Here is a 57671-nt window from a genome sequence, read left to right on the forward strand (position 1 = left end):
ACTCAGCGTCGCCGCCGCACCGTCCGGTGTGTCTCAGTAGCGCCTCAGCGCCGCCGGTGAAGGGGGTTCTAGTGCTAACAACAAACACCCGCAACCCAAAAATTCACAAAAAGTCACCAAAAACGCCAGAAACTGCAAAAGCCCCACAATATCAAAGCGTTAACCGAAGCCTTTTCTGCAAACACACCCTCAATTCGCCCAAATCCCAAAACCAAAAACCAAACGCAAATCCCAAAAACATCCCAAAAACAACATAACCCAAAACAACCAACATACTTATCCACAGAAACGCAGCAAATCACATGAATCGGAATGCGCCCCGCGTCACCCCTCCCCCTCAAACAACGTCCGATTTTTTTGAAACCAGGGGATCAAGATGTTTTTCAGAGCAAGCAATTTGGGATTTTGTTGCAGATCGCGGTGATTGAGCAGCCAGACAGGCGGGTATGCGGATGTTGGCAGGTGCACCAACTGTTCAAGCCGGGGATGGGCCGCCCCCAGAAACAGCGGCATGCGCAATACCCCCATGCCCGCTTCGGCAGCTGCGATCAAAACTCCCATATCATCCAAACGCGCCCGAATGTTGATATTGGGATGCTGCTCACGCGCTTCTGCTGGGGCTGCTTTTTGCGGTGCAAAGAGCAGCCAATCGATTTGCGCCCCGGGGTTTTCACGAGCCGCGCGAGCAATTTCACGGGTGGCAAAATACGCACTGCGCTGCGCGCATAAGCGCCGCCCTACCAGCGCGTTTTGCGGCTCATGGCTGATCCTGAGGGCAAGATCAGCCTCGCGTCGGCTGAGGTCAAGAATATCATAGCTTGCCTTGATGGTGAGATCGATCTCCGGATGCAGCTCGGTGAAACGCGCCAGAAGCGGTGCAAGATGGGCCTGGATCATCAATTGTGGCGCGGTGAACGTGAAGGGCCCGGACAATTCAACCTGTTGCCCCGACAAGCGTCGCAGCAGCCGGTGCTCCTCTTCTTCCATACGCTCTGCTGTTCGGGCGATCTCATGCGCTTCGGGCAATGGCACATAGCCTTCGGGCAGGCGTTCAAACAGCGGGCGACCCAGGGCAGTTTCGGCGCGCTGAATGCGACGCGCTACTGTTGTGTAATTTACATGGAGCTCAAGCCCCGCTTTGGACAGGTTGCCCGTTTTCACCAAAGCGAGAATGGTGCGCAGGTCATCCCAGTTTAAGTGTTGCATGCATGTATTCCCAAAATAGAGACACATGCAAAATTGCATATCAAACATGCGAATTCACGTATTTTCGCACACCACACTATTCCCCATATCTTTGACATCTGAAAACTGGAGATGCCCTATGGTCTATGCTTATGTGAATATCATTGTCACCAATCCTGAAAGCTTTGCTGCCTATCGCGAAAAATCCGTGGACGCCCTAAGCCGTCATGGTGGCAAAGTGGCCGCAGCGTCGCCGCAACAGACTGTGCTGGAAGGTGAGCTGGAAACAGGTCTTGGCGTGATCTTGGAGTTTGAAACCGCCGAAGGTGCCAAAGCCTGGATCAACGACCCAGAACTAGAAGCGGTACATGCGCTTCGGACTGGCGCAGGCAGCAGCACGATTGCCCTACTGGGTTAAAGAGAACACCCCATCTAGTATACGTCGCGCAATTTGCGCGGCGTTAACCGTTCTTAAGGCGATCAAGACCTTCTGTTAAATCACCGACAATACCCGCACTATCCATGTGACGCCGAAGCCGTTGATTAAACCCGCCCGGAGTATTCAGGGCATCAACCAATGCAGAACTGGATGTCGAAGACAGGCTATTGCAGACCAGCGCACGCAAGAAAGCCTCCCCCTGGGTTTGGTCACCACCATTTTGCCCCAACCATTGCGCAGTCTCAGCCAGCATCAGGGCAACAGGAGACAATACGGCTTGCGCCGAAAGATATGCATCAAGTTCACACTGATCTTTTAGCGCAAAGATTTGCTCACGCGGCTCAAAAAGATCCACCAACAGCCCCGTTTCACCAAGAGCAAGAATGGGTGAGCCACCCGTTGAAATACCGGGAAACGGCAACATGATCGCGGTGGCTTCGGCTGGAGCCACGAGATCGGCAAGCGCAGCCAGATCCATTCCAGCGATGAATGAAACAACACGCTGCCCCTTGGTGAAGCCTAGCTCACGTAAAACAATGGGGGCGGTGTCTGCGAGCAATCCAAGAAAGACAACATCGCTTTGCGCAACCACCTGACCATTATCCGCAACGGTCACATCATCACATTCCGCTGCCAAGGATGCAGAGGCTGACCGTGAACGCTCCGAAACGATGATACTGTGCCCCTGACCGGTCAGCCCCCGCACCACAGCAGATGAAATGGTGCCGCACCCAAGGAAGCCGAGTTTCATATCATACACTCTCGTTGCTGAACTGCGTTCACACACTCCCCCAAAAGTGCCTGCCAGAAGCAAGCTGGCAACTGCAGAGGATCTGAAACGGGCGCCCGTGATAGGGCGCCCGTTTCAATTTGTTATATTTCGACCAAGCTATTCAGCCGCGAGTTGGGACACAATCTTTTCCACCCGCACTGCGGCGAATTTGAACTCTGGGATCTTACCATAAGGATCCAGGGCAGAGTTGGTCAGGATATTGGCGGCCGCTTCCACATAGGCAAAGGGGACAAACACCATATCCTCAGATACGGCTCGATCCGCACGCGCCATAATATCAACCGAGCCACGTCGGGTGGTGAGGCGGATCATCTCGCCCGGTTCCACCCCAAGTGCACGCAGGGTTTTGGGATGAAGCGAACAGTTTGCCTCAGGCTCCACTGCATCAAGCACGCGTGACCGCCGGGTCATAGACCCCGTATGCCAATGCTCAAGCTGACGCCCGGTTGTCATCACCATAGGATATTCTGCATCTGGTGCTTCGTCCGGCGCGATCACACTGGTAGGCGCAAACCGCGCCAGCCCGCCTTCGCGTGGGAAACCATCGCCAAACACAATCGATTGGCCCATATCTTGCGCGTCGATTGCAGGATAGGTGATGGTCTGGGTTTCCAGCCGCTCCCAAGTGATATTGTCGAGCGAGCGCATGGTCTGTGCCATTTCCCCATAGACATCGGCAACGTCATCATAGTTCCAGGGCAGACCAATTCGGCGCGCAAGTTCAATGGTGATGGTCCAGTCTTCCCGCGCATCCCCCGGCGGTGGCACGGCCGGACGCACGCGCTGCACCTGACGATTGGTATTGGTCACAGTGCCGCTTTTTTCAAACAGCGCGGACGCGGGCAGGATGATATCAGCGTAGTTCGCTGTTTCTGTCAGGAAGATATCCTGCACCACCATCAGATCAAGATTGGCAAAGGCATCGCGGGCGTGATCGGCATCCGGGTCTGACATCGCCGGGTTTTCACCCATGATATACATGCCGCGAATATTGCCCGCATAAGCCTGATCCACGATCTCGGTTACGGTCAGACCTTTCTCAGCCGAGAAATCCTCACTTTCCCACACATCGGTAAAGCTCTTGCGCACCTCATTTGAGGTGACGCTTTGATAATCCGGCAGGAACATCGGGATAAGACCTGCGTCAGATGCACCTTGCACATTGTTCTGCCCACGCAGCGGATGCAGACCGGTGCCGGGGCGACCAACATTGCCTGTCATCAGCGCCAGTGAAATCAGACAGCGCGAATTGTCTGTACCGTGAATGTGCTGGCTGACCCCCATCCCCCAGAAAATCATGCCCGCATCCGCCTTGGCAAAAAGACGCGCGGTGCGGCGCAGCTGTTCGGGAGAGATACCGCAGATCTCACTCATGGCCTCTGGAGAAAACTGGCTCAGATGCTCTTTTTCAGCTTCCCAGTTTTCGGTCCAGCGATGGATGTACTGGCTGTCATACAGCTCTTCTTCCACAATCACATGCATGATTGCATTGAGCATGGAAACATCGGCACCCGGACGGAACTGCAGCATCTCAGACGCAAAGCGGCGCAGGCCAACGCCACGCGGATCCATCACAATCAGCTTGCCGCCGCGTTTGGTGAACTGTTTGAAATAAGTCGCCGCAACAGGGTGGTTTTCGATCGGGTTCGCACCGATGATAATCGCAACGTCTGCGTCTTTGATATCATTGAAGCTGGCCGTCACCCCGCCCGAGCCGATGTTTTCAATCAGCGCCGTCACGGATGATGCGTGGCACAGCCGGGTGCAGTGGTCCACATTGTTGTGGCCAAACCCCTGCCGGATGAATTTCTGAAACAGATAGGCTTCTTCGTTGGTGCATTTGGCAGAGCCAAAGCCAGCGACGCTTTTGGGGTTCTCAGCGCGCAGCTGTTTAAACCCTTCAGCGGCAAGATCCAGTGCTTCATCCCAGCTCGCTTCGCGGAAATGCGTGCTTAGATTTCCGGGATCGACATTCAATCCCTTCGGTGGCGCATCTTCGCGGCGGATCAACGGTTTGGTCAGGCGGTGCGGGTGATGGATGTAGTCAAACCCAAAGCGACCCTTTACGCACAAACGTCCCTCATTGGCAGGCCCGTTGATGCCTTCGACATATTTGACCTTGCCGTCTTTAACCTTGAGGCTGACCTTGCAGCCAACGCCGCAGAAGGGGCAGACGCTTTCGGTTTCGCTGTCATAATCCTTGCTGTCGCCGCGCTGTTGATCATCCATCAGATCTGCGGGCATCAGCGCACCAGTTGGGCAGGCCTGGACACATTCACCACAGGCCACACAGGAAGACGCGCCCATTGGATCACCGATGTCAAAGGTGGGATAAGAGTCGTGGCCCCGCCCTGCCATGCCGATCACATCATTCACCTGCACGTCGCGGCAGGCCCGCACACAAAGGTTGCAGGAAATACAGGCATCCAAATTAACATTCATCGCCGCGTGGCTGGCATCAAGCTGCGGCACCCGATCCCGTTCGAGCTTGGGAAAACGTGACTCCGAAACCCCGTTGAGTTCCGCCATGTCCCACAAATGCGAAGACTTATCGCGGGCCTCCTCTGGCGCGGGCTGATCCGCAACCAAAAGCTCCATCACCATTTTACGGGCGGTTTCAGCGCGGTTTGAATTGGTGGTGACAACCATGCCGTCGCTGGGTTCACGAATACAAGACGCCGCGAGCGTGCGCTCGCCCTCAATCTCCACCATACAGGCACGGCAATTGCCATCAGGGCGATATCCCGGCGCTGGCTTATGGCACAGATGCGGGATTTTGAGCCCACGGCCATTGGCCACTTCCCAAATGGTCAGGCCCGCTTCGGCGGTGACTTCTTTCCCATCGAGGGTAAATGTAATGTTCTTCGACATTGCTCAGATCTCCTCCGGGAAATGTTTCATTGTCAGACGAATAGGGTTTGGTGCAGCCTGACCCAGACCGCAGATCGACGCGTCAACCATGGCCTGACTGAGTTCTTCGAGCAGGGGCTGATCCCATTGATCAGATTGCATGAGCTTTACAGCTTTTTCACAACCAACCCGGCATGGGGTGCATTGGCCACAGCTTTCGTCTTCAAAGAAGCGCAGCATGTTCAACGCAGCGTCGCGCGCATTGTCCTGATGAGAGAGCACCACTACAGCAGCGGACCCAATGAAGGTGCCATGCGGCTGAAGCGTGTCAAAATCCAGCGGCACATCATTCAGGCTTGCCGGAAGCAAACCAGAAGAAGGGCCGCCGGGCTGATAGGCCTTGAATACATGCCCTTGCGCCATCCCGCCTGCCGCCGCGATAATGTCCAAAATGGTGGAGCCAGCAGGCAGCAAATAAACGCCAGGGCGGGCAACTCGGCCTGAGACGGAATAATTGCGCAGCCCCTTACGGCCGTTCTTTTCAACGGAATTCAAAACCTCTGGGCCAAACCGCGTGATGCGCGCCACCCAATAAAGCGATTCAACATTGTGCACCAATGTCGGACGCCCAAAAATGCCCACCTGCGCCACAAAGGGCGGGCGATGGCGCGGAAGGCCGCGTTTACCCTCGATGCTTTCGATCATCGCGCTTTCTTCGCCACAGATATAGGCCCCTGCCCCGCGGCGCAGATCGATGTATCCAGGCGCGACGATCTCTGCCGCTTCGAGTTTGGCGATTTCGCGTTTGAGAATTTCGCGAACTGCCGGGTTTTCATCACGAATATAGATGAAGCAGGTCACAGCCTCGACCGCCCAGGCGGCAATCAGCATACCCTCAAGGAACATATGCGGATTGCGCTCCAGGTGATGGCGATCCTTAAAGGTGCCAGGTTCCCCCTCATCCCCGTTTACCGCGAGGAACCGCGGTCCGGGATTGGCCCGCACGAACCCCCATTTGGTGGCGGATGGAAACCCTGCGCCGCCTAGACCGCGTAGCCCCGCCTCTTTGATCTGGGCTTGCACAGCTTCCCAATCGCCATTTTCGCGCAGCGCGTGCAACGTGCGATAGCCGCCATCGGCCTTATATTCGGCAAAGCCCTGATAGTCGGGTATCTCGGCATGGGTGTCACCGGCACGGATTGCAGCAAGCACCTTTTCTGGCGTCGCGTGATCAATGTGATTGTGACCAAGTTCAAGCGTGGGCGCGGTATCACAACGCCCCATGCAAGGCGCGCGCAGAACGCGAACCTCATTGGGATCAAGCCCCTCTTCCAGCGCAGACTTTAGCTGTTGCGCCCCCGCCAGCTCACAGGACAGCGAGTCACATACCCGGATTGTCAGGGCTGGGGGGGGAGTTTCCCCTTCGCGCACCACATCGAAATGGGCGTAAAAACTCGCAACTTCGTAGATTTCAGCCTGACCAATGCGCATCTCTTCTGCAAGCGCGCGCAGATGCGCCGCGCTGATATGGCCGAACTCGTCCTGAATAAGATGCAGGAATTCAATCAAAAGGTCGCGATTGCGCGGGCGAGATCCAAGAAGGCCCAACAGCTCTTCATGTGCGTGATCATCCAACTGTCTGCCCTTAGGGGTCTTACGCCCTTTGCCTCGGTTAGATTTCCAAACACCCTTATCCCGGTTGCCTTTGTTTTGATCCAGAGGTGCCACGCGAACCCTCCTCCAATGCGTTAATTTAGCCTCTAATTGACATCAGGGAACTGCATCGTCAAATTGATATACGGTATGTTTTGATAAGCAAACCTTATCACGCCAATGTGTCAATCGTGGCACGCAAAACCCGCACTGAAGTCAGCTCAGGGTTACGCTGCAAAGTCGCCAAGCAAATCGGCTTGACCGTTTCAGGATCCACCAAAGACAAAGCCCGGGTTCCCTCCGGAACGCCAAGCGATTCAATCAAAGCCCTGGGCACAATTGTTGCAAGGGTCCCGCCACGCGCCATGATCAGAGCCGCCATAAAGCCAGAAGCCTCGGACATAACACGAGGCCGCAGCCCCTGCTCTTCCAGGATGTGATCAACGATACGACGATTTTGCATCTTTGGCGACAGCAAGCTCAGCGGCAGATGTTCTATTTCGGCCCAGGCAATGGTGTCGTCAAAATCTTTCACCATATGGAGCGGCGCTAGCAGCATATAGCTTTCATCATATAGCGGCAGCACCTCAACCATATCGCGCCCAATGCTGTCGGCATAGGTAATGCCCGCATCCAATGACCCATCATATAGCTGCTGCTGAATCGTGTGCGAATTGGTCACTTCGAGCTGGGTCAGAAGCCGTGGATGGCTGAGATACAGGCTGTTGACCACTTTTGCCGCAAAAGCCGTCGCGGTTGGCACAACGCCAAGCTTTAAGATTCCGGTCACCTCGCCACGTGCCGAGGAGATATCTTGCTCAAGTGCGCGCGCCTCATCCAACATGCGGCGGGCCCGGCGCACAATCATCTCTCCCTCGGCGGTCAGGCCCTGAAAGCGGTTCCCCCGTCGCACCAGCGATAGGCCAAGGCGTTCTTCCAAATTGCGAATACGCATGGAAAACGCCGGTTGCGACATGTTGCACTCTTGGGCTGCGCGCGCAAAATGGCGATGGCGGGCCAGAGCAGACAGTATCTTTAGGTCACGCAGTTCGATCATTGCAAAAGAGCTTAAGTCGTTAGATTGAGCTCTTATACTGTCGGAAATCTAGAAAAATGGCACGTGGAAAAATCGACTTATCGAATGGGCTTAGCGACGCGCAGCAATATTGCGCACCGTTTCTTCAAAAATGCTGGTGACCCGATTCAACAGACCTCGGGTGACATCCATTTCATTTTCAATCTCTTCAAACTGCTTCAATGTGTCGATCAGGCGCTCACGCCGATTTGCCAAATGGGCATCGGTCAGCTTTACGCCTTCAGGCGTGGTGGAATAGGTTACCCCTGTACGCCCTGACCCAGATTTGCTTATCAGACCCGCAGACGCCAGCTTGCGCAGTGAGTACTGAATATTAGGGATATCATCCCGGTTGGTAAGACGGGCCAGCTCCTTGATCGATTTAGGACGATCATTCATGCGAATGATATGAAGCAGCGCCCCTTCTGCACCAGATAATGGTGTGTCACTGATGGAGAGCATGCTTTGCTGCTGCCAACGCTCAAGACCGTTGTACGCCCGAATAAGGGCAAGCTCGAATTCATTTAAAGCGTCTTCCACGGCATCGGTTGGAAGATTGGACACAAGCGTGTCCAGATCGGTATTAGATTTGATAGCAGAAGAGGTCAAAAAGGTCGTCTCCAGAATCTGATGTGTGTCCAGACGATCGACCGGCGATCAACCAAGACAAATTTACGCACAAATTTGCGTTGTATAGCAACAAGATGTCAACTTACTAGTTGAATTTCAAACACACCTCGCCAAATTGTTTTGTTGACCAAATTCGACACTAGTTACGCTGAGTACTTCATATCATTGCGCTTTTTAAAAATGAGAGCAACCTTAAGTTGCTTGACAATATGTTTACTACTCCACCACTTGCATTGCTGAATTTATGTGCAAACACGAATGCATGAACATATTTTGCAGCTCTAAACGCTGTGCATGTCAGATCCGTTACATCGTATTTTACGAATCCATCGCGAATTCCACCAATAAAATTAAGAGATCTGAAAACTTTGGCGGGCAAGGCTGGTCTAATCGTTAAATCAGCAACATCCTGTCCATGTTACTTACTGTCGCACATTGCAGCCAACGCCCACCTTACCGCTCTTGCCGGAGCGCGGCACGCGGGCTGCAACAAAATTCGCAACATTCGTGCCATGGCGACCTCAGAGCCTGCGGTAGGCCCTGGGTTGCTGTTTCAATACACATGTGCCGCATCCAAGACCTCTTTCGATATGCAAACGTGGGTTCACTTCACGCCCCTGCATTTGCCAACATCACAAGACCCGGATCGCGCAACTTGGTCCGATACGCAAGGAAAGCACCTGTCTCATGCTGAAACGAGTCCTACGCCGCTTTGCCGGCGCATCACTCTTCTTGAAATGCCTGTTTCTGATCGTCACCAGTACACTAGCCGTGGCGACGCTAATGCTCGTCTCCAGCGAATTGCTGATTCACAAATCCGTACTCAACGGGGTGAATAATCTGGGACGCAGCGTCACCGTTACAGTGGCTGCGCGAAGCGGTGGAGCCATTCGATTTGGCGATCGCACCCGGCTTGGACAAGACCTTACAGATACACTCGCCTTGACCGAAGGGCGCGCAATCTACGGCGCGGCAATGGACAAAGATGGCAAAATCATTGCCGAAACCGGATCAGCGAGCGAAACACAAATCGCAGCCCTAGAAGCGGCCGGGCTTGCAGCTGTCGAAACCTTAAGTGAAAGCAACGTGCTGGACGGCCTGGCCACGGTTGCCCCCGCATTGGCAGGGAAAGATCGTGATGTGGCGATTGGCTCGGTCGCCTTTATCTGGACGCCTGATGTTGATCTTGCCCTTGTGCAAAATGATCAGATTCTTGCGCTAGTCTCTGCAATCGTTGCGTTCTTGTTGATGGCTGGGATCTCTTCCTTGGTACTACGTCGCTCTGTGGGTATTCCACTGTCCCGCGTGACCGAAGAGCTGAACAATGTCGCAGATGGAACCTATGACAACGATGCGATCTATACAAATCGCGGCGATGATGTTGGACGGCTCGCAAACAATCTGGAAGCACTGAAAAAACGCCTGATCGAAGGGCGCAAAGCTGAAGACGCACGACACGAGGCGCAACGCGCTCAGGCTGATGTGGTTCAAGATCTTTCAAACGGGCTTCAGACCCTGTCCGAAGGTGACCTCACCCACAAGCTGGATCGGCCCTTCCCGGGCGAATACGAAGCGTTGCGCAACAATTTCAATACCGCCGTGGCAAAGATGACGGATATCATCGGCACCGTGGTGGAAAATGCCAGCCGCATCCGCTCAGGCGCGTCCGAAATCAGCCAGTCTTCCGACGATCTGGCCCATCGCACTGAAAGCCAGGCGGCAACATTAGAAGAAACCGCGGCGGCAATGGAAGAACTCACCGTAAGCGTGCGTTCAGCAGCCGACAGCGCTCGCACTGTGGAAACCATCGTGAAAGATGCCAAATCCACCGCAGAGAATGGCGACACCGTGGTGACCGATGCGGTCGCTGCAATGGGCAAAATCTCGGAATCTTCGTCCCAGATTTCGCAGATCATTACTGTGATTGATGACATCTCGTTCCAGACCAACCTTCTGGCACTCAACGCGGGGGTCGAAGCCGCACGAGCGGGCGAAGCTGGTCGTGGGTTTGCGGTTGTGGCTTCCGAAGTGCGCGCCCTGGCGCAGCGTTCTTCTGACGCCGCACAGGAGATCAAAGCGCTGATCACCAAAAGCAGCCAGCATGTGCACGAAGGCGTGGATTTGGTGGGCCGAACTGGGGAAGAGCTGAAAAAGATAACTGAAAGCGTCAGCGAAATCTCAGAACACATCAGCGGCATCGCGTCTGGCGCGGCTGAACAAGCCACCACGCTGAGCGAAATCAACACCGGTGTGTCGCAGCTGGATCAGGTCACCCAACAAAACGCAGCGATGGTGGAACAAGCAACCGCAGCAGGGCAGTTGCTCAACCATGATGCCACCAATCTTGCGCAACATGTTGCGGTGTTCAAAACCGGCACCGCTGCGACCACAATCGCCCCTCCTGCCCCGGCGGCTACACCGGCTGCGGCACCGGCAGAAGACGAATGGGTCGACAATATATTTGAAGAGCCAGAAGCGCCTCGAAAAGTTTCAAACGGATGGGAAGATTTCTAAGATCTGACTTTCCAAGATCTGCAAACTGGACGCGCCAGACGAGTTTCTCTGGCGCGTTTTCCCCATCAGGGACAGACGACGAGGTTTTGTTCGCCACCAAGAGTGCGAATCGCGCTGCTCGAAACGGCAAAATCCTAGCATTTGCATTTCAAAACCTGCCGCGTTTTAGCGATTGCGACCACGATATTTTGGATCCACCAGTAAAGACGAACAAAAATTACCCACCCAGACTTTCGTTTTGAGGGAAAATCCGCGCCAATAAGGTGATTTGAGAAAATTTTAGTCACAGATCGCCGGATTGGGAGAAAATTCCAACATCGAACATGGCGTTTTCATGACAATCAGCTTATCCAATGGGTATCTTTAACTGGCAGAGCATATAGAAACGTGTTCGACCTTCCCGCCTTGCGCGCTGAACTTTCCGAAAAATACGACCTGACACCTTCGCCCAAATTGGCCGAAGAAATGAGTGATATATACGCACGTATGTCACGGGTTGTGACCCCTGCAGACTGGATCATCTACGCTCCATACGTGAAGGCCATCAATGATTTGAAGGCCAAGCGTAATGCCGTGATCTTGGGCCATAACTATATGACACCCGAGATCTATCACGGCATTTCGGACTTTGGTGGAGACAGCTTACAGCTGGCGATCAAAGCGACCGAGGTCGAAGCAGATGTTATCGTCCAGTGCGGCGTACACTTTATGGCGGAGACCTCTAAGATCCTGAGCCCGTCAAAAACAGTGCTGATGCCAGACATGGACGCGGGCTGCAGCCTGGCGGAATCCATCACGGCTGAGGGTGTGGAAGAAATGCGCCGTCGTTATCCCGGCGCGCCCGTTGTGACCTACGTGAACACCACAGCCGAGGTCAAAGCTGCTTCGGACATTTGCTGCACGTCATCAAACGCTGCGCAAATTGTTGCAGCGCTGGATGCAGACACCATTATTATGACCCCAGACCAATATCTGGCGCAAAACATCGCCCGCGATGTACCGCAAAAGAATATCGTCTGGTGGGAAGGCTCGTGTATCGTGCATGAGCAATACTCAGCCCAGGATTTGCGCGATTTTCGCGAATGGAACCCAGGCACGCGGTTGATTGCACACCCGGAATGTCCTCCGGATGTGTGTGATGAAGCTGACTATTCAGGGTCCACCAGTGGCATCATTAAATATGTGACCGACGAGAAACCGGAAAAGGCCCTTTTGATCACCGAATGTTCGATGGCCTCGAACATCGCGGATCAACTGCCCGAGGTGGACTTTGTCGGCCCATGCAATATGTGCCCCTATATGAAGAAAATCACGCTGGAAAAGGTTCTTTATTCGCTTGATACCATGACCGGTCAGATCGAAGTGGATCCGACCGTGGCCGAAAAGGCGCGTCTGGCCGTAGAGCGAATGATCGACCTCTCCCGCAAGTTGGGTATTTAAAGCACACAAATGCAGATACTCCAGACCGATCGCGTTGTGATCGTGGGTGCCGGATTGGCAGCGCTTTATGCGGCGTTGAAACTGGCCCCCCGCCCGGTGCTGATGATTTCGCCCGATGAGCTTGGCTTTGGTGCTAGCTCTGCCTGGGCGCAAGGCGGTGTTGCGGCTGCAATGGATCGCTCGGACAGTCCAGAAGCCCATGCGGCGGATACCGTGAGCGCAGGTGCTGGTACTGTGGTGCCGGAAGTGGCGGAGTTCGTGACCAAGGCTGCGCGCGATCACATCCTGGACCTGACAGAAATTGGCACATCTTTTGATCGCACCAAAGACGGCGGTTATGTGCTTTCGCGCGAAGCGGCCCATAGCGCGGCCCGCGTCGTGCGTGTTCTTGGCGATCAGGCTGGCGCGGAAATCATGCGCGCATTGATCCACGAGGTGGAGCAGACGCCCAGCATTCAGGTGCTTGAAGGCGTTGTTGCGCTTGGCCTTGAGGTCAGTGAGGGGCAAGTCAGCGGTGTCAAGCTTGCACACAGTGATGGATCTGAGCCGGTTTTGCTGCGTGGCGCAGGCTGCCTTCTGGCTGGTGGCGGTTCTGGCGGGCTATATGCGCGCACGACCAACCCAACCCGCATTCGCGGTCAAGTCATTGGTATGGCGGCGCGCGCTGGCGCGGTGATTGCTGATGCGGAATTTGTACAGTTTCACCCAACGGCCATCGATGTCGATGAAGATCCTCTACCTTTGGCAACCGAAGCGTTGCGCGGCGAAGGCGCAATCTTGATCAACAAAGACGGTGAACGCTTCATGCAAGCAGCGCACCCAGATGCGGAACTTGCACCGCGCGATATTGTTGCCCGCGAGATCTACAAACAAAGCCAAGCAGGCAAAGAGCCTATGCTGGATACCCGCTCGGCACTTGGTGATGCGATTAACGATCAGTTCCCTTCGGTTGTTGCGTCCTGCATGCGCCATGGGATCGACCCAACACAGAGCCCCATTCCGGTGGCCGCCGCTGCACATTATCATATGGGCGGCATTGCCTGCGATCTGAACGGTCGCACATCGCTGCCTGGGCTCTGGGTCTGTGGCGAGGCGGCTTCTACCGGGCTGCATGGGGCCAATCGTCTGGCTTCAAACGGGCTGTTAGAAGCGCTTGTCTTTGCCCGCTCCTGCGCATTGGATATCGACAGCTGTCTGGTTGGCGAAGCCTCTGGCGCGCGGGTTTTCCCAGAGTTCGCCCAAAGCTCTGATGCCACGCCACAAGAGGCAATCGATGCTCTGCGCAAGACCATGACAGATTGCGTTGGTGTGGTTCGTGATGAAGACGGGCTTGAAGATGCGCTGTTTATGATTGCCTTCCTCGAAGACAATCATGGCCACGACGAAGGCTTTGCCAATATGTGCGCCACCGCCACATTGATTGCAGCCGCAGCGCTAGCACGCTGCGAAAGCCGCGGCGCGCATTTCCGTTCTGATTTCCCAGATGCAAACGCAGGTGACGGTCAACGCTCCGTCATGACCTATGAGACCGCACGTAGCATTCGTGACGCAATCGTAAAGGATGTCCTATGACCGCGACCCTTCCCGACCTGATCCTTGAACCAATGGTGCGCAATGCGTTGATGGAGGATCTGGGCAGCTATGGTGATATCACCACCCGCACAGTTATTCCTGCAGATACGCAGTACAGTGCCCGGATCAACGCACGCGAAGATGCGGTTGTATCGGGGATGCAGATCGCGGCGCTGGCCTTTCGACTGGTAGATGCGGATCTCAAAATCAATACCGTGATCGCCGATGGCCAGCCCTGTAAAAAGGGCGACACCTTGATGGAGATCACCGGCGACGCGGCTTCGATCCTGACCGGAGAGCGGGTTGCGCTGAATTTCGCAGGCCGCCTGACCGGGATCGCCACTTTGACCGCTGGTTTGGTTGCTGAGACAAAAGGTACACATACCCGCATCACCTGCACCCGCAAAACGACGCCGGGTCTGCGCATTGTCGAAAAACAGGCGGTCCTGCATGGTGGCGGCTTTAATCATCGCTATTCGCTGTCGGATGCGATCTTGATTAAAGACAACCACATTGCAGCAGCTGGTGGCATCGCGGCCGTTTTGAAAGCGACCCGTGCACAAGCTTCGCATATGATGAAGGTCGAAATAGAAGTCGACACGCTGCAACAGCTTGAAGAAGTGCTGCAAGAAGGCGGCGCGGATGTGGTGCTGCTCGACAATATGGACGTGGCCACCCTGCGCACAGCAGTGGATATGGTAAAAGGTCGCGTGGGGACGGAAGCCTCCGGCAATGTACGGCTCGAAACCGTGGCCGAGATTGCCGCAACTGGTGTGGATTACATCTCATCAGGGGCTTTGACCCATTCCTATCGCACCATCGACCTCGGCCTGGATTTCTGATTTCCACAATGGTTGTCCCCGATTTGGCAACATAGCATAGCGGACAAACTCTCAAGATGCTGGGCGACAGTTGCCTCGCCCAAGCGCCCTGGATAGTCGAAAGCAGTAATGCTTTCGCGTTCTGGCATGGCACCTAAGCGTAAAAGCCACAGACTTTGGTTTGGGGAGCCCGCTCAACAGGCGCTCGTCGTCCTAGATTGATTCGACATCGGGCCTGCAAAAGCGCGAAAAACCACCCTAACCATAAGGTTATGAAATTCAGCTAAAAGTTGATATTAACTTATGCGAAATCCCACTGGGTAGCAAAATTGCGACGAAAGTTGGGCAAACTATTGACGAAACTTCGCTCGATTCACGAATATTTCAGTATCTGATTATGTTTTTCAGACGAACAGCAACTGGGCGAGTAAAAAGAAAAAAAGGGGCGACAAGCCCATGCATGCGGCCAGGCATTGTGCAGAAAACGCATTAGTGATCCGGCCATTTCGAGTAGCGCATGACCATCCAACGCCCTCGGTACGAGGAGCAAAAGTTGTGAACTATTTGACTGACGTTGTTTCCGATCAAGAAACCTCAGACGCCTTTGACCTGCTACGCCGAGGGCGCAATCGACGAAAATCGATCCTGATCACAGGAGGTGCCGGATTTCTGGGATCACGTCTGTGCAGCCGATATATTCGGGAGGGCTATCGGGTCTATTGCGTCGACAACCTTTCGACCGGCCGGATGTCAAATATTGAACACCTGCTCGATCATGCGTTTTTCTCATTTATAAAACATGATGTTACTGAACCACTTCGTCTAGCAGGCCAGGTATCTTGGGTTTACAATATGGCCTGCCCCGCCTCTCCACCCAAATATCAAAGCGATCCTATCCACACGATGAAAACCAATGTGCAGGGCGCGCTGAACATGCTGGACCTTGCGCTGGAACATGGGGCACGGATCCTGCAAGCCTCAACATCCGAGGTCTATGGCGACCCGGATATCACTCCACAACAGGAATGCTACCTGGGAAATGTGAACACGGTAGGGCCACGCTCATGCTATGATGAGGGCAAACGTGCTGCCGAAACCATCTTCCATGACTACCAGCAGTTTCGCGGCGCCGATGTTCGGATCGCGCGGATCTTCAACGCCTATGGCCCCGGTATGGATCCTGACGATGGGCGGGTGGTGTCGAATTTTATCACCCAGGCGCTGAGAGGGACCCCGATCACCGTATATGGCGACGGCAGCCAAACCCGGTCATTTTGTTTTCTCGAAGATATGATCGATGGCTTGATGGCGCTCATGCACAGTGAAAACCGCAAGGGCGCGCCCATGTGCGAGCCGGTGAATATCGGCAATCCGGATGAGTTTACCGTCGCCGAACTTGCGGGGCTTGTACTCGCCCAGACCGGCTCGGCGTCAGACATCGCATTCAAGGCGTTGCCCCGCGATGATCCTCGCCGTCGTCGCCCCGACATCAGCCTGGCACGCGATCGCCTGGGATGGTGCCCAAAGGTGAATTTGGCGCAGGGGCTCAAAAGCACGATCCCCTATTTCGCAAAGGAACTGGCCCGGGAAACCCAAGCTGAACTCAACATAGATCTGGTGCAGTGATGAATGCGCCCGCGATAATTGTAACCGGTGGCGCAGGCTTCATTGGCAGCCACGCCTGCAAGGCGCTGGCAGCCGCCGGGTACCAGCCCGTAGCCGTGGACAATCTGCGCACCGGTCATCGCGATGCGGTCAAATGGGGCCCCTTTGAATTTGCCGACATTCGCGACAGTTCTGCCCTGGCGCGGATCATGCAACGCCATCAGGCAAAAATGGTCATGCATTTCGCCGCCGCCGCATATGTCGGTGAATCGGTTGAGCGCCCGGGCTTTTATTATGACAATAACGTCGGTGGCACGATCGCCCTGTTACGGGCGATGCAGCTGGCACAGGTGCATCAAATCGTCTTCTCTTCTAGTTGCGCCACCTATGGCGTGCCCGAGGAGCTGCCCATTCGCGAATGTGCACCACAACAGCCGATTAACCCTTACGGCCACAGCAAGCTGATGTGCGAGCAAATGATCCGGGACAGCGCAGCCAGCGGCAAGCTGCACTTTGCCATTCTGCGCTATTTCAACGCCTGTGGTGCGGATCCTGATGGCGAGCTGGCAGAACGCCATGACCCGGAAACCCATCTAATCCCGCTGGCAATGCAGGCCGCGGCTGGGACGCGCCCTGCATTGCAAGTCTTTGGAACCGACTACAACACGCCAGATGGCACCTGCATTCGTGACTATATCCACGTGCGAGACCTTGCCCGCGCCCATGTGATGGCGCTGGACTGGCTGGCAAGCGGACGCGAAGACATTATGGTCAACCTTGGTCAAGGTACAGGACATTCGATCCTGGAAATTCTCGAAGCCATTGAAAACGTGACTGGCACACGCCCACCTTGGGAAGCGGCCGCCCGCCGTGCAGGCGACCCTCCGATCCTGGTGGCGGATACCACTTTGGCGCGCAACACCTTGGGGTTTCGCCCCGAGCTGAGCGATCTGAATTCGATCCTGTGTCATGCGGCCCCCCATTTTGGCCTGGAGGTGCGCAATGAAATCTGCGCCTAAAACCTGGCATGATCGCAGCCGCTGGCATCAACGTCATCGCTATCTGCGTTCGCTCTGGTCGCCTCAACAACAACGGCGCAATCTGGTGCTGATCCTGATGTGGGGTCTAAGCGCCGTATTTTTCTGGGAATGGTGGCTGCGCCCCGAACATATGACCACCGGACCGCAATATCTGGTGGCCACATTGGCGCTTGCTTGGCTGTTCCTCCTGCAGGTGTTCTTTGTCCTGGTATTTCGACAGGCCAAAGTTCCTGCCTGCGCGCCACCCGCGCCGGGGGATGTGCGGGTGGCGATGATTGTGACCAAAACCCCTTCCGAGCCGCTCTCGGTTTTGGTTCCCACCCTCAAGGCGATGCTCGCACAAGACTACCCGCATGATACTTGGCTTGCAGATGAAGCCCCCGATGATATCACCCGCGCTTGGTGCGCGGCACATGGGGTGAACATCTCATCGCGGCAAGGGATAGAAGAGTACCACCAGAAAACCTGGCCACGCCGCACGCGCTGCAAAGAAGGCAACCTAGCCTACTTCTATGATCACTATGGTTATGAAAACTATGATTTCGTGGCGCAGCTCGATGCCGATCATGTGCCCACCACAACTTATCTGCGTGAAATGCTACGTGGATTTGCGGATCCCGGCGTCGGCTATGTCTCGGCACCCAGCATCTGTGCGGCCAATGCCAAGGAAAGCTGGGCTGCACGCACCCGCCTTTATACCGAAGCGTCCTTTCACGGCGTGTTTCAGGCAGGATATACTGCAACCTTCGCGCCAATGTGCATTGGCTCTCATTATGCGGTGCGCACGAAAGCTTTGAAAGACATCGGCGGTCTGGGGCCGGAGCTTGCTGAGGATCATTCAACAACCATGCTGATGAACGCCGGTGGCTGGCGTGGCGTGCATGCGTTTAACGCCATTGCCTACGGCGATGGTCCCGCCAATATCAGCGATCTGTGCATCCAAGAGTTTCAATGGTCTCGCAGTCTGGTGACCCTCTTGCTGCAATATACGCCGAAGTATTTAAAACAGCTTCCGTTCAGGCTTAAATTCCTTTTTTGCCTTTGCCAGCTATTTTACCCATTATTTGCCGGTTTCATGACGCTGTTTTATTTCTTACCTATTGCAGCCATTGCGTTTGACATGCGCTATGCCGAAGTCACATTTCCAGCCTTCCTGTATCACAGCATGCCACAAATGATCATATTGACCATTATTGCATACGTGATCAAATCAGATCAAAACTTACGCCCTTTAAGTGGAAAAATAATATCCTGGGAGAAGTCGCTATTTCTTGCACTGCAATGGCCCTGGGCATTTTGGGGCTGCGTTATGGCGCTCAGAGATTATTATGGGAAATCATTTGTTGACTTTCGAATTACGCCAAAAGGCAACGCCGCCAAATCACAACTACCAATGCGCATTATCGCAGTTTATGCGTGTCTCGCACTGGGCAGTATCGTTCCCGTTATATTCATACGTGACGTTAGCAATGCACAGGGCTTCTATCTTTTTGCAACAATTAATGCTACACTGTTTACAGCAATTGTCGGCGTGATTGTATTTCACCACTATGCTGACACAACGGTCCGCCGAAATCGCTTTCGCTTGTTTGACCTTGCAAAGGTTGCCGCACCACCTGTTTTGGTTGCAACCATCACTTTGGCAATTTCTGAACGGGGCACCGAAAGCCTGTATGCGTTGTCGCGCGGCATCGAACCCTATCAATTGATCCGCGAAGAATATGGGGTCGCAGGGGCCGGAATGGGTGGTCCAGGGAACGTTATCTTAATTTTTGATCCGGGCTGGGAGAGCACTGGTTCAGAGCATCTTGGGAGGGATTAATATGATACAGAAATCTCAGACCGCCACACTGGCTAGCTGGACAAACAACAAGCAGGCCACCTATGTAATTGCCTGTGGTATTGGCCTTTTCTCTGCTTTAGCCCTCCCTGTGTTTGCCGCTCCGCCTGGCGTGCTCCCCTTTGGTGTCTATGATCCCGGCGGGCAGTTTTCAGAGGATCCCGATGTGCAGATCGAGCATCTGTTTTTGCCGTGGGAAGATGTTTTTCTGCCATCGCTTGAGCTTGCAGATGAATACGCCGCCGAACGCGCCCGAGCCATTTTGGTAACAATAGAACCCTGGACCTGGACGCGCAGCGAGCGCAACAGCGCTGAGCGCTTGACCCAAGGCATTACCAGCGGCGTCTATGATGGCAATATCCGCGCAATTTGCGACACGCTCGCCGGGTTCCAGAGCCCAGTGACCGTACGCTGGGCCCAGGAGATGGAAGACAGCTCTGGCCAGTTCATCTGGGCGAAATGGGAGCCCGAAACCTATATCTCTGCCTATCGTCATGTGGTAGAAACATGCCGTCAAAGCTCTGATAACTTTGACTTTATGTGGTCTCCGCTCGGATACGAGGACTTTCAGGACTATTTTCCGGGTGACGATTATGTCGATGTAATTGGGCTCTCGGTCTTCGGTCTGCAGGCCTGGGAACAAGAGGTTCTGGGCAGCGAGCAAAGCTTTCGAGACATCCTGACGCCGCGCTATGAACGGGCGCTTGAATTTGATCTGCCCATTGTGGTGGCGGAGCTCGGCTATGTCGGCGACACTGCCTATATTGAGCGTTGGGAAAATGACGTGCGCCAAGACTTGGACGGGTTCCCAGAGTTGGAAGCAGTGATCTACTTCAACCAACAAGAGGTCTACCCCTGGCCCGACGGGTTCGGCCTGCCGGATTGGCGGATCCCCAACAACCAACTGGATGAAATCCAGGCCGGTTTAAGCGACTAAACCACCAGAAAAGCAGCTATCGGCTGTTTCCTGCCTAGATTTTTTTCACAATAGCCTGCGTTCCTTTCGGCGCAGGCTATTGTGTGTTTTCAAACCATTAGTTTCCGAACACCACGCGATATGATTACTCATATCCAAACTATATCCGCGCTTAAGATGATCTTAGCTTTGATCGAATAGAAAGTCTCTTATCTACTCAATGCAGTTTTGTTAGGCTGCGCCACGAAAACACGAGAGAGTACTGGAACACAGCCCCGAAAAACGGGGTGTAACGAGGCAGTTGATCATGGCAAATTCCAAGGGCGCGCGCCCTATCCTTAACGCATGTAAAAGGCAGTTTTTTTTACGCCTATTTAAGCCTGTTATTGGCGGCGTTTTCTGCGCAACATTGTTCCTGATTGCTGGTGGTCCACAACCCGCACTGGCGGGTGGCACAACATTGCAACCAATCGCACATGTGGCCGTGCCCAAGGCTCAATCACAAAAGGGCCTCAACCTCCTGCAAAGACCAGTGGCACAACCGCGTCCACAAACACGCAAAGTGTCCACTTTGGGAAATGGCAGTTATATTTGTTCCCCAGCAGGATTTGGAAAAAGATCTCACTGTTTCGCAAACTAGATAAAACCATCTCTACAGACCTGAAACAATCACCCGCAGGATACGCCACTGAATAAGCGCCCTGCGGGATCAATACTTCACACTCAAAAAACAAAACCCAGCACGTTTACTTTAATTGATAAACCCTTGATTTACCGACCGCCTTATGCGACGATTTCATTAATGGGTAATTCCGAAATACATTTTCTTTCGGACATTAATTCACGTGCGGCCGCAAGTGTGAGCAGATCTTGCGCATTAAATAATCCGCAACGCATACCCTATCAACAAATACGGGCAATGTTTGGAGGAGTATTAATGCGTTTACGCCAATATCTACATCCACTAGCAATTGCATCTACGGCGTTGGCCTTTTGCACCGGTGCCGCTTTTGCCCAGTCCACTCTTTTTGGATCACCTGTACCCAAAGATTCTGCGGCACCTGAACCAATGTCGCTCTATAAGATGTTTGCAGGAAAAAGCGCCGATTGGGGCGCAGGATCATATGCCTATTTTGCCCCGGATGGCACATTTCGTGCGGTCAACGAAGCTGAACAGAGCCTTGGGATGGGGCGCTGGTATGTGACCACCAACAGCAAGATGTGCTATGATGCGGCCTGGATGTGGCGCCAAGATTTCAACGCACAAAGCAGCGAAGTGCTGACATGTGCCCGCTTCCGCGTTGATAGCAACGGCGAACTCTGGTCGACGACCGGATCAATGGCTGGTCCGTGGTTTCCTTTTTCGGCCGCCAACATGCGCCGGGGAGATATGGTCAGTGGCCGTTTCAGCACCCTGTATTCATCTTTTGGAATTGCTCCTCGCAGCACCAAGAACAATTAAAAAAGCGCCCATTCACATGGGCGCTTTATAGTCGTTTGGCGTTGCACCATCCCCTTCACAGAGGATGGCGCAGAAGCGTTTAGGCAAAGATGAAGTTGTCTTCGGTGAAGGTCGACAGGCGCAGATCTTCGCCTTCGACCACCAAGGTCTCATCTGCAAAGCTGACTGTCACGCTAGAGCTGCCTGCAAAAGCGACATCCAGATCGTCGAATGAGGTAACACCCCATACAGATACGTCGATCAGATCTTCGTCCGCTGCAAAATCAGCAATGGTGTCTTCCTCTGCATCTCGGACGAACCGGAATGTGTCGGAACCTTCTCCACCAATCAACAGATCAGAACCGGCTCCATCGTTGAGCAAATCGTCACCATCACCGCCGTCGATAGAGTCATCACCACGACCACCAAACACTTTGTCGCGACCTGTACCGCCAAAGAGGCTATCATCGCCAGTGCGGCCACGCAGGGTGTCGTTGCCAGACCCGCCGAACACACTGTCATCGCCAGATCCACCGATTGCGAGGTCGTTGCCACGGCCAGCATTCAAAGTGTCATCACCGGCTCCACCGCGCAGTCTATCATTGCCACGGCCACCACGCACCAGATCGTTACCCTGGCCGCCTTGTACCACGTCTTCACCAATGCCGCCGCGCAAAGTGTCGTCACCAAAATTGCCACGCAGCGTGTCATCGCCACGGCCGGCATTCAGAGTATCGCGACCTCCGCCACCAATCAATTCATCATCGCCGTCATCACCACGCAAGCGATCAGAACCAGCGAAGCCTTCGATCAGATCATCCGAGATGGTCCCTTCGAGCACATCGTCCTCATTGGTACCTTCAACGGTCTGTTCAAGACCCAGCGCCAAGTCATAAGCGATGGTGGTGCCATCAACCTCATAGGAAACCAGCAACTGTGGCAGGCCAGTGCCGCTGTCTTCTGCGGATACAAATGCCATGCCTTCTGGGCTGATACCAACAGATCCCGGTGCGATATACTCTACAAACAGCGCGTTTTCTGGATCAGTTGCATCGTAGATCACAACACCGCTGTCACGCTCAAGACCAATGAACACATAGGTGCGACCGTCGTGTTTGCCGACAGTGATGGCTTCTGGCTCAGTCCCTTTATTGTCGGAACGACCATCAACAAACCCATTTGGGTTCAGCGCAGCAGTGATGCGTGCAAAGTCTGAACCACTGTCGAAGACCAGGTTGCCCTCTTCATCAAAGATCGAGAAGGAGCGACCACCAAAGGCGTGCAACACGTCAATGTCACCGTCGCCATCTGTATCGCCATCAATCGCAGAGATTTCCAAACGATCCAGACCAGTGGTGTCTACGCTATCGTCAATGGTCACGATTTCTTCTACGCCGTCACCATCGATATCATACGAGACCTCACCCGCTGCGAAATCTTCCACCCGGAAGTCTTCGTCGCGAGAGTCACCCTCGTTTGCAGTGACAATGTAGTTGGTGCCATCTGCGGTGAAGGCTGAGATCGTGTCAGGCTGGCGCAGGCTGACCACGTTCTCAAAGGTCGCTGGGCTATAGATCTCATCGTCATCGTTCACATCTGTGGCGATTTCAGACAGATCCTGGGTACCAGCAGAGAACAGACGCGTGATAGATCCTGTTTCAACATCGATCACAGCGATTGCATTGTTTTCCTGCAGTGACACATATGCAGTTGCACCATCTTCAGAGAAGGTTGCAACCTCTGGCTCCAGATCATTCGCAGCAGAGAATCCGGGGAAGATGCGGATACCTGCTTCGCGCAGTTCGTCTTCGCGACCGTTAAATTCGCTGAAGTTGATCGAGGTGGTCTGTGCATTTTCTGCACCTTCGCTCACATCGATCAGCGTGACAGAGCCAAACGGATCACGTTCATCACCAGGTTCACCTTCGTTGGCCACGATGATGGTCGATCCGTCAGCGGAGAATTTCACCGCATCTGGCAGGACACCAACCATAACCGTATTCAGCAGAACGCCATCAGTGTCAAAAAGCGCGACAACCCCACGACCATTGCCATCGTCAGCCAGTGCAGTGCGGTTCACCGCAACCGCGACCAGACCGTTTTTGACGGAAACCGATTGAATACCGTCAAAACGTTCAATGCCTGAAAGATCGAAAGAGTTAACCAATGCGCCCTGTTCGATATTGAACACATCGATCGCATCTTCTTCACCATTGGTGACATAGGCAAAGCCATTTTCCACATCAACGATTTCAGAACGACCCTCGTCGTCATCTTCGTTTGGAACACCTTCGCCAGAGAACAACAGTGTTGAGCGCACAAGCTGCGCATCAGTTTCAACCGAGAAGTTCACACCACCTTGTTCCAACTGAACAATGCGTGTGTCCAGACCAGCGCCCAGATCACTTTCGTCGAATGCGTTGTCAACGTCACCAAAGTTTTCGGCCAGATATTCCGCCAGCGCGTCCTGCTCGGTGCCGTCTTCGGCAAAGGTCGCTTCACCGGTGAAACGGCCATCTTCCTCGCCGTCGCCATCCAGATCATCCAGATCAACACGGTTTGCTTCTTCGCCCTGCGGGAACGGGTAGTCATCGCCGCCACCGGCCAGGAAGCCCAGCGTAACAATGCGGAAGTTTTCAGCTGCATCACCTGCCAGTTCGCCGTTGACAACCAGCTGCGCGATGATCGAGCCGTCTTCTTCGTTGACGATCGCTGCGTTTACGATGCGCGAACCCGCTTCCTGCGTTTCGTCGATCGACATGCGAATGCCGGACAGCTGCGGGAACTGACCGTCAACGCTTGGCAGACCGCTGACGCCGTGTTCCAGAACCTCAACCAGTTCAGCGCGGGTCAGGGTAAGCAGGGCCAGGTTGTTGTTGAACGCCAAAGTGGTCTGGATGTCGTTCTGGCTGATGCCACCTTCGGGCTTAACCACATTGCCTTCGCTGTCGACCACTTCTTCGTTTGCGGTGCGAACTGCCTCGGAACCGCCCGCAGGTACGATGGTCTCACCGATGCTGGCGCGGATACCGCCGCCGTTTTTGATCGAAACAACAACGTCGCCGTCATAGTTCTGCGCAACGGCCAGGTTTGCATCCGCAGTCAGGTTGCCAAGGTTGGTTTCCTGGGTGCGGACACCGTCGGTATCCAGCGCATCGCCAGTGCCCGAACGGTTGCCATTCAGGAAGACGTTGGAAACGCCAAACACATTGCTTTCGGTGGCAATGATTTCTTCTTCGATAGCGTCAACGATCTCTTGGATTTCCGCATCCACCAGATCTTCGGCGCCCAGATCCGCAACGCCTTGTTCGTCGGTGGCATAGGCACCGGACACATCCGCGTCATAGCTGTCGGCGATGATGTTGCCTTCGTCGTCAAATTCGATGACCAGGCGGCCAACATATTTGTAGCTGCCGTCGGTGTTCACAACCACGGTGTCAGTGCCGCCGACGTTGGTCACAAACTGCGGGTATTCACCCTGCGAAGTGTCGCCATCGCGCAGACGGTCATTTTCGTCGGTCAGGCGCGTGTTGGAGCCACCCGCAACGATGATGTCGACGTTTTCCAGACGCTCGGCCAGGGCCAGTTCAATGTCGATACGCTGCATGTGAGCCAGCAGAACAACTTTGTTCAGCGTCGGGTTGGCCGCCAAGAGCGTGTCAACTTCGGACTGGATTTCAGCCGCCAGCGCGTCCAGTTCCGCATCCGTGGGCGTGCTGCCAAATGCACCCGGCGCGATGGTGACATCACCGGGCGAAGAGATCGACGCCAAGGTTGGCGTGGTCGCGCCAACAACACCGATCAGCTCGCCGTTTTCTTCCAGTACAACCGAAGTTGTGATGGTGTTGGCCGCCGGAGCCGCGCCGCCATCGACAAACAGATCTGCCAGATTGGCGTCGGTTGTCACATCCAGGTTGGTGGACAGATAGGCGAAATCCGCGCCGGTGAAATCCGCGCCCAGGATAGTGCCTTCCGCGGAGCCATCGATCAGGCCACCCAGCACGCCGGTGCCAAAATCAAACTCGTGGTTGCCCAGCGCGATGGCTTCGATGCCCAGTTCGTTCTGGATCTGGATGTCCGCGATCCCAACCGAGCCAAAGGCTTCGGCGGAGGCATCAAAAAACAGGCCCGGAATAAACGCATCACCCGATGACAGTGTGATGGTGTTGTCGACGACATTGTCGCCGCCCAAGTCTTGTTCACGCAGTGCGTTCAAAACGGCCGACAGCCGAGGCGCGTCGCCGATGGCCGCGCTGCCTGCTTCCTGATCCGCAATGTGAAGAAGTTCTAAAGTATAAGCCACGATAGCCCCCGTGAGTCTAAAAATCGCCCACGAACTACGGGGGTAAACACACAGATTTTTTTCAAAAATGTAACGCAAATTTAACATGTAAATTCGATGAAAAACCGAAACGTGAGCGAAATTCAAATTAACTCACATGTTTTCGCCAAACGCCTGCGCAATATTTGAAAGAAAAGCAGATGGGAAATTTAGCGTGAAATCAATATATTAACAATACCCCATGTGCTACCCCACTGGTACGCATGTAAATTGAAGCTAAAATCAATTGAAAACTATCTTTTACAGCCATTCGCTGAGTGAGAGAAAATTCTCAAAAATGAACTCATCCTCTCAGTAATGTGAGCAATACAAGACCATAAAAATCCGGGAAAGACTGCATGTTTGATCGCATTTCTTTCACGCTGGTACAGATGGCCCGACCTGACGCAATAAAAATCACGGCTTGTGGGATGATACGCCAAGGTTTTCCCTATCCAAATCGCCGCATCGCGCTTTCACGGAACTTATGGCATCACTGCAGACAAGACCTGACAAGGATAGCCCCATGAGCGCAGACCCGATTGCCCGATTTGACATCAACGCCCAAGAAATCGATCGCGTTGTCGCGCGATTTTATGCACAAATTCGCCTGCATCCGGTTCTGGGCCCGGTCTTTGCCAGCCATGTGACGGATTGGCCGGAACATGAAGAAAAGATTGCTGCGTTTTGGCGCAATGCCATCCTGCGTCAGAAGAGCTATTCAGGCAATCCGATGCAGGTACATGTCACGCGCCCCGACATCAAAGCGGAGCATTTTCCCATCTGGCTGGAGCTTTTTCACAAGGTTCTGCATCAGGAGCTGCCGAATCTACAGGCGCGGCAATGGGCTGCTTTGGCAGATCGGATTGGCGAGGGCTTTCGCACCGGTATTGTTGCCATGCGCCAACCCAAGGATGCACCGCCAAAGCTGTTTTAGTTGCCGCGGCTGACGATCCCTTTCAGCGCGTTCTGTATGACCTGACGCGTTTTGGGGCGGCGTCCATCTGAAAATGGCATAGGCCGACATAGATCCATGGCCGCAAGCCCCACCCGCGCGGTGAGCGCCCCATTCACGAGCCCCTCGCCAAAACGGCGCGAAAGCTTTGATAGGATGGATCCCCCCAACAGAGGCTCCAATAGATCATCCCCCACGGCCATGGCTCCAGTTGCCACCAGATGGGCAAAAACACGACGGATCAGTCGCCAAGCCGCAACACCACCCGAACGACCACCATAAATAGCGCCAATACGGCGGATCATGCGAACTGATGCCGTCAACGCCACGATCACATCCGCAAGCGCAAGCGGCACAAGCGCCGTAACGGTCGCCACCTGGCGTGCTGCGGCTTCGACCTCGGCCAGTGCCTGCGCGTCAAGCGGGCTCAGAAGCTCGGCCTCGGCGAGATCAAGAACAACCGGCGCATCAACGGTATCGTTCAGACGCTCTTTCAGGTTCTGGCGCGCCCAGTCCAGCTCATCTCGGCCGCGATAAAACCCCATAAGCTGATTTGCAAACTGATGCGCCGCTGCCAAGTCTTGATCGGCGATTTGTGCGCTCTGGCGCAGCTGATCAACGCGTTTCAGACGGGCAATCCCCGCCAATTCGCGCAACACAAAAACAAGCGCCAATACAATAAGCAGCGCAAAACCAGCGGCAAACAACCAGCCGAGCAGCGGAATGTTTGTGATCAAGCCGGTCACAAACTCCCAAGCCCAAAACGAAATGAGCGCCATGGCGAGCGATACAAGAACGCTCCAAAACAGTCGGCCCAATCTTGAACCACCACGCGCCAGATGCGTTGCAACAGGCACAAGCACCGAAGTTTGCTCAGAAGCTATTTCCCCATCATGCAGGGCCGCGCCAAGAGGATCTTCAACCGGGGGCGCATCTGCAACCTTTGGGGCCTCGGAGGGCGCGTCATCCAGTTCAAACAGAACAGGTTTATTGCTCATACGATCTGCTCCGGTTGATGATTTTGATTGGCGGCGTCCGGATGCTGCCAGTGATAAGAAATATCGGGCAGCCCTTCTGAATGCTGTCGCCCATCGCTACGCCCCACCTCACGAAAGCCCTCACGCTGATAGAACCTTTGCGCTGGCGTATTGGCCTGAAACGTATGCAACCTCAGCTCAGGCGACAGCGTTTTCGCATGTGATAACAACGCCTTACCAACGCCCTGCCCGCGCATGTCAGGCGCCACATAAAGCGAGCAAATCTCGACCCCATCCAAAGCAACAAAACCAAGCACTTTATGCTCTCGCACGGCGACGCTGACCCAACCACGATCAATCATAACATCGCAAAACCGCAGGATCTCGGCGGCGGTGTGTTCTTTTGGCATCCAAGGCGTTTCTGTTTCAAACCGGTGTAGGATGTCCCCGATCTGACCGGCATCCAAAGGGTGGGCTTTGCGCAAAATCATAGGCGATCTCCCAACAGAAACTCTGCTGCGCGATCCAAACGGATATGGGGCGGCCCGTCTCCCGGCTTCAGCGACAGCTGCGCCGGTGCAAAAGCCATCGATTGAAACTCCCCATCAAGCCAAGCCTCGGCCCCCTGACGTGCTGGCGACAACAGCTGCGCCGGATCTTCTGGCAGAGATCCAGGATAGAAAGCAGCAGTTTTACCACTCTGCAACAGACGCCCGCGCACGCAGGGTAGCTCTTGGCCTGCATGGCTGCGCATTTCTTCTGTTGTGGTGCGCAGCGCAGCCAAGGAAAGCGCCGCCGTTTCAGCGCCCACAAATTGCGCACGATCTCGCGCGTCGCGTGTGAGCGCATCAATAATCGCTGTCAGCTGCGGATGCTGTTGGTGATGCAAATGATCGGCCTTGGTTGCCGCAAACAGGATCTTTTCCACCCGACGGCCCCGCAAAAGGCGTGACAGCATATCATTGCGCCCGGGACGAAAGGCCGAAAGGATATCTCCTAATCCCTGGCGCATGTCTTCAACCGCGCGCGGGCCTGCATGAATGGAGGACAATGCATCAACTAAAACCACCTGCCGGTCGATACGAGAGAAATGATCGCGAAAGAACGGTTTGACCACTTTTGCCTTATAGGCCTCAAAGCGGCGCGCAAATTCAGCCGCCATAGATCCACGCCGACCGTCATTTTCTGGCAGCGGTGCAAACGTCAGCGCGGGTGAGCCTTCCAAATCACCGGGCAGCAAGAACCGCCCCGGTGTGCAATCAGAATAGCCCGCAAGGCGCGCATCATTCAGGTATGTGGTGAAGGCCGCTGCCAAGGCCTGTGCGGGCGGCTCTTCATGTTTGCTGGTGGCGTCGCATGCCTCAAGCGCTGTGAGAAACGCTGTGGCCTCTTCCCGGTTTTGCAAACGTTTGAGGGTTTGCGCAGACCACTCTTCGAAACTTTTGTCCAGCAACCCAAGATCAAGCAGCCATTCGCCGGGGTAATCCACAATATCCAGATGGAGCGTACGCGCGCCCTGTACCGCCCCCATGAGACCGGAAGGGCGCACCCTCAGCGAAAGCCGCAGCTGGGAAATCGCGCGGGTGCTTTCGGGCCAATGCGGATCTGGGCCCAACAGCGCGTTGAGATGGGTTTCATAGTCAAACCGCGGCACGGTGTCATCGGGCTGCGGTTGGAGATAGGCGGTTTCAATGCGCCCATCGCGCACCGATTGAAGCTGCACCATGCGCCCCCGGTTCATCAACCCAGCAACAAGTGAGGTGATAAAAACCGTCTTTCCCGACCGCGCAAGCCCGGTCACCCCAAGGCGCAGGCTGCTGTCAAACAAACCAGAGGAAATCTGCGCCCCCACCGTATCAACGGTGCGCGTCACCTCATCGATAACCGTACCAATACCCACTCTTTACCCTCTGGTTTTGTTGTTGCTTTCAAAATAGGGATCGGCGCATGGGCTTACCAGTCTTTGTTCGCAAAAGGCGAATAGCTCTTGCCAATGCGACACAGGCCACGCTAGGGGGGCACATGCCCAGATATGCCCTAAAAGTCGAGTATCACGGCGCACCTTTTGCCGGGTGGCAGCGTCAGAAAGATCAGCCCTCAGTCCAGGGCGCAATCGAAGACGCCTTGGCCCGGCTTGAGCCGCGCGACCACACAATTGCGGCTGCGGGCCGCACTGACACAGGCGTGCACGGTTTGGGTCAGGTTGCCCATTGTGACATGGTGAAAGACTGGGCCCCCTTTCGCCTGTCTGAGGCGTTGAATTTCCATCTAAAACCACTACCTGTCGCGATTGTGGATTGCGCACAGGTGGATGAAGACTGGCACGCGCGCTTTTCTGCAATTGAGCGGCAATATCTGTTCCGCATTCTCATGCGGCGCGCGCCTGCGACCCATGACGCAGGCCAGGTCTGGCAAATCAATCACCAGCTTGATGTTGACGCGATGCAAGAGGCTGCAAACCATCTTTTGGGTTTGCATGATTTCACCACCTTCCGCTCTTCGATCTGTCAGGCACAAAGTCCGGTGAAAACGCTGGATGAATTGCGCATAGAAGCCGTAGACGGCTTTTCCGGGCCTGAAATCCATTTTCACGTACGTGCGCGCTCATTCTTGCACAATCAGGTGCGCAGCTTTGTTGGCACTTTGGAACGCGTTGGCGCAGGGGCTTGGACCCCGGAAGATGTGCGCACTGCGCTTCAATCCTGCGATCGGGCGGCCTGCGGCCCGGTCTGTCCGGGCCATGGGCTCTATTTGGCGCGTGTCGGCTATCCTGAACCTGTTTTTGCAGGCCAATAGCGCTCACATCGCCAATTAGCACTTTGTTTACCCAGCCAGCATAATTTAGCATCAAAATACCATGAGGCAGGGATGGAGCCGCACTCCTGAACTGCCGATTGGGCACTTTCGACAAGTGTTTTGTTGATATGATTGGGCGCAGATGAAGTACGTGGACAAGGACCGCGCAATTTCCACAAGTTTTGCCAAGGGTCTGGCCGTATTAGAAGCCTTTGATGCACGGGCACCCCATCTCTCCATGGCGGAAATTGCCCGGCGCACCGGGCAAGACCGTGCGACTGCGCGTCGGGGAACCTTGACGCTTGAGGCGCTTGGCTATCTTGAACGCAAGGGACGTCTTTTTGCTCTATCGCCGAAGCTGCTCGCAATGTCCGGGCGTTTTCTGCAGGCCAAACAAATCCTTCCACATTCGCAGCCGATCTTGGAACGCTGTGCAAACGAACTGAAATGCCCAGTTTATCTTGCAACGTATTGGGACGCGAGAGTTCTGATTTTGGCCAAATCTGCATCGGCCCACAGCCGGTATGAAGTTGGAACGATCGTGGATCCGCTTCACAGCGCGCTTGGCCATATCCTGCTGGCGAGCCATGATCAGGAATCGTTAGATGACGGTCTGTCAAAGTGCCTCGAGGACACATCTATCACCATCGACAAGGATGCGGTGATCCACCAACTCGATCCGGTGAGCGATCAAGGCTTTGCCTCAGTGCAGGCAAGCGATCAACCAACAAGCTGTGCGGTACCCGTTTCAGGAGAGGCGATGCTTGCGCTGTCTGCCGATTTGACAAAAGCCACACCAACCAGCGCTGAAGTTGAGCTGACTGTTCAGGTTTTGCAAAACTGCGCTTCAGCCCTCGCGCGTTTGCCATCGATCCGCGATTTCTGAGGCTTATTGCCAAAATAGTCGGCCAAAGTTTCAAAAGAAAACAAATACAGTTTTAGCCAGCCGTGGGATGTGCCTGCGGCTCACCTGCTGCGATAGTGGTCTTAACAGCTATCAAAGGACACCACCGTGCCCGACACATCAAAACAGAAACCGGCCTATTACACCCCAAAGGGCGGCCACCCTGAACAGACCCAACTTTTGACAGATCGTGCCGTTTTTACAGATGCATACGCGGTCATTCCAAAAGGCGTAATGCGGGATATCGTGACCTCATTTCTGCCCGGATGGGTTGGTATGCGCATGTGGGTTTTAGCCCGCCCCATGACAGGTTTTGCTGAGACGTTTTCGCAATACATTGTTGCGCTTTCCCCTGGTGGTGGCTCTGATCAGCCGGAAACGGATCCGCTGGCACAGGCCGCGCTCTTTGTAACCAAAGGCCAACTGGAGCTTGACCTTTCAGGACATTACCACACGCTGACTGAGGGTGGTTTTGCCTATATCCCCCCCGGTGTGAACTGGCAGATCAAAAACAACAGCGACGCGGAATGTAGCTTTCACTGGATTCGCAAACACTGGCACGCAGCCCCGGGCATATCCGCGCCCAAGGCCTTTGTGTGCAATGAACAAGATGTTCAACCAACGCCTATGCCCGGCACCAATGGTCGCTGGGCGACAACACGGTTTATGGATCCCGACGACCTAGCGCATGATATGCATGTGACCATTGTGACGTTTGAACCCGGTGGGGTGATCCCATTTTGTGAAACCCATGTGATGGAGCACGGACTTTATATCTTGGAAGGGAAAGCAGCTTATCGGCTCAATCAGGATTGGGTTGAAGTTGAGGCGGGGGACTTCCTCTGGCTGCGCGCATTTTGCCCCCAGGCCTGTTATGCGGGCGGACCCGGAAAATTCCGCTACCTGCTGTACAAGGATGTGAACCGCCATATGCCGCTCAAACCGCTGACCTAATCGTTTGGCTGGCTTGTCAGCCAAGGAATACCCCTATTAGGCTTACACTACTCACCTATTCAGTTTGTCAGTTTCACACGGGAGAAGACGATGCGCGTATTTGCTGCACTTGTTTTAGGGGCCTCATTGTTTGCCAGCGGTGCTCAAGCCGAAAAACCCACTGCCGAGACAAAACAAGTCACCATATTAGGGCGTGACTGGCTGGTCTGGCCATCGCAAGTGGTCGCCGGAGAAGTGGTTGCACGGCGCCAGAACCTTGAGCTTTTGCCAGAGCGGGCACCATCTTTGTTGACTGTGCGTCAGGCGATGCGCGCCTATCGAGGTGCGACAGGTTGCACCGCCAACTACGACACGATGTATCGCACAGACAATGGCGACTACCACGCAGCCCTGATCTGTCCAAAGTAATACGAACCACGACGTGGCTCCAATTGTGGCAGATACAATTCTGCCCTTGCGCTTGTTGCGGGCACGTTCCATTGCTTGGGTGTTTTCGCCTCTGCAGCCATGAACGGCTTGGCTATTTCTGAGGTCCGACAGCCACATGCAAGGAGAGCGGGCTATGAAGATCGCAATCAACGGGTTTGGCCGTATCGGTCGGGCGATCCTGCGCCAGATCCTGACCAGTGAACGCGGAGCCGGGATTGAGATTGCGCTGATCAATGATATCGCCGCATTGGATATCTGCGCCTATCTGTTTCAGTATGACAGCACCTTTGGCCCCTTCCCGCATGAGGTTTCCATCCATGAAAACCAACTGCAGGTTATGGGGCGCAATATTGCCGTATCCCACCTCCCGGATCTGACCACAGCGGATCTGCATGATGTGGATGTTGTGCTGGAATGCACTGGTATTGCCCGCACCTCTGATGTCGCCCAGCGCGGGCTTGCTGCCGGTGCCAAGAAAGTCCTTATTTCCGGCCCCTCACCGGCGGCTGAATTCACCTGTGTTCTAGGCGCAAACGAAGCTGGTCTAGGCGCGGCCAAGATCGTGTCAAACGCATCATGCACCACCAATGGCCTGGCACCGCTTGCCCGGGTGATCGATGACCTTGCGGGCATTGATCGCGCCCATATGACCACAATCCATTGCTACACCAATTCGCAGCCCATGGTGGATGCACCCCGTGGTGATTTTGCCCGCTCCCGCGCAGGTGCGCTGTCGATGGTGCCCACGACCACCTCAGCGACACATATGATCGAAGAGGTCCTCCCCCATCTGAAAGGCCGCTTGTCTGGTGCGGCGGTACGCGTTCCAACGGCAAGTGTTTCTGCTGTTGATCTGGTCGTGCAGCTCAAACAGAAAATCCGCGAAGACGAGCTGCGCGCAGCATTACAAGATCGCATTGCCCAGTCTTCGGTGCTCGGCTGGACAGATTTGCCGCTGGTCTCCTCTGACCTGCGTGCACGTTCGGAATCCCTTGTGATCGCCGCTCCAGAAACGCGCATGGTTGATGACAAACAGCTTCGTGTCTTTGGCTGGTATGACAATGAATGGGGGTTCTCGGCCCGTATGATCGATGTGGCACGATTGATGGCTGTGTAATCAGGCGCGTACGACCAGATAGGGCGTGCCAAAAAGATGTTCTTCGAGGTTTTCGCCCGGCCCGATACGATCCACAACCGCAAACAGTCCCGGTGCATGTAGTGGCGTTAGTACCCCATGCCAGGTGCCGCGGTGAAAGTTAATCGCCTGCCCTGCCTCCGTTTCAAACGCGCGAGGCTGCCCAGGCTTACCGTCCTGATCCGGGGCGACGATCACCAGAAACCCATGCTCGCTCATCGGAATAAATGCCTGACTGCCCTCAGGATGGCGTTCAACCAGATCCAACTGATATGGTAGTTCACGCGGTTTGGCCTGAAACAAGCTGAGCCCCGCGCGCCCTCCAGCGAATTCCATCTGTGCCCGGTCGTGGAAACGCTCACAATGGCCTTGATTGATAAGTTTCTCCGCCGCCTTTGATGTATCGATTAGGTCGCCAAAGGGCGCAAAAGCTGCGGCGCTCATTGGTTCAATTGCGATGTGCCTCATGGCAACAAATCCTTAAGCCGCCACAGAGCGATACGTTCTACCTGATGGCAAGCCTCAGCGAACTCTGCATCGCGCGCATGGGTCAGGCGGGCACCAAAGGCCTGCAGAATTGATGATTTGCTATGCTCACGCACCGCAATGATGAATGGAAAGCCAAATTTTTCCACATAGGCTGCATTCAGCTCTGAAAACGTCTGCCGCTCCGCATCCGTGAGCGCCTCCAACCCTGCAGATGCTTGTTCTGCGGTGCTTTCAGCGGTCAGCCGTTTGGCAGCAGCCAGTTTTCCCGCAAGATCGGGATGTGCGCGCAGCACTGCAAGCCGTTCAGCATCAGGCGCACGACGAAACGCACGGCACAATGCATTATGCAACCCTGCGGCGCGATCATGAGCGGGGCCCAATTCCAGATCAAATGCCGTCTCGGCGACCCAAGGGCTATGTTCAAAGATTGACCCATAGGATTGAATGAACGCATCCCGCGTCATCGCACTTGGGCGCTGGTAGCGCTGATGCGGGTGGTTTTGTTTCCAGTGGTCCGCGATATCGATCCGGCGTGGGCACCAGACCCCATCAAACCCCTGAATATAGTCAATAAATCTTTTGATAGCAGCGGCCTTTCCTGGCCGCCCAGCCAATCGGCAATGCAGGCCAACAGACATCATCTTGGGCGCGCCCGCCTGTCCCTCGGCATAAAGCATATCAAAGCTGTCTTTCAGGTACTCAAAGAAATCCTGTCCGCTGTTGTATCCCGGCGATGTCGCAAAACGCATGTCATTGCATTCAAGCGTATATGGCACGACCAGCTGATCGTGATCCCCCACTTCAACCCAATGGGGCAGATCATCATCATAAACGTCTGAAATATAATCAAACTGCCCCGTCTCCGCGACCAGGCGCAGTGTATTTGCGCTGCAGCGTCCGGTATACCACCCGCGCGGTGATTGCCCCACAACTTCGCGGTGGAGCGTGAGTGCCTCAGCATTAGCCGCACACTCCTCCGCCTCGCCCATATCTTTATGTTCAACCCATTTCAGCCCATGGGAGGCGATTTCCCAATCCGCATCAATCATCGCCGCAACCTGCTCAGGCGCGCGAGCCAATGCAGTTGCAACGCCAAAGACAGTCACCGGGATCCCTGCCCCAGTGAACAAGCGATGAAGCCGCCAAAATCCAGCGCGCGCGCCGTATTCATAGATCGATTCCATATTCCAATGGCGTTGGCCCGCCCATGGCTGCGCGCCCGGAATGTCGGACAAGAAAGCTTCGGATGCGGCGTCACCATGCAGAATATTGTTTTCGCCACCCTCTTCGAAGTTCAACACAAACTGCACCGCAATCGCTGCGTTGCCAGGCCAGATCACCTTGGGGGGCTCGGCTCCATAGCCAATCAGATCGCGGGGATAGCGTGGCGGGGTCTGAGACATTTGTAATCCTGCGCAGTTAGAACTCTCATTTCTAATATGACAGAAAATCCTGTGCGTTTTTCAAATTTTGCCAGAGGGAGTTGAGGCATCGCCCCATTTGCCTAACCTCTAGCGCTCTGCCATGGTGAATGCGTAAAAAGGAGCAGTTTAGATGAGCGGATATTTAACCACCCATGTGTTGGACACTGCACGCGGATGTCCAGCTGCGGGGATCAAAATCGCGCTCTACCGTGTGAGCGGCAATTCTCACCGCAAGATTTCTGAAGCCGTGACCAATGCTGATGGTCGCACCGATGTGCCAATCCTTTCAGAAAAGGCATTCAAGACCGGCACCTATGAGATGATCTTCTTTGCTGGTGATTACCTGCGCGAAACACAGGGCTTAGAAGAGGATCCGCTATTTCTGGATCAGATCCCAATTCGCTTTGGGCTGAACGATGCAGAGGCCCATTTTCACGTGCCTTTGCTGCTCTCGCCTTTTGGCTATAGCACCTACCGCGGCAGCTAAAACATCGCCTTTTCTTCGGCCTCACGCACCGCCTGACCAATGTGATCTGCGATATAGTCAAGAAACAGCCGCGTCTTGGGATCCTGATAGCGACGATGCGCATAAAGGCACCCAAGCTGCACAGTTACCGGTGGTGTCTCTGCAGCGACTTGGACCAGTCGGCCGTCCCGCAAATGCTCGGCCACTTCAAACAGCGGCTTTAACGCAACCCCTTCGCCCGCAAGCGCCCAATCGGTCAGCACTTCGCCGTCATCACATTCATGACGCCCCTGCACCGCAAATCGGCTCGGGCCGTCTTCGGTCTGTAGTTGCCACTGAAATTCACTCGCGCCGGGATAGCGCAGGTTCAGACAGTTGTGCGACCCATTGATGAGATCGTCGCCCCGCTTGGGCATGCCGCAACGCTCAACATATGAAGGAGCTGCGCATAAAAGGCGCTGACAATCTGCAATCTTGCGCATTTTCAACGCACTATCAGCGGGCTGGCCAAGGAAGAATGCCAGATCGAGCCCCTCGGTCGTGAGATCTACCGTGCGATCAGACAGGCGCAGGCGAATGGAAATCTCTGGGTAGGTTTTCAGAAACTTTGGCACCAAGGGCGCAATAAAACGCCGGCCGATACCCAAAGGGGCCGCTACAAACAGCGTTCCGCGTGGTGCATCCGTCAGCTGCATCACTTGGGCTTCGGCGTCATTTAATGTCTCAAGCACCGCAATTGCACCGGGGTAAAACGCGCGCCCCTGCTCGGTTGCTGAAAGATTACGCGTTGTGCGCTGAAACAGGCGCACACCCAGATATTCTTCAAGCTGAGAAATCCGCGCAGATGTCACCGCAGGTGATATGCGCAGATCGCGCCCCGCCGCAGACATTGAGCCAAGCTCATAGACACGCACAAAGGTTCGGATGTTATCGAGATAAGACATTATACAGCTTTTTTTGATACTCTTCGGAAATATAAGTAAATTCCCAAAATTTACCAGTGCCCGTAAAATTAAAGGCCGGGTGCAGACCAAAACACGCAGCCAGTATGAGCAACGAAGGACAAAATGAATGTGGGATCTGATCCTATTGTGGGAATGGTTGGCGCTGGCTGCGCGCTGGCTCCATGTGATCACCGCGATCGCCTGGATTGGATCATCCTTTTATTTCATCGCGTTAGATCTTGGCCTCAACCGTAACATCAGCGGCCCAGCCGATGGGGAAGAATGGCAGGTACATGGCGGTGGTTTCTACCACATTCAAAAATACCTCGTTGCACCCGAACGCATGCCCGAGCATCTGACCTGGTTCAAATGGGAAAGTTACGCGACCTGGCTGTCAGGTTTCGCCTTGCTGATGATCGTCTATTGGGCCGGCGGGGAGCTCTATCTGGTCGATCAGTCCAAAACGGATATGGATGTCTATGAAGCCATGGTGCTGTCAGCCGCCGTGTTGATTGGCGGCTGGTTGGCCTACAACAGCCTGTGTAATTCGCCACTGGCAAACCGGCCTTCCCTGCTCATGCTGATCTTGTTTGTCTTACTGGTCGTTTTGGGCTGGGGGCTCAATCAGGTTTTTACCGGGCGTGCCATGATGCTGCATCTGGGCGCACTGACCGCAACCTTGATGAGCGCGAACGTGTTTTTCATCATTATCCCCAACCAGAAAATCGTGGTTGCGGATCTCAAGGCTGGGCACACGCCTGATCCCAAATACGGCAAAATCGCCAAGCTGCGTTCGACCCACAACAACTACCTGACACTGCCGGTGCTGTTTTTGATGCTGTCCAACCACTACCCATTGGTTTTTGCGAGCCAATACAACTGGCTGATCGCAGCGCTGGTGTTTTTGATGGGGGTGAGCATCCGCCACTATTTCAACACGCTACATGCCCGCGCTGGCAATCCGCGCTGGACCTGGGCGGTGACCGTAGCATTGTTTCTGATGGCTGTGTTCCTGTCTGTCGCGGGGCGCGAAACAGAAGGTGATGACAGTGCGCTTAGTGAAACAGCAAAAATATTGATGAACACAGCTCAATTTGAGGATGTCCAAGACATCGTCATAGCAAATTGCAGCATGTGCCACGCGCGTGAGCCTTTTTATGACGGGATCGCCACGGCCCCAAAAGGCGTCTTGCTCGAAACGACGGAAGACGTCGCGCGCAATGGGCGGGCGATCTATCTACAGGCCGGTGTGACACAGGCAATGCCGCCGTCAAACCTTACCTATATGGAAACGGGCGCACGTGCCGCGATCCGCGCCTGGTACACAAACGCCGATCTGGCTGGGCTCGGGCGCCTATGACACAGGAAACGGCTGCCTTTCCTTAACTTTCCCCGTTCCTTCGGCCATCGCCTACGTGATAGGTCTTGGTGCAACCCGGTTGGGACATTTGCACATAAGGCGGAAAGACATGAAATTGGCCAAAGCTTTGCCCCGATGGACGCTGGCCATCTTCATAAGCTGCGCTGCACTTCCAGCTTTTTCGCTGGAAACCCAGTTCACGGCCACAGGCGCTGACACGGATCTAAAAAACCGCCTGAAACGCGCCAGTACTGTGACAAACATCAGCAAAAAAGCAGCCACACAGGATGTTCTGGCAGCAGCCTTATCTGATTATCGCAGCCTTGTTCAGGTGCTTTATGACGAAGGGTATTTCGCGCCGATTGTGTCCATCAAACTGGATGGGCGTGAGGCCGCCGCCCTTAACCCACTGGCGCTGCCCCAAACCATCAACAGCGTAAATGTTGCGGTGCAACCCGGCCCCACATTCCAATTAGGACGCGCCGAAATCGCGCCTCTTCCCAACAACACCGAACTTCCCGAAGGGTTTCGGTCTGGCGAGCGCGCGACCACTGGTGTGCTGCGCGATGCGGCGACGGCAGGGATTTCCGCCTGGCGCGACGCGGGACACGCAAAAGCGCGCATTCAGCAGCAAAACATTAGCGCCAACCATCGAACCAATCAGCTGAGCGCCGATATCCGTATTGCCCCGGGTGCCGAGCTGAAACTCGGACGGCTGCTCATCGAGGGGCAAAGCGACGTGCGCCCGGACGCGATCCAACGCATTGCGGGCTTTCCCACCGGAGAGACCTTTCACCCTGATCTTATTTCCAAATCCGCCGAACGCCTGCGCCGAACTGGCGCGTTTGCATCGGTAGCGCTGCGCGAAGCAGAAAATGCCAACCCCAATGACACGCTTGATGTGACCGCAGCGATCAGCGACCTCCCAAAGCGTCGTTTGACCTTTGGCACAGAGCTCTCTTCCTCGGATGGGGTGGAACTGAGCGCAAGCTGGATTCATCGCAACCTGTTTGGTGGCGCAGAACGCCTTACCTTTGAGGCGCGTTTGTCGGGCATTGGTGGCACGTCTGATATAGATGGCCGCGTCGCAGTGCGTCTGGATCGCCCCGCCACACTGGGCCCGGATGACAACATGTTTTACCTGCTCGAGGCGGAGCGGCTTGATGAAGAGCACTTCAGCGCTGTGCAGGGCATCGGTACAATCGGGGTGCGCAGGCTGTATTCCGATACGCTGACCGGGGAAATTTCCGCTGGGTTTGCGAGCATTCTGGCCACCGATGCCTTTGGCAAACGTCGGTTCAAATATCTGCTGGCGCGCGCCCGCCTTGAACAGGACCTGCGCGACAACCGGGTAAGCGCGACCGATGGCACCTATCTTTTGGCACAGGCGGTGCCCTTCGTGGGTATAGATGGCACGGAATCCGGATTGCAGCTTGTTGGTGATGGGCGCATCTATCGAAGCCTTGGTGAGCGTTTGGTTATCGCAGGCAGGGTGCAGTTTGGCTCGGTTCTTGGGCCATCCTTATCAGAAGTGTCCCCGACGCTTGGCTTTTTCTCAGGCGGCGCAGGCACCGTGCGCGGTCATGAGTTTCAATCCCTTGGGGTCCCAGCTGGATCTGATACTGCGGCAGGCCGTGGCTTTTTGGCGCTTTCAGCCGAAATCAGACGTCAGGTTTCAGACAAGATTTCGCTGGTAGGGTTTTATGATGTTGGTCTCATCTCTGATCAGAGCTTTCTCAGAGAGGGCAACAACCAGCACGCTGGTGCAGGCTTCGGCCTGCGCTACGATATCACCGGCATCGGCCCGCTGCGCCTTGATCTGGCGGTTCCAGTCAGTGGTGGCAGTGGAGACGGGTTACAGTTTTACATCGGTGTGGGACAAGCGTTTTGAAAACTTACCTTCCATATATTGCAGCGACCACATTCGCCTGCGCGACAGCCGCTGTCGCCCAAAACACCATTTCGCCAGAAGAAAGCGGCGGCTTTCTGGTGGATTTCCTTGAAGAGAAGCTTTCCGGTGAAAACCGTTTTGTAAAAGTCGAAGGCTTAAGCGGCACGTTTTCATCAAAAGCAGAAATCGCGCGCCTGATTGTCTCAGATTCTGAAGGCGTGTGGTTTGAACTGGAAGGCGCCGAGCTTGATTGGAACCGTTCTGCGCTGCTGCGCGGCGCGCTTTCGATCAACCAGCTGTCAGCAGAACGTATCGCGATCTCGCGCCCGCCCCTGCCCGCACCGCAGGAAACTACAGCGCCAAGCCCCGAAACCTCCCCTTTGACGCTCCCTGAGCTGCCGATTTCAATCAATCTAAATGAAATCGCGGCTGAACGGATTGAATTGGGCGAAGCTCTTTTAGGGCAAGACAGTGTCTGGAGCATAAAGGGCAAGCTTTCCCTTGAAAGTGGTGAGCTGGATAGCGCCTTGTCGCTGGACCGGCTGGATCGTGATGGAGATAGCCTGACGCTTGAAGCAAGTTACGCCAACACGGATCAACTGCTCGCGCTCAACCTGGCTGCAAATGAAAAACCTGAGGGGATAATTAGCGCCTCACTCCCGATGCAGGATCCTGTGCCGCTCTCACTTTCGGTGATGGGTGAAGGACCCTTGCAGGATTTCGCTGCCGACATCACATTTATGGCTGGTCCAAACGCGCAGATTACTGGTGAAGTTAATATCAATGCGGCGAGTGACTCCGAAACCACGCAAGGGCTGATTTTCTCTTCAGATCTCAACGGGGACATAGACGCGATTTTACCTGCGCAGTATCGGGATTTCTTTGGCCCCAACCTGCGTATGCGGCTGAAAGGGGAAACCTTTGCACCGAACGGGCTGGCGCTTCATTCGCTTGCCATCAACAGTCAGGCCCTGCGTCTGGCAGGCTCGGCCCAATTCATGGACGGCCAGATCGATACCGCCAATCTGCGTGCATCCATTGCTCCACCAAAGGGGCAAACACAGATCACCTTGCCTGTGGCGGGCGGCAATACTTCTGTCGCCCAACTCGATTTGTTGGCGCAAAAGACATCCGGGCCGCAATGGGCAGTGAGCGCAACACTCAAAGAGCTGGAGACCGCAGATCTAACGCTGGACCACGCTGCGCTAAACCTGAATGGCTTGCTGAAACAAGATCCCCTTGATCTCAATGGTGCGATTGATGCCCAACTCAACGGGCTTTCGCTGACTGACGAAGGTCTAAGTCGCGCCATCGGGCGTGATCTCGCGCTCAAGGCCAATCTCAAGGCTAAAGATCAACAGGTTTCGCTGCAAAACCTGCAGCTTTCGGGTCAATCTTTTCATGCAGAAGGTCAGCTAGATTTCGCCAGCTGGTCAGAGGGCCTGCGGATCAACACTGATCTGACAGCAACCCTTGCAGAACTGGCCAGCCTGTCAAAACTGGCAGCCCGCCCCTTAAGCGGTGATGCCAACGCCCACCTAAAAGGGAGCTTCACCCCGCTCAGCGGAGCGTTTCACGCGAATCTTTTCCTTACTGGCAACGAGCTTGCGATTGGCACGCCGCAAATCGACCAGATGATCACGGGCAAAACCACCCTGCAACTCGATGCAGAACGCAACAGCAACGGGATCAACATCGATAGATTCACGTTGAACAGCACCGGTCTTACGGCCGATGCTGCCGGCAATCTGAGCAGCGACAACGGGATGTTAACGCTTTCTGCTGAACTCGCCGACATCGCTGCATTTGTGCCGCAAAACTCAGGTCCGGTGCAGCTCAGCGGTGAGATAAAACGGCGCGGCGCCGCCTTTGATGGCGCGTTTGCGCTGAACGGGCCACACAGTTCCAGCGCAACGCTCAGCGGCACAGCACAGACCAATGGCAACGCTGACCTGATCTTTGACGCGCGCCTTGGCCAGTTGGAACGTTTTGTTGCAGATCTCACCGGCGCACTCGCCGCAAAAGGATCCGCGAAACGCAACAATGGCATCTGGACCGTTCAAGCCGATGCAAGCGGACCTGCAGGTATTGCTGCAAATGTGAACGGGCAATGGGACGAAGCGCGCGCAAGCGCAGATCTCAACGCGCGCGGCAGTCTGCGGCTGGACGTGGCAAACCCCTTTATTGCGCCAAACCTGCTGAGCGGCGATGCGCGATTTGATCTGGCGCTCAAAGGCACACCCGGTCTTGATGCGCTGTCGGGAACAATTACCACATCGGCGGGCCGCCTCGCCCTGCCAACTGCCGGTCAACAGATCGAGGGGATCACATCGCAGATCCGCCTCAATGGTGCCTTGGCCAATATCACCTTAGATGCGCGCCCTCGGGACGGCGGCAGATTGCGCCTGCAAGGCCCGGTCGCGCTCAAACCTCCGTTTAATGGCGATGTAGCAATTTCGCTCGATCAGGTCACATTGACCGACAATTTGATCTACCGCAGCATTGTTGATGGAAACCTGCTTCTCAGCGGTCCTTTGGCCAGTGGCGGTCGTTTGTCTGGTCGTATTCAGATTGGTGAGACCAATATCAACCTTGCAAGTGCTGGCGGGGCCATTGGCGCGGCCCCAATCCCAGAGATCCGCCATATCGCAGAGCCCCGAGCCGTGCGCCAAACCCGCGCGCGTGCTGGCCTGATTGGACAAGCCTCATCCGGCGGCCAAAGCCCGCTGGCTCTGGATCTTACCATTGATGCACCCAATCGCATTTTTGCCCGCGGGCGCGGCCTACGTGCCGAGCTTGGTGGGCAGCTCACCGTTCGCGGTACCGCTTCGGCTCCAGAACCGGCCGGTCAGATCGGGCTTATCCGTGGCAGCTTTGACATTCTCGGACGTAGGCTTTCGCTTGATGACGGTCAGATCACCCTGCTTGGAAGCCTCACCCCGTACCTGAACTTCACCGCATCTACCAATACCTCCGAAGGATCCGCCACGCTCAATATTTCAGGCCCACTTGATGCACCGCAAATTGAAGTCACCGCCGAACCAAACCGCCCCAGCGAAGAAGCGCTGGCGCTTTTGCTCTTTGGCGACAATGTTCAAGATCTTTCCCCGCTGGCACTGGCCCGGCTTGCCAGTTCAGCCGCAAAACTAAGCGGACGCGGTCTTGGGGCAGAAGAAAAACTTGCCGATGAAACCGGTGCCGACGATGTGGACATTGGTTTTGACAATCTCGGTGTTGGCGAACTTGGCCTTGGTGGCTACGTATCACAAAACGTCTACACAGATTTCAACGTCAACACGCGCGGTGATAGTGAATTGTCCATCAATCTGGACTTGAATGAAAAGCTCTCAGTAACCGGTACGGTGGACAGTGCAGGCGAAACCGGGCTCGGTTTATTTTTCAAGCGAGATTACTGAATATGACTACGGATTCTGAGCAGCCCGTTTCAATTGACGCCGTTGTAATTGGGCGCAACGAAGGCGCGCGACTGGTAACCTGCCTGCAATCGCTGAAAGGCCAGGTACGCCAGCTGGTCTATGTGGACAGCGGATCGACAGATGGTTCGGTTGCGAAAGCGCAGGACCTTGGCGCTGAGGTTGTAGAGCTCGACATGTCACGCCCCTTCACCGCGGCGCGGGCCCGAAATGCCGGTCTTGCACGCCTTTCGGGCGACGGCTTGGTCCAGCTTGTTGATGCCGATTGTGAAGTTGTGGAGGGCTGGCTGCAATCCGCACAGGCATATCTAGACGCCCACCCAGACGTTGCGGTTGTCTGTGGTCGCCGCAAAGAACGCCACCCGGACGCAACGCGATACAACGGGTTTTGCGATGCTGAGTGGGATACCCCCGTTGGCGAAGCAAAAGCCTGCGGGGGCGACGCGGTCATGCGCCTGTCGGCGCTGCGTGATGCAGGCGGTTACCGCGACGATCTGATTGCCGGAGAAGAGCCTGAACTTTGCGTACGTTTGCGCCAGTCCGGCTGGAAGATTTGGCGGCTTGATGCAGAGATGACTTTGCATGACGCCCAGATCACCCGGTTTTCACAATGGTGGAAACGCACACGGCGTGCTGGGCATGCATTTGCAGAAGGCGCCGCACTGCATGGCGCTCCGCCAGAACAACATTGGGTGAAAGAAACGCGGCGCGCGCTGCTTTGGGGAGCAGGCCTCCCGCTGATGATCACCGCAGCGGCCTGTGTTCAACCGGTTTTGGCGCTAGGATTTGCCATCTATCCGGCGCAGCTAATCAGGCTCAGCCGAAAGATGCCATTTGATGCGGCGCTCTACACGTTGGTCGGAAAATTCGCCGAGGCACAGGGTGCACTCGAGTATTATAAAAACCGTCTACTTGGTCAGCGCCGCGGCATTTTGGAATATAAGTGAGCCGCGTTGAGGCGCAGGCGCACGGCGTCCAAAATCTGACGCGGTAGAATACGAATGCACTGCAAATAGCGCGGTCCCAAACGTTTTGGGCTGCTGAGCGCGCGCCAAAGCCATTCCATCGCCATATTGCGCACCCACTCAGGCGCACGGCGTTGATGACCGCCAAGGAAATCCAGTCCCGCGCCCACAGAGGCAAAACCGACATTTGGTGCAATCTCACGACCACGTTGCGCGAGGCGTTCTTGCTTTGGAGCACCCAGTGCAAGAAAACACAAACCAATTTTCCTTTGCTGAAGGCTTTGCAGAATATGCATCGCTTCATCGCTATCCGGATCCAGAATTCCAGGCGCGTGGATCCATGCCACATCCAGACCGGGCACCTTTTCACGTAACGCTTGCTCTGCGTCTTCAAGCGCGTGCCGACTGCTCCCAACCAATGCAATGGGTGCACCCGCTTCCGCGGCCCAACGACACAGCGGATGTACCATGTCAGATCCGGGCATAAGAGAAACCGGACGGCGTGCGATTTGAGACAGCCATACAATTGGTCGCCCATCAGCAACTACAAAATCATGTGCCTGATAGGCGCGCAAAAAACGCGGTGACGCAGACATTTTGACCAAATGATCGAGATTAATGGTCGCGAGGGCAAAGCCTTCACGTCCCTTTAACCGACGAATGATTTCATCTTTCAAACTGGCGCGTGTTGGTACATTAACACGCACGAATTGTTCACCTATCCGAAACTGCACACCCCACCCCCCAAAGCGGACCACATCTCTGAACCATTGCAGATGTTGCCGCACCTGATTACGATGTCTTTAACTACCGCAAAAGCAATAAGTGAGCTAGCTGCGCATTTGTATAGGTTCCTGTTGCAAATTCGGTTAGTCAGACCTGAACCAATTATTATTGCGAGAGCGTGAAAAGCGCGAATGCCCAATCCGATTGCCTCCTTAATGTTAATGGCTTGGCCGTTGATCTGTGTGATTCTGTTCCAAAGATTATCACTGGAACGGGCAGTATTGTGGTCTCTCGTTGCTGGCTACCTTTTTCTGCCACCAATAGCAGAATTGGACCTTCCATTGGTTCCAGATCTGAACAAATCCTCGATCCCGTCGCTGGTTGTTCTTTTTATCTGCGCAGCAATTCTCAAAAAGCCAATTTCTTTCTGGCCCACCACACCGATCGCCCGAGGTCTTGTGCTCCTGTTTGTTTTGAGCGTGATACCCACGGTTCTGACCAACCGAGAAACCCTGGTGTTTCAAAACGTTCTCAATGCCGAACCAACTGTTTTTGTCACCAATGTTTTGCCAGGACTTCGCCTGATCGATCTGGGATCCGTGATTTCAAATCAATTAATTGTCCTGATCCCGTTTTTTGTCGCGCGCCGATATCTTTCGAGCGAAAATGGCCAGAAAGAAATCACAATCATCGTGCTGACATCTGCACTGATTTATTCGATCCCTGGGTTGATTGAGATACGCCTCAGCCCGCAAGTAAACACATGGGTATATGGCTTCTTTCAACATGATTTCAGCCAAACCATTCGCCAAGGTGGCTACAGACCCCTAGTGTTTCTGGAACACCCTCTATGGTATGCACTTTTCGTCATCTATGCCATTGTATCGGCTGCAGTCTTGCTGCGTAATGCCCCCCAAAAGGACCGAGGGCGCTATGGCTATGCGCTACTATACCTTTTGATTTTCTTATACCTATGCAAAAGTCTAGCAACCCAACTTTACGCGCTCGCTTTTGTACCCTTGCTGCTATGGGCTTCATTAAAAAATCAGCTCAAATTGTGTTTGGTTTTGGGTATTGTTGCGATTGTTTACCCAACCCTGCGCAATTTTGACGTTATACCAACAGACGCAATCTTTGCTCAGGTCGAATCGCACAGTGCTGAACGGGCACAATCATTGGGGTACCGCTTCAAAAACGAAGAGCTGATGCTGGAACGCGCGGCTGAGAAACCCCTGTTTGGATGGGGAGGATGGGGGCGCAATCTGGTTCGGGATTTGGAAACGGCCGAAATCATCTCCATTCCCGACGGAAGATGGATCATCGTCTTTGGTACTTTTGGATGGCTGGGATACATCGCCGAGATGGGGCTGCTGACATTTCCGCTGTTTTATTTCTGGCGCCAGGTCCGCCAGCGTAAACCAGAAGAAATTTCCCCCTACATTGGGGCATTGCTACTGATACTGACGGTCACTCTGGTCGACATGTTGTTAAACGCGACGCTTATTCCGCTAACGTGGCTCTGTGCTGGTGCGATCTTGGGCTACGCGGAGCGGCTCAAGAACCCGGATATATTTGCCGAAAAGCGAAAACTGTTTGAAGGAAAGACCGTTATTGGCACAGAAGACGAAGATCGACGCAGCCTGATGTGATGCCTTATTTTCTCCGTATTTCAGAGCGGTTTGCCCATAATGAAACCATACCAGCGCCCAATAGATTGCATATCTACGCAAACGATTGGCATATGGGCAACTGGGGTGGCCATAGATGACGTTGGCCGATTTAACAAAATTTCCATTTCCTGCACCGGGCCGTACCGTGCGGGATTTTTATGTGTGGCACATTATGAGTAATAGCCAGGACAGGGTATGAGATGACCAGCAACTCTAGCGCAACGCCAATGGCACCACAAAACGGCGATATCGCCATTGTTGGCATGTCGGTCAATCTGCCAGGTGCGCAATCCTGTGCACAGTATTGGCACAATCTGAAGTCCGGCATCTGCTCTATCGAGACCCTCGACGAAGAGGCTTTGCTGGCCGCTGGCGAACGCCCTTCGATGTTGGCGGATCCTAACTATGTGCCTGCCGCGGCACCTTTGAATGGTTTTGATGAATTTGACGCCGACTTCTTTGGGTTCTCTCCCAAAGAAGCCGCCATTATGGACCCACAACATCGTAAATTCCTTGAGGTCGCCTGGGAAGCCATGGAGCAATCAGGCCACGTGCCTGAGCGTATGAAAGGCCCCATTGGCGTATACGGCGGCTGCGGTATGGGCAGCTATTTCTATTTCAACATCTGCTCCAATCCGGGCCTTGTCGATGATGTGGGCATGTTCCTGCTGCGCCATACCGGCAATGATAAGGACTTCCTGACAACCCGCGTCAGCCACGTGTTTGATCTGCGTGGCCCGTCCGTGAATATTCAAACGGCCTGCTCCACCTCTTTGGTCGCTGTGCATTACGCCTGCGAAGCGCTGAACAAAGGTGAGTGCAACATGGCGCTGGCTGGTGGTGTCACCATCGAGCTGCCGCAAAACCGCGGCTATCTCTACAAAGAAAACGAAATCCTGTCGCCGGATGGGCGCTGCCATGCGTTTGACCACCGCGCGCAGGGTACCGTTTTTGGATCGGGCGCAGGCGTGGTTGCGCTACGTCGTCTTGAAGATGCGATCGCAGATGGGGATCACATCTGGGCCGTGATCAAAGGCTCTGCTGTAAATAACGATGGCGCGGACAAGGCTGGCTATCTGGCCCCTTCGGTTGGTGGCCAGTCTGATGCGGTGCAACAGGCATTGGCTGCTGCACAAACAGATGCGGATACCATCGATTATGTCGAGTGCCACGGAACCGGCACCTATCTGGGCGACCCGATCGAAGTTTCAGCCCTGACCGAAGCTTACCGCGAAACCACCGAAGACATTGGTTATTGCCGCCTCGGCTCGGTTAAAACCAATATCGGCCATCTCGATACCGCCGCTGGCATCGCAGGTCTCACCAAAACAGCACTTGCGCTCAAACACGCAGAGATCCCGCCATCACTGGGCTTTGAGGCACCAAATCCGGCGATTGATTTTGAGACATCACCGTTTCAGGTCAATGACACGCTCCGCCCTTGGGTGTCACACAAAGGCCCGCGGCGCGGGGCAATCAACGCATTGGGCGTAGGTGGCACCAACGCTCATGCCATTCTGGAGGAAGCGCCGGAACGCGCCCCATCTGAAGAAAGCGATTTCCCGTTTCACGTGCTTTGCCTGTCGGGTGCGTCGACCAGTGCATTGCACGGAAACACCAGCGCATTGGCTCAGCATCTGCGCGACAACCCAGATCTGAACCTCGCTGATGTTGCCTTCACGCTGAAAGAAGGGCGACGGGGTTTCGCCAAACGCCGTGTGCTTGTGGCAGAAACCGCAACAGAAGCAGCAGAGCTGCTAGAGGCGATGAACCCGCGTGAGGTGTTCACCCATGACCACCTGGGCGCCGATCCCGAAGTTGTGTTCATGTTCCCCGGTGGCGGCGCGCAGTATGCAGGCATGGCGCGTGATCTTTATGAGACGGAGCCAGTGTTTGCAGATTGGATGGATCAGGGCCTCGACCATCTGCAAAAGAGCCTCGACTATGACATCCGCGCGATCTGGTTGCCTGAAGAGGGTGACGTTGCTGCTGCCAATGAAAAACTGAAACAACCCTCAGTTCAGCTGCCGCTGATCATGATGGTGGAATATGCGCTGGCACAGCTTTGGATGAGCTGGGGCATCAAACCCGCTGCAATGGTAGGGCATTCCATGGGCGAAAACACTGCGGCCTGTCTGGCCGGTGTGCTGTCGTTTGAGGATTGCATTGATCTGGTGCTGCTGCGGGGCCGGTTGTTTGACAGCGTGCCCGCAGGCGGAATGCTGTCGATATCCCTGCCCCTGACCGAAGTGGAAGCCCTGATTGGTGATGATCTCGACATCGCCAGCGTGAACGCGCCCAACTTGACGGCGGTTTCGGGCCCACAAGACGCGTTGGATCAATTGTCGCAAACGCTGAGCAGCCGTGAGATCGATCATCAGCGCATTCAGATCGACATTGCAGCACACAGCCGCATGCTTGATGGCATCCTTAAGGAATACGGTGATTTCCTGCATGGCTTGAACCTGCAAGCACCAAACCTGCCGGTCATGTCCAACCGCAGCGGTGTTGCGCTTACACCTCAGCAGGCAGTCGATCCCGAATATTGGGTTGGCCAATTGCGCAACACGGTACGTTTTGCTGACTGTATCGAAACCCTTTCTGCCCGGGCAGATCGCGTGTTCCTCGAGGTTGGTCCTGGAAAGGCGCTGAGCTCCTTGGCGCAGATGGCCCCAACCGTGCAGCCCGGACAAGTCCTCAGCACGCTGCGCCATCCAGATCATGATGTGATGGATGATGCCTATTTCTTTGGCGTGATCGGACGGCTCTGGGCCTGCGGCGTTGAGGCTGACTGGTCCCAGATCTGGGGTGAAGCCAAACGCCACCGGCTTCCGCTACCGACATATGCGTTCCAGCGCAGCCGCTATTTCATTGAACCGGGACATGCGAGCACGGTTGAAGAATTGCCACAACCCGCGCGTCGCGACGAAATTCGCGACTGGGGCTATGCGCCCGCATGGCGACCGCGTCTTGCGGATTGCCCGGTTGATCTGGAAGAGGAGCTCGAAAACGCGCCACAAAACTGGCTTGTGTTCGAAGATGACGCAAACGTCGCTGCACCGGCGATCAAAGCGCTGCGCGCTGCGGGTCATTTTGTAGCAACCGTGCGCCCCGGTGATACCTATGCGCAGCTCGCGCCAGATCGTTTTGTGCTTGCACCCGAAGAGGGGCAGATGGGCTATGACGCGCTCCTTGCCGATCTCGCAGCGAACGACCGCCTACCGCATAGAATTTCTCACTTCTGGCTGGTGACTGAGCAGGAAACCTATCGTCCGGGTTCATCCTTCTTTGATCGCAATCTGGAGATGGGCTTTTATGCGCTGACGGCGCTGGGACAGGCGCTCGGCAATATTGAACTGGCTGAACCAGTGCATATCACTGCCTTCACAACAGGCGCTGCCCAACATCGCAACGAGGCGCTGCCCTATCCGGAAAAAGCGATGATCGCAGGCCCCATGGGTGTGATCCCACGGGAAGTGCCCAATGTAAGCTGCAGCACGGTAGATATTGAACTGCCTGCCCCCTTGTCCTTTGCGGCGCGCCTGACCGGGCAGGAACAGGACGATATTACACCACGCCTGCTGGAAGACATGCTGTCAGAGACGCGATCTGAAACAGCGATCTGGCGGGGAGACAAACGTTTTGCGCTTGATTGGCGCGACAGCCCGCTATCTGCGCTGGATGCAACACTCCTGCGCAATGGCGGCACCTATCTGATCACCGGTGGTTTTGGTGGTATAGGCCAGACAATCGCCGCGCATTTGCTGCAGTCATATGAGGCAAATGTGGTGCTGCTCGCCCGCAAACCACTGCCGCCGCGTGAAGGCTGGGAAAATCACCTCGCCAACCATAGCCCCGCCAATCAGACCGCCCAGCGCATTCGTGCGATGCAAAATCTTGAAGCGCTGACGAAAGGACAGATCATTTCTTTGGGCGGGGATGTGGCCAACAGCGGTGATATGCAAGCCGTGAAGGCAGAAATCGAGCGCAAGTTTGGCCCGTTGACCGGCGTGATCCACGGAGCAGGCCATATCAGCGATGCACCATTGCTGAGCAAAAGTCTTGATCAGATCAACCAGGTCTTTGCACCCAAAGTTGCGGGTCTTCGCGTGTTGGAAGACACGTTCTGCGATGAAACTTTGGAACAGCTTGTGCTGTTTTCTTCAAGTTCTACAGTGACGCGCCCTGCGGGTCAGGTGGATTACATCGCCGCCAACGAATTTCTCAACGCTTGGGCAAAACAGAAAAACGCCCAGGCCGACAAGCCAAAGGTCACTGCCATCAATTGGGGTGTCTGGGGCGATGTTGGCATGGCTGCGGATGCGATGCAGGCGCGGCTTGGCAGCGATGGCCCCAGTGCGCGCGAGACCTGCAGCCAACCTTTGTTTGACAGTCAGGGCTTTGACGCCTTTGGCCAGAAGGTTTTTTATGCTGAGATTTCAGCAGATCACTGGCTGGTGGATGAACACCGCACCAAATCGGGCGCCGCGTTGATCCCCGGCACCGGCTATATCGAATTTGCGACACAGGCGCTGCGGGCGATGGGGCATAGCGGCGGCTTTGATCTGCAGGATCTCTTCTTCTTGCGCCCGTTTGTGGTGCACGACAGCCGCGAACTGATCTTACGCCTGATCGCTGATGACAGCGGCTATGAGATGCAAATCTTCGGCAGCGTTGATGAAGGTTACGCCCTGATCGCACAGGGCAATCTGGTGTTGGTGGAGCAAACGGCTGCGTCGCTGGATCTGGTTACACTGCAAAACCGCTGCACCACTGTACTGGAACCGGTGGCGGGCCGTCTACGTTCACCGCAAGAAGCACATCTGAATTTCGGCCCGCGCTGGCAGGTGTTGGAGCATGCCGCACTTGGGGCTGGTGAAGGTATCGCCCAGCTCAGCCTCGCCGCAACCGCCGAAAACGATGACTGCCAGCTGCATCCAGGACTGATGGATCTGGCAACGGGCTGGGCCATTCAACTGGCCCCCAGCTATCAGGATAACGCCCTGTGGGTGCCTGTCAGCTATGATGCGATCCAATTTCACGCGCCGTTGTCTGGGAAAATCTACAGCCATATGGTGCTGGCCTCGGCAAATGAAGACGGGTTTGCGCGCTTTGATATCACCCTGTGTGATCCCAAGGGTGCGGTGCTTGTGGAAATCCGCGGGTTCCAAATGAAGCGATTGATTGGCGGCTTTGACCCAGCTGCGCCGCAAAAAGCAGACCATAGTGGCGCGGATCTTGGTTTGGTTGCTGCAAACAATCCTGCGCCGCTTTCATCAGATGAGCGCCGCCTGCAACACAATATCGCCAATGGTATCCGCGCCTCCGAAGGTGGGGAAGCATTTGAACGCGCGCTGGCATTGGGCAAATCACAGGTCGTGGTCTCCTCCCTGCCCCTGCAGGATCTGATTGCCCAGGCCGCACAAAGCAGCCAGAGCGCCACCGAGCAACAAAGCTTTGAACGCCCGCAGCTCGACACAGATTATGTTGCCCCTCGCAACCCGGTGGAAGAGCAGCTGAGCGCCATCTACGCATCCCTATTGGGGGTGTCACAAGTTGGGATTGACGACAGTTTCTTTGATCTCGGCGGGCATTCCTTGATTGCGGTGCGGTTGTTTGCGCAGGTCAAACGGGTGTTTGGCGTAGAATTTGCGCTTTCGATCCTGTTTGAAGCCCCCAGCGTTGCAGCATTGGCAGAGCGTATTATCGCCCGTACAGGTGGCGGCATCAGCAGCACTGAAAGCCAGGCGACCGAAACAGTCACCCATGAGCATCTGGTGCAATTGCACCCCGGCGACGGCACCGGACGGCGCCCGTTCTTTCTGGTTGCAGGAATGTTTGGCAATGTTTTGAACCTGCGTCACCTGGGTCAACTGGTAGGTCAGGACCGACCGGTTTATGGCCTGCAGGCCAAAGGTTTGATCGGGGACGCAGACCCTCACCGCCGATTGGATGATGCCGCCAAAGCCTATCTTGCCGAGATCAAAACCATCCAACCCGAAGGGCCTTATCTGTTGGGCGGCTTTTCTGGTGGCGGGCTGACGGCCTATGAGATGGCGCAGCTGCTGAATGCAAACGGCGAAGACACCGCAGCCTTGATACTGCTGGATACGCCGCTGCCCGTGCGCCCGGAACTGAACCAGCAGGACAAGCTGTTGATCAAGCTTGATGAGTTCAAATCCAAAGGCGCGCGTTATCTTTGGGATTGGGGCAAAGCCCGCATCGCCTGGGAGTTCGAAAAACGCCGCCATAATCCCGCCGAAAGCGGCCAGACGCCTGAATTCAACAATCGCAAAATCGAACTCGCTTTCCGCGAAGCAATTGTTGCCTATGAGCTGCGCGCCTGGGATGGCCCCATAACGCTGTTCCGCCCACCACTGGATCGTCATTGGAAGGTCAGCGACGGCAACTGGGTGTCGGCTGAGCGTGAATATGTCTTTGACGACAATGACTGGGGGCGCTGGTGCCGCCAACTGAATGTGATCGAAGTGCCGGGTGACCATGACAGCATGGTACTGGTACCAAACGTGTCAGTCCTTGCCGGATCGGTCAAAGCTCTGCTGGATCAGGCCGATCGCCTCCCGCTGAACACAACAAGCCGGGAAGCCGCGGAATGAGCCTAAGACCCCAAAACGCAGATAGTCGCAACCAGGCTGACAGCTCGGTGCTGGTGGTATTGCTGAACTACAAAACCCCAGAGATGACCATCAAATCCCTGCGCGCCGCAATGGACGCCATGGAAGATTTGGCGGGTGAAATCACCGTGGTCGACAATGCATCTGGTGATGGCTCGCTCAATATTATCCGTGCAGCTGCGGAAGATGCGGGATGGTTGCAATCGGGTCGTGTCAGGCTGCTGCAATCACCGGTGAACGGTGGTTTTGGCGCTGGGATGAATTTTGGCATAAATGCTGGGCTGAGCGACGGCACAAAGCCTGCGTTCTATTACCTGCTAAACTCAGACGCATTTTGCAACGAGCGCACAATAGAAGCCCTGCGTGAGTTTTTGCATGCAACGCCTGACGCTGGTTTTGCTGGATCCTATGTTCACGGGATAGAAGGCGAGCCACATTGCACGGCCTTCCGTTTCCCCTCGCTTGCAAGTGAGTTTGAAGGGGCGGCGCAAACCGGGTTGATCACGCGCCTGCTGCCAGATGTCAGCGTTGCAATGGAGCTCCCTGACAAAGCAGTTCAAGTCGACTGGACCGCAGGCGCAAGCCTGATGATCCGCGCAGAATCCATCGACGCTGTGAGCGGGTTTGACGAACGGTTTTTCCTCTACTTTGAAGAGACAGAATTGTGTCACCGCGCAGCACAGGCGGGGTGGAACACTTATTATGTGCCTGACAGCACGATCGCGCACCTAGGATCGGTCTCAACCGGTATGAAAGATTGGTCGCGCACGCCCAGCTACTGGTTTGACAGCCGCTGGCACTATTTTTCCACCACCCGCAGCCGCAACTATGCCCTTGCTGCGACCCTTGCCCGTTTTGCGGGTGCGGCGATTTACGGTCTGCGCCGCCTGATTGAGCGCAAACCGCAGGTTGAACCAGATGGGTTTTACCGCGATCTATTGAACCATCTGCTGGCCCAGATCTCTCTGAAAGCCAAGGCACCTAAAGTGCAGCCCCTGACGCATAATGCCAAGGATACAAAATGAAACCGTTTTCCGCCGTTCTTATTGGTAATGAATCTCTTCTTATTGGTTGCGCAGATCAGCTGCTTGCACGCGGACACGCAATTCAGGCGGTTGTTTCCTTGCAAGATGACATCATCAGCTGGGCCAACGCCAAAGGTATTCAAGTTCATTCTGCTCCGCGTGACATTGAGCCCGGGTTTGACTGGCTCATGTCGATCGCCAACCTGCGCATGATCCCTGAGGATGTTCTGGCCAAAGCTGGCAAAGGCGCGGTGAATTTTCACGATGGCCCCCTGCCCCAATACGCAGGCCTCAACACCCCGAACTGGGCGATTATCAACAACGAAGCCCAGCACGGCATCACCTGGCACGTGATCGAAGGCGGCGTGGACGAAGGTGATATTCTTGCCCAGCGCCAATTTGATATCGCCGAGGGTGAGACCGCGCTGAGCCTCAACTCAAAATGTTATGCTGCGGCGATGGACAGCTTCCCTGAGGTCGTTGAACAGCTCGAACAAGAACAGTTGAACCGGCAGGCGCAGGATCTCAGCCAACGTCAGTATTTTGCCAAGGCGGATCGTCCGGCATTGGGTGGTTTGCTTGATTTCTCCAAACCTGCACAAGATCTGTCGCGTCTAGTTCGCGCACTTGATTTTGGCACCTATTGGAATCCGCTGTGCACACCAAAATTCATGATTGGCGACGCGCTATTTTTGGCGCGTCAGGCCGACGTTTTGGATATGGAAGGTACAGCGACAACTGTATTGGCCGTTGAACCGGGCTCCATCACAGTTGCCTGTGGCGAAGGCGCGCTAAAGCTTTCCGGCATCACCAGCGCAAGCGGCTTACCTGTTGATCTACAAACACTCACCGCCGCAGGTGCCGAGCTGCCGACGCTGCAGCCAGATGCTGATATCGAAAACGCGCTTTTGGCCGCCCAAAGTGGCGAAACCCATTGGCGCAAATCGCTTGCACGTTTTCATCCGCTGCCCGTGCCTTTGGCACAGCCCCGCAATCAGAGCGGCTGGATCAAACAGTCGCTCTCAACAACCGCAACTTTGAGCGACACTCAAATCGCTGTGGCAACGGCCGCATGGGCCCTGCTGAGCGCGGGCGAAGAACACGGCGGCATCGCACTGAACATAAGCGGCATGAACGCAAAAACCGGTTGGGTCAGCCCTTGGGTGCCGCTCCAGCTGAACCGCGATGACGCGCTTTCTGACGCGGTATCACGTGTTGAAAACACTCTAGACAAGGCGCAGAAATTTGGTGGTTTTCCACTGGATCTGATGGCGCGCGCACCTGAAATCACACCGCATTCCTGCCCAGCTGTTGGCCTGTCTATCGGCACCGCGCGCGCAATTGATGGCACTGTGATCACGGTCTCATATGTTGATGGTGACCTGACGCTTCATGGTGATAGCGCACAGATTGATGATACCTCGCTTGCACTTCTGGGCGAACGCCTGACACTGCTGCTGAACGCGCTGCCGGACCACAGCACAGATGTGAAATCACTACCGATCCTGCCCGAGGCGGAGCGCAAAACCCTGCTGCAAGACTGGAACCAGACCAGCTGTGATTTTGCTGCTGATCTCACCATTCATGCTGCCTTTGAAGCACAGGTTGCAAAGACACCAGAAGCGGTGGCGCTGGTCTTTGAAGATCAGTCGCTGACGTATCGTGAGCTAGACGCCCGCGCCAACGCGCTGGCGGCGCACCTACAAGAGCTGGGTGTAAAACCGGGGTCACATGTTGGCATCTATATTCGCCGCTCCATTGATCTGGTTGTGGCAGCCTATGGCGTGCTCAAGGCGGGTGGTGCCTATGTACCACTTGATCCAGCATATCCTGCTGATCGTATCGCCCACTACGTGCGCGACAGCGAAGCCAGCGTGATTGTCACCCAATCCGCGCTTGCTGCCGATCTGCCTGCATCCTCGGCAAAAGTTCTGGAAATCGAAAGCCTTGCAGATGCCCGGCAGGAAACACCCGTCAAGGGCGGGGCCACAGGCAGCGATCTGGCCTATCTGATCTATACCTCAGGCTCCACCGGTCTGCCCAAAGGGGTGATGGTCACCCATTCCAACGTGTCCAACTTCTTCACCGGAATGGACCAGCGCATTCCCCACAAAGAAGGCGACAGCTGGCTTGCGGTTACGTCGCTGTCCTTTGACATTTCCGTGCTTGAGCTCTTCTGGACCCTATCACGCGGCTTCAAACTGGCGCTCTCCAGCGATGAAAGCCGTCTTGAGCTGTCAAATGGCCCGATCGCCATGAGCGACCGTAAGATGGAGTTCAATCTGTTTTACTGGGGCAACGATGATGGTGCGGGCCCCAAGAAGTATGAGCTGCTGCTGGAAGGGGCAAAATTTGCC

General features: G+C 55.1%; 40 protein-coding genes (1 of these 40 running past the window's edge). 26 read left to right on the forward strand and 14 right to left on the reverse strand.

Annotation, left to right across the window (positions count from 1 at the left end):
- A partial coding sequence (locus tag GG681_RS17750; RefSeq protein ID WP_214645133.1) for a hypothetical protein occupies window positions 1–257 on the forward strand: 257 nt, incomplete at its 5' end.
- Between the two features lie 67 nt (window positions 258–324).
- Here the strand turns inward: GG681_RS17750 and GG681_RS06065 are convergent.
- Window positions 325–1206, reverse strand: a complete 882-nt coding sequence (locus tag GG681_RS06065) for a LysR family transcriptional regulator (protein ID WP_153546180.1) — start codon at window positions 1204–1206, stop codon at window positions 325–327.
- A gap of 118 nt (window positions 1207–1324) precedes the next feature.
- Between GG681_RS06065 and GG681_RS06070 the strand changes: the two genes are divergently transcribed.
- Entirely contained in the window at window positions 1325–1603 is a 279-nt protein-coding gene (locus tag GG681_RS06070) for a DUF1330 domain-containing protein (protein WP_153546182.1), read from the forward strand.
- Between the two features lie 43 nt (window positions 1604–1646).
- Here GG681_RS06070 and GG681_RS06075 read toward each other — a convergent pair whose 3' ends face one another.
- The 5 genes from GG681_RS06075 to GG681_RS06095 all read right to left on the reverse strand — a co-directional run bounded on the left by GG681_RS06075 (window position 1647) and on the right by GG681_RS06095 (window position 8604).
- Window positions 1647–2411 carry an NAD(P)-binding domain-containing protein gene (locus GG681_RS06075; protein WP_328593280.1) on the reverse strand — a complete coding sequence of 255 codons (765 nt, stop codon included), beginning with the start codon at window positions 2409–2411 and terminating at the stop codon, window positions 1647–1649.
- Window positions 2412–2513: 102 nt separating this feature from the next.
- Window positions 2514–5288 carry a formate dehydrogenase subunit alpha gene (fdhF, locus tag GG681_RS06080; RefSeq protein WP_153546186.1) on the reverse strand — a complete coding sequence of 925 codons (2775 nt, stop codon included), beginning with the start codon at window positions 5286–5288 and terminating at the stop codon, window positions 2514–2516.
- Between the two features lie 3 nt (window positions 5289–5291).
- Entirely contained in the window at window positions 5292–6995 is a 1704-nt protein-coding gene (locus GG681_RS06085; protein WP_328593281.1) for an NAD(P)H-dependent oxidoreductase subunit E, read from the reverse strand.
- Between the two features lie 97 nt (window positions 6996–7092).
- Window positions 7093–7977: a LysR family transcriptional regulator gene (locus GG681_RS06090; protein ID WP_153546188.1), complete on the reverse strand. Its 885-nt coding sequence runs from the start codon at window positions 7975–7977 to the stop codon at window positions 7093–7095.
- A gap of 90 nt (window positions 7978–8067) precedes the next feature.
- Window positions 8068–8604: a winged helix DNA-binding protein gene (locus GG681_RS06095; RefSeq protein WP_235899762.1), complete on the reverse strand. Its 537-nt coding sequence runs from the start codon at window positions 8602–8604 to the stop codon at window positions 8068–8070.
- Window positions 8605–9312: 708 nt separating this feature from the next.
- Here GG681_RS06095 and GG681_RS06100 point away from each other — a divergent pair.
- The 9 genes from GG681_RS06100 (at window position 9313) to GG681_RS06140 (ending at window position 21835) form a co-directional block, all read left to right on the forward strand.
- Window positions 9313–11139 carry a methyl-accepting chemotaxis protein gene (locus GG681_RS06100; protein ID WP_153546190.1) on the forward strand — a complete coding sequence of 609 codons (1827 nt, stop codon included), beginning with the start codon at window positions 9313–9315 and terminating at the stop codon, window positions 11137–11139.
- A 387-nt stretch (window positions 11140–11526) separates the two neighbouring features.
- Window positions 11527–12579, forward strand: a complete 1053-nt coding sequence (nadA, locus tag GG681_RS06105) for a quinolinate synthase NadA (protein ID WP_328593282.1) — start codon at window positions 11527–11529, stop codon at window positions 12577–12579.
- 9 nt (window positions 12580–12588) lie between these two features.
- Window positions 12589–14151 carry an L-aspartate oxidase gene (locus tag GG681_RS06110; RefSeq protein ID WP_153546192.1) on the forward strand — a complete coding sequence of 521 codons (1563 nt, stop codon included), beginning with the start codon at window positions 12589–12591 and terminating at the stop codon, window positions 14149–14151.
- Window positions 14148–14993, forward strand: coding sequence for a carboxylating nicotinate-nucleotide diphosphorylase (gene nadC / locus GG681_RS06115; RefSeq protein WP_153546194.1), 846 nt, complete (start codon window positions 14148–14150; stop codon window positions 14991–14993). Before GG681_RS06110 ends, nadC begins: the two co-directional genes overlap by 4 nt.
- 534 nt (window positions 14994–15527) lie before the next feature.
- The gene (locus tag GG681_RS06120; protein WP_328593283.1) at window positions 15528–16598 is read left to right on the forward strand and encodes a UDP-glucuronic acid decarboxylase family protein; all 1071 of its coding nucleotides are present in this window, start codon (window positions 15528–15530) and stop codon (window positions 16596–16598) included.
- Entirely contained in the window at window positions 16598–17596 is a 999-nt protein-coding gene (galE, locus tag GG681_RS06125; protein WP_153546198.1) for a UDP-glucose 4-epimerase GalE, read from the forward strand. The genes GG681_RS06120 and galE overlap by 1 nt, the downstream gene beginning before the upstream one ends.
- 151 nt (window positions 17597–17747) lie before the next feature.
- A complete protein-coding gene (locus GG681_RS06130; RefSeq protein WP_235899764.1) occupies window positions 17748–19439 on the forward strand; it encodes a glycosyltransferase family 2 protein in 1692 nt (563 codons plus the stop codon).
- Between the two features lies 1 nt (window position 19440).
- On the forward strand, window positions 19441–20394 hold the full coding sequence (locus GG681_RS06135; protein WP_153546203.1) for a glycoside hydrolase family 26 protein: 954 nt from the start codon (window positions 19441–19443) through the stop codon (window positions 20392–20394).
- Between the two features lie 781 nt (window positions 20395–21175).
- The gene (locus GG681_RS06140) at window positions 21176–21835 is read left to right on the forward strand and encodes a DUF995 domain-containing protein (RefSeq protein WP_153546205.1); all 660 of its coding nucleotides are present in this window, start codon (window positions 21176–21178) and stop codon (window positions 21833–21835) included.
- 79 nt (window positions 21836–21914) lie between these two features.
- Here the strand turns inward: GG681_RS06140 and GG681_RS06145 are convergent, their stop codons facing one another.
- Window positions 21915–26117: a choice-of-anchor I family protein gene (locus GG681_RS06145; RefSeq protein WP_214645134.1), complete on the reverse strand. Its 4203-nt coding sequence runs from the start codon at window positions 26115–26117 to the stop codon at window positions 21915–21917.
- A gap of 544 nt (window positions 26118–26661) precedes the next feature.
- Here GG681_RS06145 and GG681_RS06150 point away from each other — a divergent pair.
- Window positions 26662–27072 (forward strand): group III truncated hemoglobin, encoded by a 411-nt coding sequence (locus tag GG681_RS06150; RefSeq protein WP_153546209.1) that lies wholly within the window; start codon window positions 26662–26664, stop codon window positions 27070–27072.
- Here the strand turns inward: GG681_RS06150 and GG681_RS06155 are convergent.
- The 3 genes from GG681_RS06155 to GG681_RS06165 are packed head-to-tail and all read right to left on the reverse strand — an operon-like array spanning window position 27069 to window position 29967.
- Entirely contained in the window at window positions 27069–28088 is a 1020-nt protein-coding gene (locus GG681_RS06155; RefSeq protein WP_153546211.1) for a YcjF family protein, read from the reverse strand. The genes GG681_RS06150 and GG681_RS06155 overlap by 4 nt on opposite strands.
- A complete protein-coding gene (locus GG681_RS06160) occupies window positions 28085–28558 on the reverse strand; it encodes a GNAT family N-acetyltransferase (RefSeq protein WP_153546213.1) in 474 nt (157 codons plus the stop codon). Before GG681_RS06160 ends, GG681_RS06155 begins: the two co-directional genes overlap by 4 nt.
- The gene (locus GG681_RS06165; protein ID WP_328593284.1) at window positions 28555–29967 is read right to left on the reverse strand and encodes a YcjX family GTP-binding protein; all 1413 of its coding nucleotides are present in this window, start codon (window positions 29965–29967) and stop codon (window positions 28555–28557) included. Before GG681_RS06165 ends, GG681_RS06160 begins: the two co-directional genes overlap by 4 nt.
- A 122-nt stretch (window positions 29968–30089) precedes the next feature.
- Between GG681_RS06165 and truA the strand changes: the two genes are divergently transcribed.
- From truA to GG681_RS06190, 5 genes are all read left to right on the forward strand, one after another.
- Window positions 30090–30863, forward strand: a complete 774-nt coding sequence (gene truA / locus GG681_RS06170) for a tRNA pseudouridine(38-40) synthase TruA (protein WP_153546215.1) — start codon at window positions 30090–30092, stop codon at window positions 30861–30863.
- A 142-nt stretch (window positions 30864–31005) separates the two neighbouring features.
- Window positions 31006–31749, forward strand: a complete 744-nt coding sequence (locus GG681_RS06175; protein WP_153546217.1) for an IclR family transcriptional regulator — start codon at window positions 31006–31008, stop codon at window positions 31747–31749.
- Window positions 31750–31875: 126 nt separating this feature from the next.
- Entirely contained in the window at window positions 31876–32721 is an 846-nt protein-coding gene (locus GG681_RS06180; protein ID WP_328593285.1) for a bifunctional allantoicase/(S)-ureidoglycine aminohydrolase, read from the forward strand.
- A gap of 90 nt (window positions 32722–32811) precedes the next feature.
- Entirely contained in the window at window positions 32812–33129 is a 318-nt protein-coding gene (locus GG681_RS06185; protein WP_153546219.1) for a hypothetical protein, read from the forward strand.
- Between the two features lie 154 nt (window positions 33130–33283).
- Window positions 33284–34267, forward strand: coding sequence for a type I glyceraldehyde-3-phosphate dehydrogenase (locus GG681_RS06190; protein ID WP_153546221.1), 984 nt, complete (start codon window positions 33284–33286; stop codon window positions 34265–34267).
- Here the strand turns inward: GG681_RS06190 and GG681_RS06195 are convergent, their stop codons facing one another.
- Complete coding sequence (locus GG681_RS06195) at window positions 34268–34753, reverse strand: ureidoglycolate lyase (RefSeq protein WP_153546223.1); 486 nt, start codon at window positions 34751–34753, stop codon at window positions 34268–34270. It lies immediately after the preceding gene.
- On the reverse strand, window positions 34750–36177 hold the full coding sequence (gene puuE, locus GG681_RS06200) for an allantoinase PuuE (protein ID WP_153546225.1): 1428 nt from the start codon (window positions 36175–36177) through the stop codon (window positions 34750–34752). The genes GG681_RS06195 and puuE overlap by 4 nt, the downstream gene beginning before the upstream one ends.
- A gap of 151 nt (window positions 36178–36328) precedes the next feature.
- Here puuE and uraH point away from each other — a divergent pair, with 151 nt between their 5' ends.
- Window positions 36329–36685, forward strand: coding sequence for a hydroxyisourate hydrolase (gene uraH / locus GG681_RS06205; protein WP_153546227.1), 357 nt, complete (start codon window positions 36329–36331; stop codon window positions 36683–36685).
- Here the strand turns inward: uraH and GG681_RS06210 are convergent.
- Window positions 36682–37608 (reverse strand): LysR family transcriptional regulator, encoded by a 927-nt coding sequence (locus GG681_RS06210; RefSeq protein ID WP_153546228.1) that lies wholly within the window; start codon window positions 37606–37608, stop codon window positions 36682–36684. The genes uraH and GG681_RS06210 overlap by 4 nt on opposite strands.
- 127 nt (window positions 37609–37735) lie before the next feature.
- On the opposite strand from GG681_RS06210, the gene GG681_RS06215 reads away from it, so the two are divergent.
- From GG681_RS06215 to GG681_RS06230, 4 genes are all read left to right on the forward strand, one after another.
- Window positions 37736–38968 (forward strand): urate hydroxylase PuuD, encoded by a 1233-nt coding sequence (locus GG681_RS06215; protein WP_153546230.1) that lies wholly within the window; start codon window positions 37736–37738, stop codon window positions 38966–38968.
- Window positions 38969–39077: 109 nt separating this feature from the next.
- The gene (locus tag GG681_RS06220) at window positions 39078–40859 is read left to right on the forward strand and encodes an autotransporter assembly complex protein TamA (RefSeq protein WP_153546232.1); all 1782 of its coding nucleotides are present in this window, start codon (window positions 39078–39080) and stop codon (window positions 40857–40859) included.
- A complete protein-coding gene (locus GG681_RS06225; protein ID WP_153546234.1) occupies window positions 40856–44275 on the forward strand; it encodes a translocation/assembly module TamB domain-containing protein in 3420 nt (1139 codons plus the stop codon). Before GG681_RS06220 ends, GG681_RS06225 begins: the two co-directional genes overlap by 4 nt.
- Window positions 44276–44277: 2 nt before the next feature.
- On the forward strand, window positions 44278–45240 hold the full coding sequence (locus GG681_RS06230) for a glycosyltransferase (protein WP_153546236.1): 963 nt from the start codon (window positions 44278–44280) through the stop codon (window positions 45238–45240).
- Here GG681_RS06230 and GG681_RS06235 read toward each other — a convergent pair.
- Window positions 45210–45935, reverse strand: coding sequence for a WecB/TagA/CpsF family glycosyltransferase (locus GG681_RS06235; protein ID WP_235899794.1), 726 nt, complete (start codon window positions 45933–45935; stop codon window positions 45210–45212). The genes GG681_RS06230 and GG681_RS06235 overlap by 31 nt on opposite strands.
- Before the next feature lie 240 nt (window positions 45936–46175).
- On the opposite strand from GG681_RS06235, the gene GG681_RS06240 reads away from it, so the two are divergent.
- The 4 genes from GG681_RS06240 to GG681_RS06255 form a co-directional block, all read left to right on the forward strand.
- Window positions 46176–47633 carry a hypothetical protein gene (locus tag GG681_RS06240; protein ID WP_153546238.1) on the forward strand — a complete coding sequence of 486 codons (1458 nt, stop codon included), beginning with the start codon at window positions 46176–46178 and terminating at the stop codon, window positions 47631–47633.
- 221 nt (window positions 47634–47854) lie between these two features.
- The gene (locus GG681_RS06245; RefSeq protein ID WP_153546240.1) at window positions 47855–54271 is read left to right on the forward strand and encodes a type I polyketide synthase; all 6417 of its coding nucleotides are present in this window, start codon (window positions 47855–47857) and stop codon (window positions 54269–54271) included.
- The gene (locus GG681_RS06250) at window positions 54268–55314 is read left to right on the forward strand and encodes a glycosyltransferase family 2 protein (RefSeq protein WP_153546242.1); all 1047 of its coding nucleotides are present in this window, start codon (window positions 54268–54270) and stop codon (window positions 55312–55314) included. The genes GG681_RS06245 and GG681_RS06250 overlap by 4 nt, the downstream gene beginning before the upstream one ends.
- Window positions 55311–57671 carry the 5' portion of a MupA/Atu3671 family FMN-dependent luciferase-like monooxygenase gene (locus tag GG681_RS06255; protein ID WP_153546244.1) on the forward strand. It continues 2193 nt past the right edge of the window, so the window shows 2361 of its 4554 coding nt (coding positions 1–2361); its start codon is at window positions 55311–55313; the stop codon falls past the right edge of the window. Before GG681_RS06250 ends, GG681_RS06255 begins: the two co-directional genes overlap by 4 nt.

The sequence above is a fragment of the Tritonibacter aquimaris genome (assembly GCF_009617595.1).
GTDB lineage: Bacteria > Pseudomonadota > Alphaproteobacteria > Rhodobacterales > Rhodobacteraceae > Epibacterium > Epibacterium aquimaris.

Bases quoted from the DNA above. Each gene is read 5' to 3' on its own strand.
- GG681_RS06065 (WP_153546180.1), bottom strand. From the start codon at position 1,206: ATGCAACACTTAAACTGGGATGACCTGCGCACCATTCTCGCTTTGGTG.
- GG681_RS06070 (WP_153546182.1), top strand. From the start codon at position 1,325: ATGGTCTATGCTTATGTGAATATCATTGTCACCAATCCTGAAAGCTTT.
- fdhF (WP_153546186.1), bottom strand. From the start codon at position 5,288: ATGTCGAAGAACATTACATTTACCCTCGATGGGAAAGAAGTCACCGCC.
- GG681_RS06090 (WP_153546188.1), bottom strand. From the start codon at position 7,977: ATGATCGAACTGCGTGACCTAAAGATACTGTCTGCTCTGGCCCGCCAT.
- GG681_RS06100 (WP_153546190.1), top strand. From the start codon at position 9,313: ATGCTGAAACGAGTCCTACGCCGCTTTGCCGGCGCATCACTCTTCTTG.
- GG681_RS06110 (WP_153546192.1), top strand. From the start codon at position 12,589: ATGCAGATACTCCAGACCGATCGCGTTGTGATCGTGGGTGCCGGATTG.
- nadC (WP_153546194.1), top strand. From the start codon at position 14,148: ATGACCGCGACCCTTCCCGACCTGATCCTTGAACCAATGGTGCGCAAT.
- galE (WP_153546198.1), top strand. From the start codon at position 16,598: ATGAATGCGCCCGCGATAATTGTAACCGGTGGCGCAGGCTTCATTGGC.
- GG681_RS06130 (WP_235899764.1), top strand. From the start codon at position 17,748: ATGACCACCGGACCGCAATATCTGGTGGCCACATTGGCGCTTGCTTGG.
- GG681_RS06135 (WP_153546203.1), top strand. From the start codon at position 19,441: ATGATACAGAAATCTCAGACCGCCACACTGGCTAGCTGGACAAACAAC.
- GG681_RS06140 (WP_153546205.1), top strand. From the start codon at position 21,176: ATGGGTAATTCCGAAATACATTTTCTTTCGGACATTAATTCACGTGCG.
- GG681_RS06150 (WP_153546209.1), top strand. From the start codon at position 26,662: ATGAGCGCAGACCCGATTGCCCGATTTGACATCAACGCCCAAGAAATC.
- GG681_RS06155 (WP_153546211.1), bottom strand. From the start codon at position 28,088: ATGAGCAATAAACCTGTTCTGTTTGAACTGGATGACGCGCCCTCCGAG.
- GG681_RS06160 (WP_153546213.1), bottom strand. From the start codon at position 28,558: ATGATTTTGCGCAAAGCCCACCCTTTGGATGCCGGTCAGATCGGGGAC.
- truA (WP_153546215.1), top strand. From the start codon at position 30,090: ATGCCCAGATATGCCCTAAAAGTCGAGTATCACGGCGCACCTTTTGCC.
- GG681_RS06175 (WP_153546217.1), top strand. From the start codon at position 31,006: ATGAAGTACGTGGACAAGGACCGCGCAATTTCCACAAGTTTTGCCAAG.
- GG681_RS06185 (WP_153546219.1), top strand. From the start codon at position 32,812: ATGCGCGTATTTGCTGCACTTGTTTTAGGGGCCTCATTGTTTGCCAGC.
- GG681_RS06190 (WP_153546221.1), top strand. From the start codon at position 33,284: ATGAAGATCGCAATCAACGGGTTTGGCCGTATCGGTCGGGCGATCCTG.
- GG681_RS06195 (WP_153546223.1), bottom strand. From the start codon at position 34,753: ATGAGGCACATCGCAATTGAACCAATGAGCGCCGCAGCTTTTGCGCCC.
- puuE (WP_153546225.1), bottom strand. From the start codon at position 36,177: ATGTCTCAGACCCCGCCACGCTATCCCCGCGATCTGATTGGCTATGGA.
- uraH (WP_153546227.1), top strand. From the start codon at position 36,329: ATGAGCGGATATTTAACCACCCATGTGTTGGACACTGCACGCGGATGT.
- GG681_RS06210 (WP_153546228.1), bottom strand. From the start codon at position 37,608: ATGTCTTATCTCGATAACATCCGAACCTTTGTGCGTGTCTATGAGCTT.
- GG681_RS06215 (WP_153546230.1), top strand. From the start codon at position 37,736: ATGTGGGATCTGATCCTATTGTGGGAATGGTTGGCGCTGGCTGCGCGC.
- GG681_RS06220 (WP_153546232.1), top strand. From the start codon at position 39,078: ATGAAATTGGCCAAAGCTTTGCCCCGATGGACGCTGGCCATCTTCATA.
- GG681_RS06230 (WP_153546236.1), top strand. From the start codon at position 44,278: ATGACTACGGATTCTGAGCAGCCCGTTTCAATTGACGCCGTTGTAATT.
- GG681_RS06240 (WP_153546238.1), top strand. From the start codon at position 46,176: ATGCCCAATCCGATTGCCTCCTTAATGTTAATGGCTTGGCCGTTGATC.
- GG681_RS06245 (WP_153546240.1), top strand. From the start codon at position 47,855: ATGACCAGCAACTCTAGCGCAACGCCAATGGCACCACAAAACGGCGAT.
- GG681_RS06250 (WP_153546242.1), top strand. From the start codon at position 54,268: ATGAGCCTAAGACCCCAAAACGCAGATAGTCGCAACCAGGCTGACAGC.